We start from the raw sequence: 57671 nt of genomic DNA, 5'->3' as shown, positions 1-57671 counted from the left end.
CCTTGCCGATCTCACCAACTACTTCGCCGTCTACTTTGACAGAGGACTCACTCACTCTCTGTATCAGTGCTATCACTTAGTCGTTCCTTTTTGGTGAATTCTTTTTGATTGGCTGTCGATTGTAACATGGTGCACTTTGGTCGCCAGTGTTCTTTCTCTCCAAGTGCTGCGGTAAACTCCGCGCCAATTAACACGATGAACCAACACAGGTAAATCCACAAAAACAGAATTGGGATTGCCGCAATAGCCCCATAGATAAGCTGATAAGACGGAAACTGGGTAATGTAATATGCGAAGCCCTTCTTACTGATTTCAAACAGCAGCGTGGCTATCACAGCGCCTATTAATGCATGACTCAGATAGACCTTTTTATTAGGTACCAACATGTAAAGCCCAGTAAATGCCAGCATCGCTAGAAACGCAGGGAGCCAATTAATGAAGAAGCTAAACGCTCCGCTTAGGATTTGGTGTTCAAGTATCTTTAATGACGTGACATAAGAGGTACCAACAATACTGGCACCCACCAAAATAGGCCCAAGAGTCAGAATCATCCAATACATCGAGAATGAAAATACCCGGCGACGTTTCTTTTTGACTCGCCAGATATAGTTAAGGTTGTTATCTATATTGGAGATAAGCGTCACTGCAGCGACAAACAAAAACGCACTACCTATCGCCGTCATCCTTCCGGTGTTAGAAACGAATTCAGTTAATGCACCATAGACCGCATCCCCGGCTGCTGGTACAAAATGTTGAATGATGAAGTTCTGTAGTGTCTCACCAACATTAGCAAAGATAGGAAAAGACGATAGTACCGACAGCAATACCGTCAGCATAGGAACGATAGAAAGCAGGGTAATATAAGCAAGATAACCCGCATTCACGTTGACCCTATCGTGAGCCATGCGCTGCACGAGATAGCGAACAAAGCTTACTAAGATAGAGATTGGCTGAATAAATTGTTGGGGGATTTTGTCGCGCATGTTCAATCTAGCACTCCTTGCTAACTTGTGTTGCGATAACGTCAGTTGTGAGCTGATTCTTACACTGATTTAAAACAAACTCGACTCGCTTAGCTACTGACATTAAAGGAACTTCAATAACTCTATATCCCAAGCTTTGATAAGTGTCGCAAAGTGATTCGTGAATGCTTAGAGCTTCTTCGAAGGGATACGGGCGTACATCATCTTGGATATAGGTCTCTAGAGTAGGCTTACAAAACAGGACGACTTTTTGATAACCATTAGCTGCCTCGCTGCCAATAGTTTCTGACACCGGTAAGTCTCCAAATGATAGATAGGCGCAGACATCAGGGATGGCACGGTCAACAAAGCTTAGTTGTTGATACAGCTGTGCTTTGTTTCGCTGATCCAGCATTTGCTCAAAACACATATCCGCAAATAAACCAAGCTGCTGCCAAGGCAATACGCCACCTTCAAGCTTAGACTGCTCTTCTATGAGTAATCGCGGGATCTCTGGATATACGTCGTAGCCCTCGTTTCCTAAAGCCTCTAGAAGCGTTGTTTTTCCTGATCCAGGACCACCTGAGATAATAAAGGGTAATGTCGCACTCATAATACATAGCTAATTCAGTAACATGATTAAAGTTTAACTTAAACCGTCAAGGTATTGTGAGTCAGAGTTGAAATAGTAGAGGAGTAATTGAATAAATAAGAAAGTATGCGGATACAAAGCACCCCAGCAAATGCTGAGGCGCGGAATTAAAGCTTGGCGATGTCCTACTCTCACATGGGCGGTGCGGCGATCCGCAAGCACACTCTACCTTTCTTATTGAGACATCAAATCTACAAACGACAGATATGAAAACGCCCCAGCTTATGCTGAGGCGTGGAAATAAAAGTCTGGCGATGTCCTACTCTCACATGGGCGGTGCGGCGATCCGCAAGCACACTCTACCTTTCTTATTGAGACATCAAATCTACAAACGACAGTTATGAAAACGCCCCAGCTTATGCTGAGGCGTGGAAATAAAAGTCTGGCGATGTCCTACTCTCACATGGGCGGTGCGGCGATCCGCAAGCACACTCTACCTTTCTTATTGAGACATCAAATCTACAAACGACAGATATGAAAACGCCCCAGCTTATGCTGAGGCGTGGAAATAAAAGTCTGGCGATGTCCTACTCTCACATGGGCGGTGCGGCGATCCGCAAGCACACTCTACCTTTCTTATTGAGACATCAAATCTACAAACGACAGATATGAAAACGCCCCAGCTTATGCTGAGGCGTGGAAATAAAAGTCTGGCGATGTCCTACTCTCACATGGGCGGTGCGGCGATCCGCAAGCACACTCTACCTTTCTTATTGAGACATCAAATCTACAAACGACAGATATGAAAACGCCCCAGCTTATGCTGAGGCGTGGAAATAAAAGTCTGGCGATGTCCTACTCTCACATGGGCGGTGCGGCGATCCGCAAGCACACTCTACCTTTCTTATTGAGACATCAAATCTACAAACGACAGATATGAAAACGCCCCAGCTTATGCTGAGGCGTGGAAATAAAAGTCTGGCGATGTCCTACTCTCACATGGGGAAGCCCCACACTACCATCGGCGCTATTGCGTTTCACTTCTGAGTTCGGCATGGAATCAGGTGGGTCCACAATGCTATGGTCGCCAAACAAAATCTTGCTTGGTGCACCTTGCTCTGCAAGATGACTCTAAATACTGGTGCTGATACCCAGACTCGAACTGGGGACCTCATCCTTACCAAGGATGCGCTCTACCACCTGAGCTATATCAGCATAGTGGTTGTCCTTCAGGACTAAAAAAGCCCGTCTTTTCAAACGGGCTCTTTAAAATTCAAAGCCTGGCGATGTCCTACTCTCACATGGGGAAGCCCCACACTACCATCGGCGCTATTGCGTTTCACTTCTGAGTTCGGCATGGAATCAGGTGGGTCCACAACGCTATGGTCGCCAAGCAAATTCTGTTTTGCCTTCAGATTTTCTGAAAATCTGAAAACAATAAATCTGGAAAGCTGTTAATGCGTTCTCATACACATTCAATTTGTTCTTGCTTTGAGTCCATCAAAACCCTTTGGGTGTTGTATGGTTAAGCCTCACGGGCAATTAGTACAGGTTAGCTCAACGCCTCACAACGCTTACACACCCTGCCTATCAACGTTCTAGTCTCGAACAACCCTTTAGGACACTTAAAGTGCCAGGGAAGACTCATCTCAGGGCTCGCTTCCCGCTTAGATGCTTTCAGCGGTTATCGATTCCGAACTTAGCTACCGGGCAATGCGTCTGGCGACACAACCCGAACACCAGAGGTTCGTCCACTCCGGTCCTCTCGTACTAGGAGCAGCCCCCTTCAATCTTCCAACGCCCACGGCAGATAGGGACCGAACTGTCTCACGACGTTCTAAACCCAGCTCGCGTACCACTTTAAATGGCGAACAGCCATACCCTTGGGACCGACTTCAGCCCCAGGATGTGATGAGCCGACATCGAGGTGCCAAACACCGCCGTCGATATGAACTCTTGGGCGGTATCAGCCTGTTATCCCCGGAGTACCTTTTATCCGTTGAGCGATGGCCCTTCCATTCAGAACCACCGGATCACTATGACCTGCTTTCGCACCTGCTCGAATTGTCATTCTCGCAGTCAAGCGGGCTTATGCCATTGCACTAACCTCACGATGTCCAACCGTGATTAGCCCACCTTCGTGCTCCTCCGTTACTCTTTGGGAGGAGACCGCCCCAGTCAAACTACCCACCAGGCACTGTCCGCAGCCCCGATAAGGGGCCAACGTTAGAACATCAACACTACAAGGGTGGTATTTCAAGGACGGCTCCACTAATACTGGCGTACTAGTTTCAAAGCCTCCCACCTATCCTACACATGTAGGGTCAATGTTCAGTGCCAAGCTGTAGTAAAGGTTCACGGGGTCTTTCCGTCTAGCCGCGGGTACACTGCATCTTCACAGCGATTTCAATTTCACTGAGTCTCGGGTGGAGACAGCGTGGCCATCATTACGCCATTCGTGCAGGTCGGAACTTACCCGACAAGGAATTTCGCTACCTTAGGACCGTTATAGTTACGGCCGCCGTTTACCGGGGCTTCGATCAAGAGCTTCGACCGAAGTCTAACCCCATCAATTAACCTTCCGGCACCGGGCAGGCGTCACACCGTATACGTCATCTTACGATTTTGCACAGTGCTGTGTTTTTAATAAACAGTTGCAGCCACCTGGTATCTGCGACTCCCCATAGCTCCATCCGCAAGGGACTTCACCGCGAGGAGCGTACCTTCTCCCGAAGTTACGGTACCATTTTGCCTAGTTCCTTCACCCGAGTTCTCTCAAGCGCCTTGGTATTCTCTACCCGACCACCTGTGTCGGTTTGGGGTACGATTCCTTACAATCTGAAGCTTAGAGGCTTTTCCTGGAAGCATGGCATCAATGACTTCACTACCGTAGTAGCTCGACATCGTGTCTCAGCCTTAAAGAGAGCCGGATTTACCTAACTCTCAAGCCTACGCACTTGAACCTGGACAACCGTCGCCAGGCCCACCTAGCCTTCTCCGTCCCCCCATCGCAATTGTAAGAAGTACGGGAATATTAACCCGTTTCCCATCGACTACGCCTTTCGGCCTCGCCTTAGGGGTCGACTCACCCTGCCCCGATTAACGTTGGACAGGAACCCTTGGTCTTCCGGCGAGGAGGTTTTTCACCCCCTTTATCGTTACTCATGTCAGCATTCGCACTTCTGATACCTCCAGCAGACCTTACAGTCCACCTTCAACGGCTTACAGAACGCTCCCCTACCCAATATACAAAGTATATTGCCGCAGCTTCGGTTTATAGCTTAGCCCCGTTACATCTTCCGCGCAGGCCGACTCGACTAGTGAGCTATTACGCTTTCTTTAAATGATGGCTGCTTCTAAGCCAACATCCTAGCTGTCTAAGCCTTCCCACATCGTTTCCCACTTAGCTATAATTTGGGACCTTAGCTGGCGGTCTGGGTTGTTTCCCTCTCACGACGGACGTTAGCACCCGCCGTGTGTCTCCCGGATAGTACTTACTGGTATTCGGAGTTTGCAAAGGGTTGGTAAGTCGGGATGACCCCTAGCCTTAACAGTGCTCTACCCCCAGTAGTATTCGTCCGAGGCTCTACCTAAATAGATTTCGGGGAGAACCAGCTATCTCCAGGTTTGATTGGCCTTTCACCCCTAGCCACAAGTCATCCGCTAATTTTTCAACATTAGTCGGTTCGGTCCTCCAGTTGATGTTACTCAACCTTCAACCTGCCCATGGCTAGATCACCTGGTTTCGGGTCTATATCCAGAGACTGAACGCCCAGTTAAGACTCGGTTTCCCTACGGCTCCCCTAAACGGTTAACCTTGCCACTGAATATAAGTCGCTGACCCATTATACAAAAGGTACGCAGTCACACCACGAAGGTGCTCCTACTGCTTGTACGTACACGGTTTCAGGTTCTATTTCACTCCCCTCACAGGGGTTCTTTTCGCCTTTCCCTCACGGTACTGGTTCACTATCGGTCAGTCAGTAGTATTTAGCCTTGGAGGATGGTCCCCCCATATTCAGACAGGATATCACGTGTCCCGCCCTACTCGATTTCACTGATGATGAGATGTCGGTTACGGGGCTATCACCCTGTATCGCGGCACTTTCCAGAGCCTTCACCTGTCTCATTAAAAGCTTAAGGGCTAATCCAATTTCGCTCGCCGCTACTTTCGGAATCTCGGTTGATTTCTCTTCCTCGGGGTACTTAGATGTTTCAGTTCCCCCGGTTCGCCTCGCTGAGCTATGTATTCACTCAGCGATACCTACTTATGTAGGTGGGTTTCCCCATTCAGGAATCTCAGACTCACAGGTTATTACTACCTAATCTGAGCTTATCGCAAGTTATTACGCCTTTCATCGCCTCTGACTGCCAAGGCATCCACCGTGTACGCTTAGTCACTTAACCATACAACCCCAAAGGGTCTTTCTATTTGTCTTCACTTTTGAAAAGTGAAAGCAAACGGTCAAACAACCAAAGTTGTCTGCATTTTTATACATGTGCAGACTCGATTTTGCCGGACTCCAAATATGAATCACTTTCGTGATTCCCAAGAACACTTGAATGTGTGTTGGTACCTAAATGATTACATCATCTAGGATTTGAGAACTTTTAATTGAATAACATTAATCAAATGTTATTCGTCAGCTTTCCAAATTTTTAAAGAGCTAATCACTTCGTAATGAAGTAACCATTTTTAAGAATTCTCGATAGAGAAAACGCTTAAAGATGGTGGAGCTATGCGGGATCGAACCGCAGACCTCCTGCGTGCAAGGCAGGCGCTCTCCCAGCTGAGCTATAGCCCCATCAGTGTGATGCTTACCGCCAATCATCTGGGAGGAAGATTGGTGGGTCTGAGTGGACTTGAACCACCGACCTCTCGCTTATCAGGCGAACGCTCTAACCACCTGAGCTACAGACCCAAGCATCGTCTTTAATTCATAAACCGTATCAATCTGTGTGAACACTCATCGCAATAATCTTTCGTATAAGGAGGTGATCCAGCCCCAGGTTCCCCTAGGGCTACCTTGTTACGACTTCACCCCAGTCATGAACCACAAAGTGGTGAGCGTCCTCCCGAAGGTTAAACTACCCACTTCTTTTGCAGCCCACTCCCATGGTGTGACGGGCGGTGTGTACAAGGCCCGGGAACGTATTCACCGTGGCATTCTGATCCACGATTACTAGCGATTCCGACTTCATGGAGTCGAGTTGCAGACTCCAATCCGGACTACGACGCACTTTTTGGGATTCGCTCACTTTCGCAAGTTGGCCGCCCTCTGTATGCGCCATTGTAGCACGTGTGTAGCCCTACTCGTAAGGGCCATGATGACTTGACGTCGTCCCCACCTTCCTCCGGTTTATCACCGGCAGTCTCCCCTGGAGTTCCCACCCGAAGTGCTGGCAAACAAGGATAAGGGTTGCGCTCGTTGCGGGACTTAACCCAACATTTCACAACACGAGCTGACGACAGCCATGCAGCACCTGTCTCAGAGTTCCCGAAGGCACCAAAGCATCTCTGCTAAGTTCTCTGGATGTCAAGAGTAGGTAAGGTTCTTCGCGTTGCATCGAATTAAACCACATGCTCCACCGCTTGTGCGGGCCCCCGTCAATTCATTTGAGTTTTAATCTTGCGACCGTACTCCCCAGGCGGTCTACTTAACGCGTTAGCTCCGAAAGCCACGGCTCAAGGCCACAACCTCCAAGTAGACATCGTTTACGGCGTGGACTACCAGGGTATCTAATCCTGTTTGCTCCCCACGCTTTCGCATCTGAGTGTCAGTATCTGTCCAGGGGGCCGCCTTCGCCACCGGTATTCCTTCAGATCTCTACGCATTTCACCGCTACACCTGAAATTCTACCCCCCTCTACAGTACTCTAGTCAGCCAGTTTCAAATGCAGTTCCGAGGTTGAGCCCCGGGCTTTCACATCTGACTTAACTAACCACCTGCATGCGCTTTACGCCCAGTAATTCCGATTAACGCTCGCACCCTCCGTATTACCGCGGCTGCTGGCACGGAGTTAGCCGGTGCTTCTTCTGTCGCTAACGTCAAACGATGCAGCTATTAACTACAACGCCTTCCTCACGACTGAAAGTGCTTTACAACCCGAAGGCCTTCTTCACACACGCGGCATGGCTGCATCAGGCTTGCGCCCATTGTGCAATATTCCCCACTGCTGCCTCCCGTAGGAGTCTGGACCGTGTCTCAGTTCCAGTGTGGCTGATCATCCTCTCAGACCAGCTAGGGATCGTCGCCTTGGTGAGCCATTACCTCACCAACTAGCTAATCCCACCTGGGCATATCCTGACGCGAGAGGCCCGAAGGTCCCCCTCTTTGAGCCGAAGCTATTATGCGGTATTAGCCATCGTTTCCAATGGTTATCCCCCACATCAGGGCAATTTCCCAGGCATTACTCACCCGTCCGCCGCTCGACGCCGTTAACGTTCCCCGAAGGTTCAGTTAACTCGTTTCCGCTCGACTTGCATGTGTTAGGCCTGCCGCCAGCGTTCAATCTGAGCCATGATCAAACTCTTCAATTTAAGATTTTGTCGGCTCAATGAATACTGACTTTAAACTACCTTAGTAATCTAAAGCTATTATCGTTCCAACAGAACGATAATGAATTGACTGTGCCAAGTCTTTCGACTTGATTGGTCACTCAGTTCATTGAAAACCTAATTTGAAACCCCTCTTTATTAAGAGAAGAATCTAATTTGATTATCATCAACGAGTGCCCACACAGATTGATAGGTTTATATTGTTAAAGAGCAATTCTCTAAAAAGAGAGAGCTTTCAGCACCTTAAGTGCCTCAGCGAGGTGCGTATAATACGCTTCCCACTTTGAAAGTCAACATAAAACTCTAAGAAAACTTAAAGATTTATGGTGACTTGCTTAGATACTAAGCAAGTGCGAAATTAAAGCCTGGCGATGTCCTACTCTCACATGGGGAAGCCCCACACTACCATCGGCGCTATTGCGTTTCACTTCTGAGTTCGGCATGGAGTCAGGTGGGTCCACAACGCTATGGTCGCCAAGCAAATTCTGTTTTGCCTTCAGATTTTCTGAAAATCTGAAAACAATAAATCTGGAAAGCTGTTAATGCGTTCTCATACACATTCAATTTGTTCTTGCTTTGAGTCCATCAAAACCCTTTGGGTGTTGTATGGTTAAGCCTCACGGGCAATTAGTACAGGTTAGCTCAACGCCTCACAACGCTTACACACCCTGCCTATCAACGTTCTAGTCTCGAACAACCCTTTAGGACACTTAAAGTGCCAGGGAAGACTCATCTCAGGGCTCGCTTCCCGCTTAGATGCTTTCAGCGGTTATCGATTCCGAACTTAGCTACCGGGCAATGCGTCTGGCGACACAACCCGAACACCAGAGGTTCGTCCACTCCGGTCCTCTCGTACTAGGAGCAGCCCCCTTCAATCTTCCAACGCCCACGGCAGATAGGGACCGAACTGTCTCACGACGTTCTAAACCCAGCTCGCGTACCACTTTAAATGGCGAACAGCCATACCCTTGGGACCGACTTCAGCCCCAGGATGTGATGAGCCGACATCGAGGTGCCAAACACCGCCGTCGATATGAACTCTTGGGCGGTATCAGCCTGTTATCCCCGGAGTACCTTTTATCCGTTGAGCGATGGCCCTTCCATTCAGAACCACCGGATCACTATGACCTGCTTTCGCACCTGCTCGAATTGTCATTCTCGCAGTCAAGCGGGCTTATGCCATTGCACTAACCTCACGATGTCCAACCGTGATTAGCCCACCTTCGTGCTCCTCCGTTACTCTTTGGGAGGAGACCGCCCCAGTCAAACTACCCACCAGGCACTGTCCGCAGCCCCGATAAGGGGCCAACGTTAGAACATCAACACTACAAGGGTGGTATTTCAAGGACGGCTCCAACGATACTGGCGTACCGTCTTCAAAGCCTCCCACCTATCCTACACATGTAGGGTCAATGTTCAGTGCCAAGCTGTAGTAAAGGTTCACGGGGTCTTTCCGTCTAGCCGCGGGTACACTGCATCTTCACAGCGATTTCAATTTCACTGAGTCTCGGGTGGAGACAGCGTGGCCATCATTACGCCATTCGTGCAGGTCGGAACTTACCCGACAAGGAATTTCGCTACCTTAGGACCGTTATAGTTACGGCCGCCGTTTACCGGGGCTTCGATCAAGAGCTTCGACCGAAGTCTAACCCCATCAATTAACCTTCCGGCACCGGGCAGGCGTCACACCGTATACGTCATCTTACGATTTTGCACAGTGCTGTGTTTTTAATAAACAGTTGCAGCCACCTGGTATCTGCGACTCCCCATAGCTCCATCCGCAAGGGACTTCACCGCGAGGAGCGTACCTTCTCCCGAAGTTACGGTACCATTTTGCCTAGTTCCTTCACCCGAGTTCTCTCAAGCGCCTTGGTATTCTCTACCCGACCACCTGTGTCGGTTTGGGGTACGATTCCTTACAATCTGAAGCTTAGAGGCTTTTCCTGGAAGCATGGCATCAATGACTTCACTACCGTAGTAGCTCGACATCGTGTCTCAGCCTTAAAGAGAGCCGGATTTACCTAACTCTCAAGCCTACGCACTTGAACCTGGACAACCGTCGCCAGGCCCACCTAGCCTTCTCCGTCCCCCCATCGCAATTGTAAGAAGTACGGGAATATTAACCCGTTTCCCATCGACTACGCCTTTCGGCCTCGCCTTAGGGGTCGACTCACCCTGCCCCGATTAACGTTGGACAGGAACCCTTGGTCTTCCGGCGAGGAGGTTTTTCACCCCCTTTATCGTTACTCATGTCAGCATTCGCACTTCTGATACCTCCAGCAGACCTTACAGTCCACCTTCAACGGCTTACAGAACGCTCCCCTACCCAATATACAAAGTATATTGCCGCAGCTTCGGTTTATAGCTTAGCCCCGTTACATCTTCCGCGCAGGCCGACTCGACTAGTGAGCTATTACGCTTTCTTTAAATGATGGCTGCTTCTAAGCCAACATCCTAGCTGTCTAAGCCTTCCCACATCGTTTCCCACTTAGCTATAATTTGGGACCTTAGCTGGCGGTCTGGGTTGTTTCCCTCTCCACGACGGACGTTAGCACCCGCCGTGTGTCTCCCGGATAGTACTTACTGGTATTCGGAGTTTGCAAAGGGTTGGTAAGTCGGGATGACCCCCCTAGCCTTAACAGTGCTCTACCCCCAGTAGTATTCGTCCGAGGCTCTACCTAAATAGATTTCGGGGAGAACCAGCTATCTCCAGGTTTGATTGGCCTTTCACCCCTAGCCACAAGTCATCCGCTAATTTTTCAACATTAGTCGGTTCGGTCCTCCAGTTGATGTTACTCAACCTTCAACCTGCCCATGGCTAGATCACCTGGTTTCGGGTCTATATCCAGAGACTGAACGCCCAGTTAAGACTCGGTTTCCCTACGGCTCCCCTAAACGGTTAACCTTGCCACTGAATATAAGTCGCTGACCCATTATACAAAGGTACGCAGTCACACCACGAAGGTGCTCCTACTGCTTGTACGTACACGGTTTCAGGTTCTATTTCACTCCCCTCACAGGGGTTCTTTTCGCCTTTCCCTCACGGTACTGGTTCACTATCGGTCAGTCAGTAGTATTTAGCCTTGGAGGATGGTCCCCCCATATTCAGACAGGATATCACGTGTCCCGCCCTACTCGATTTCACTGATGATGAGATGTCGGTTACGGGGCTATCACCCTGTATCGCGGCACTTTCCAGAGCCTTCACCTGTCTCATTAAAAGCTTAAGGGCTAATCCAATTTCGCTCGCCGCTACTTTCGGAATCTCGGTTGATTTCTCTTCCTCGGGGTACTTAGATGTTTCAGTTCCCCCGGTTCGCCTCGCTGAGCTATGTATTCACTCAGCGATACCTACTTATGTAGGTGGGTTTCCCCATTCAGGAATCTCAGACTCAAAGGTTATTACTACCTAATCTGAGCTTATCGCAAGTTATTACGCCTTTCATCGCCTCTGACTGCCAAGGCATCCACCGTGTACGCTTAGTCACTTAACCATACAACCCCAAAGGGTCTTTCTATTTGTCTTCACTTTTGAAAAGTGAAAGCAAACGGTCAAACAACCAAAGTTGTCTGCATTTTTATACATGTGCAGACTCGATTTTGCCGGACTCAAATATGAATAGCTTTCGCTATTCCCAAGAACACTTGAATGTGTGTTTGGTACCTAATTCTCTTATGTTTCAAAGAAAGTTAGGATTTGAGAACTTTTAAATGAATAACATTAATCAAATGTTATTCGTCAGCTTTCCAAATTTTTAAAGAGCTAATCACTTCGTAATGAAGTAACCATTTTTAAGAATTCTCGATAGAGAAAACGCTTAAAGATGGTATCCCGTAGGGGAGTCGAACCCCTGTTACCGCCGTGAAAGGGCGGTGTCCTAGGCCTCTAGACGAACGGGACACGGTGTCTTAAATCTATAAACCAATCAATCTGTGTGAACACTCATCGCAATAATCTATTCGTATAAGGAGGTGATCCAGCCCCAGGTTCCCCTAGGGCTACCTTGTTACGACTTCACCCCAGTCATGAACCACAAAGTGGTGAGCGTCCTCCCGAAGGTTAAACTACCCACTTCTTTTGCAGCCCACTCCCATGGTGTGACGGGCGGTGTGTACAAGGCCCGGGAACGTATTCACCGTGGCATTCTGATCCACGATTACTAGCGATTCCGACTTCATGGAGTCGAGTTGCAGACTCCAATCCGGACTACGACGCACTTTTTGGGATTCGCTCACTTTCGCAAGTTGGCTGCCCTCTGTATGCGCCATTGTAGCACGTGTGTAGCCCTACTCGTAAGGGCCATGATGACTTGACGTCGTCCCCACCTTCCTCCGGTTTATCACCGGCAGTCTCCCTGGAGTTCCCACCCGAAGTGCTGGCAAACAAGGATAAGGGTTGCGCTCGTTGCGGGACTTAACCCAACATTTCACAACACGAGCTGACGACAGCCATGCAGCACCTGTCTCAGAGTTCCCGAAGGCACCAAAGCATCTCTGCTAAGTTCTCTGGATGTCAAGAGTAGGTAAGGTTCTTCGCGTTGCATCGAATTAAACCACATGCTCCACCGCTTGTGCGGGCCCCCGTCAATTCATTTGAGTTTTAATCTTGCGACCGTACTCCCCAGGCGGTCTACTTAACGCGTTAGCTCCGAAAGCCACGGCTCAAGGCCACAACCTCCAAGTAGACATCGTTTACGGCGTGGACTACCAGGGTATCTAATCCTGTTTGCTCCCCACGCTTTCGCATCTGAGTGTCAGTATCTGTCCAGGGGGCCGCCTTCGCCACCGGTATTCCTTCAGATCTCTACGCATTTCACCGCTACACCTGAAATTCTACCCCCCTCTACAGTACTCTAGTCAGCCAGTTTCAAATGCAGTTCCGAGGTTGAGCCCCGGGCTTTCACATCTGACTTAACTAACCACCTGCATGCGCTTTACGCCCAGTAATTCCGATTAACGCTCGCACCCTCCGTATTACCGCGGCTGCTGGCACGGAGTTAGCCGGTGCTTCTTCTGTCGCTAACGTCAAACGATGCAGCTATTAACTACACCGCCTTCCTCACGACTGAAAGTGCTTTACAACCCGAAGGCCTTCTTCACACACGCGGCATGGCTGCATCAGGCTTGCGCCCATTGTGCAATATTCCCCACTGCTGCCTCCCGTAGGAGTCTGGACCGTGTCTCAGTTCCAGTGTGGCTGATCATCCTCTCAGACCAGCTAGGGATCGTCGCCTTGGTGAGCCATTACCTCACCAACTAGCTAATCCCACCTGGGCATATCCTGACGCGAGAGGCCCGAAGGTCCCCCTCTTTGAGCCGAAGCTATTATGCGGTATTAGCCATCGTTTCCAATGGTTATCCCCCACATCAGGGCAATTTCCCAGGCATTACTCACCCGTCCGCCGCTCGACGCCGTTAACGTTCCCCGAAGGTTCAGTTAACTCGTTTCCGCTCGACTTGCATGTGTTAGGCCTGCCGCCAGCGTTCAATCTGAGCCATGATCAAACTCTTCAATTTAAGATTTTGTCGGCTCAATGAATACTGACTTTAAACTACCTTAGTAATCTAAAGCTATTATCGTTCCAACAGAACGATAATGAATTGACTGTGCCAAGTCTTTCGACTTGATTGGTCACTCAGTTCATTGAAAACCTAATTTGATACCAAGGTATCTAATTTGATTATCATCAACGAGTGCCCACACAGATTGATAGGTCTATATTTTTAAAGAACATTTTCTAACTCTCGAGCCGCTTCGCGTCTCGTCGTTAGGGGTGCGTATCTTACGCTTCCCGTGTTAAGAGTCAAGCGTTTTTTCAAACTTTCTTTTCTCTCTCAACCGACGCCGCTTTGTGACTTTCGTCTCACTCCGTGTCGGTGAGGCGGCATTATAGAGATCACTCCATCGATGACAAGTGTTTTTTCCAAATTAATTTCCGTTCGTTCAAAAAGCCATCAAAGACCGCGTTTCTCGATAAAAATTCAACATTTGAAATACATCACACCAATTAATTGGAAAAATAACCCTCAACTACGTAATATTCTTGTATCTATTTGTTAACGATAGATGCCATTATTCGTCAATAAGATAAGTAGTACTTTAATATGGACTCCAATAAATCTCTTTTTCTGGTTATAGCTATCGCTATTTTGGGCGGTATTGTGTTTTCACAGTTCGCCGACATTCCACCAGCTGTTGCTTTTGTTCTTGGTGTAGTAGCCACATTTTTCGTTGTTAAGTTTTCCTCTGCTGCGCCTTCTACCTCAACAGACTCTTCTCAATCTACTAAAACGCTTTATGTGGGTAATCTTCCATACAAAGCGAATGAATCCCATGTGAAGGAGTTATTTGCTGAGCACGGTGAAGTTTTTGCTGTAAGGCTAATGAAGGATAAACGCACAGGTAAGCGCCGTGGGTTTGGTTTCGTTGTTATGGCAAGCTCCGATGCTGAGGGTGCGATCGAAGCGCTCAATGAAAAGGATTATATGCAGCGTACTTTAAAGGTGCGCATTGCTAACGATCCGAAACATCCAGAGTCATCAGTTGAACAGGACTAAAGCCAAGTTGCTTTAACGTAATATTTAGTGCTTCTTCTTGATAAGGGGAAGCACTACTATACACCTCTCTTCTTCCGTAACCTTTCTCTCGCTCTCTTATTTCAAGCAAGCTTTCTACTCTGCGTGCTATCGCTGAACCTGAATCCACCAACTCAACGTTACCACCGAGAACGATAGATATCTCTTGTTTGATTAATGGGAAGTGGGTACACCCTAAAACGGCAACGTCGATATTGCCAATCAAAGGACTTAGTATCTCTCTAAGTTGCTCAAGATCGATCGTTTGATTTCTTAGTTTCTTTTCCGCCATATCGACAAGCTGGCTATTACCAAGCAGCTTAACATCTTTGTCGTCTGCAAAATCTCGAATTAAGTCGTGAGTATACTGGCGCGTGATTGTCGCTGGAGTGGCAATGAGCCCAACCGCTTTTTTCGATAGTAATGAAGCGGGTTTGATCGCCGGGACAACTCCGACAACTGGAATACTCAGTAACTCTCTCAAGTGCGGGAGCACTATCGTACTCGCGGTATTACAGGCGATAACCACGATATCGATGGATTCACGAACCATCATCTTTCTAACCAAGCGACACGTTCTGTCCACCAGCACATCTGGTGCCAACTCGCCATAAGGGTAGGCTTCGTTGTCAAAGAGATAAAAGTAGTTTTCGCTGGGTAATAGTGAGGCGATCTCTTGAAACACCGAGAGACCACCAACACCAGAATCGAACATTAGGATGTTTTTTCTATTCATCGTTATCGTATTAAGCTTATGTTGCCCGTTCGAACACATGATACTTCACTACTGAATAGACGGTAAACCTGTCATGAGCTCTAAGATGCGACTTCGTACCTAAGGTGGCTAAAGCGCTGTGCTGTTTCTACTGAGTAAGATTGAATCTCTATAGGGTGGCTAAAGTACTTCGAGTTACAAACTAGAGTGTGAAACTCACCATCCTCGCCACATGGGTCAACATCCGTTGGCAATCCATCAATCAGTTCACGTGAATATCGTTTTCCGCAAAGTGATTCTGAGAGTACATTTCTATCTACAGTGACCAGAACGGTTTCGATTCCCCTATCTAGAATTTCGTTTGCCAAATCATGGCTGTCTTCACCCACTAGTGGGAACACCGCTTCTAGTCCCGCAGGTTCGACATAGCTGCGCCGATACTCCACGATCCCGTTGCAGAACATATCGCCAAACGCAATGCCCTCTACGTTCAAGCCAGACGCCTTTACGCCCTCTATAACGAGTGACTGATACACGTCATTAGCGGGGAACACTTCCGGCAGTTCAATAGTCACCAAAGGCATGCCTAATCTATCGGCTTGCATTTGGACTACGTCTAGAGGAGTTACCTGGAAAGGGACTTCGCCTTTGACATGGGTAGTGTATAAACCAACAACGTTATAGTCGGATGATTCCATTAGGCGTTCGAAGGTGAGTGTGGAGTCTTTGCCAGAGGACCAGCTGATGATGACGTTTTTCATGGATTCTCCCAAAAAGAAAAACCGCCTCGCGATTGGAGGCGGCGTTTTGGTTAAAATTCGTATATCGCGTTTACATAGTAGTTACGCTCTGGCGTTTTATAGCCGCTTGCTGTTTCGTACTCTTCATTTAGAAGGTTGCCAACTTTAGCGCCTAGGCTAAGCCCATTATCAAAATAATAAGTACCAGCAATATCTACTAAAGAGTATGGATCTAACACTCTGGTGTTTGAAGCATCATCGTAACGCTTCCCTTGATACAGGTAACTCAAGTCAAATCGCCACGCAGCGATGTTGTACGATGCGTTCCACTTGCCGCTGTGACGTGCTCGTCTCACAAGGTCTTTCCCGGTTGTATCGTCTTTTGCATCCAGATAGTCGTAGGAAACTTGATGATCAATAGGGCCAGTATGGAAGCTTGTCGCTACTTCAATACCTTTAATCTTTGCCTTATTGATGTTGACGTTCGTTGAGCCATTACTGGCGATCATTTTGTCTACGTCACTTTGATACGCCGCTAAACGGAAACCTGCAATATCGTAGTCGCCTTCAATTGCAATCTCTGACGTTTGCGACTCCTCAGGAACAAGGTTTGGATTACCCTCGTAACATCCCCAAGGTCCACACTCTTTTGGCCAGTATAGGTCATTAAATGTTGGCGCTTTGAAGGCTGTGCCATGCAACGCTACAAGCTTAATACTCTCTGTTACGTTGACGCCACCGCCAAGCTGATAAGTGGTGTAGTTACCATAAGCACTATTGTCATCGAATCGCACGTTACCTTCCAATGACACAATGCCTTGGGTATAAATAGCGCCAGCAAAGACTGCCCCATTATCTCTAGAGTCTTTAGTCATCGCTTTGGTGGTGTTATCCACTTTATCTTGATACCAATCAATACCACCTAGCACTTTCAGCTGCTCACTGACTTGTAGATTGTTATTCCAGTTAACCGCGACTCTATTGGTTGAGATTGTACCCTCAGCAGCACCTTGGCCATAAGATTTAGCTTTATCTTGGTTCGTGGTCAACGCAAGCGAAGAATCAAAATTGTTGCGGGTATACTCTCCAGCAAAACTGAGACTGTATAAGTCGCTATCCGTTTTATCTACACCCGTCCAAGGGTTGTCGTATTCGACATTGTGCTTTTGATAGTAACCGTTCGCTTTTAGAAGCCACAGTTGATTCAGTCGCTTACCCGTATCTAGAACCAGATATTGACTTGTGTAACCATCATCGTCTGCATCAATTGGGTTACTACTCGTTGGTTGCACGTTATAACCGTTACTAGACTGGTGAGTGGCGGTCAGGTTCAGCCATCCTGTACGTGCATCACCTAAAGATAATGTCCCACCTACGTTGTAGCTTCCGAAGCTTCCAAACCCGGCTCTTACCTTGTTTGATGAACCATTAGGGTTTGTCGTGATTACGTTAACGACGCCACTTACGGCATCTGAACCATACACTGCTGCTCGAGCGCCTCTAATCACTTCAATACGCTGAACACCATCAAGAGGGATTGCCGAAAGATTTGCAGCGCCGGTTGTGGCACTGCCGATACGTACACCATTAATGAGTACTAGGGTGTTTTTAGTTGAACGGCCTCGAACGTAAAGCTCTGTGTTTTGCCCAACACCACCTTGGTTAGCAATCTGAATACCCGGTAGTCGTCGTAATACCTCAGAGAGTGATTTTGCCTGAATGGCATCGATTTCTTGTCGAGTCACGACCTCCACGGGCGCGAGCACGTCTTTTAATTGTTGCTCAACGCGGTTCGCGGTTACCACCACGGTTTCATCCGCTTGTGGGGAGTTTGTACTTGGGCTCGATACTTCTGCCAGTGAAAAAGAAGCATAAGAAGAGAGCGATGCAGCCACTGCTATCGCCAAAAATGATTTGTTCATTCGTTATGTTGTCCTAAATCGCGTAAGTCCTTACGACTCGAGCATTCCTTTTATTACATCGAGTCGATTGCTGGCAGGTATTCGGACTTTAGAGCAGAGGGATAATGCCTATCCACGCCTACTACCTCGACTTCCCGTTTGTTCCACAGTGTCTTCTTGAGGGTTCGTTCTCTATTACCGCTGCGCGTCAGTTCTGGAGTTACACCAGATTCCCTTTTCAGTGAGAGTCGTTGTTGATTCTCACACCAGCTAGGAACGCATGTTATTAACTGATTGATTATTTGTCCATAACGGATTGAACTAAGCTATAAATGCACGGTTAGAATGCGAGACAATTCGGGGAAACACTGGACAACGACGGGAGATTGAATAAAATCTGCCCTCCTTTTAGATAACTCATTACGACGATAGGCAATTACCATGGCAAATCTCGACTTCACACCAGAAGGCTATCAAGTTCAACTTGAAGAAAAATCTCAACGTTTGATCGATATGATGGCGCCGTATTCTGCTCCTGAGCTCGAAGTATTTACTTCACCAGAAAAGCACTATCGCATGCGTGCCGAATTCCGCGTATGGCACGAGGGTGACGACATGTACTACATCATGTTTAACCAAGAGACTCGTGAGAAGTACCGCGTTGATCAGTTCCCAGCCGCTAGCCGTCTTATCAACGACCTAATGCCGCTGCTGATGGATGCCATGAAAGGTAATGAGGTTCTGAGAAAGAAACTATTCCAGGTTGATTTCCTATCGACAATGAGCGGCGAAATCCTTGTGTCTCTTCTTTACCATCGCCAACTTGATGATGCATGGAAAGAGCAAGCGCAAGCATTGAAGCAACGTCTGAATGATGAGGGCTTTAAGCTGAATCTAATTGGGCGTGCTCGTAAGATGAAGATAGTGATGGACCAAGACTATGTTGTAGAGACGCTGCATGTAAATGGTCAGCCATACCACTACCAGCAAGTAGAGAACAGCTTCACTCAGCCAAACGGTCCGGTCGCACAAAAGATGCTGGAATGGGCCGTCGACTGTACTCAAGACAGCAAGGGTGACCTACTAGAACTTTATTGCGGTAACGGTAACTTCTCATTGGCGCTGGCGCAAAACTTCGAACGCGTGCTAGCTACTGAGTTAGCAAAACCATCGGTAGAGTCAGCACAATACAACATTGCAGCGAACAAGATTGATAACGTACAGATCATTCGTATGTCAGCAGAAGAGTTCACAGAAGCAATGGAAGGTAAGCGTGAGTTTCGACGCCTGCAACAACAAAACGTTGATCTGAAGAGTTACAACTGCAACACGATTTTCGTTGATCCACCGCGTGCAGGCATGGATATCGATACCTGTAAGATGGTTCAAGGCTATGAGCGTATTCTATATATCTCTTGTAACCCAGAAACCCTAAAAGACAACCTAGATGTGTTAGGTGAAACTCACCACATCACACGCTTTGCACTTTTTGACCAGTTCCCGTTCACTCATCATATTGAAGCGGGTGTATTGCTAGAGCGTAAAGCCTAAGTATCAAACCTCCACTACAAAAAACGAGCCATTCGCGGCTCGTTTTTTATTTCCCAAGAAGCACTCTTATGCTTCTTTGAGGATGTAACCCATCTTTTTGCCAATCCAAAACAGCAATACTAACACCACCATGATGGCGAAGAAGTTGGAACCCGCATCTGGATACTGCGCCTTGGTAAAGGCAGAGTGGCCAAATGCGCCCACAAAGAAAGCCGCTAGACCCACTAGTGGGAAATCTTCTGGGATTGGGTTTTTAAGGTACTCTTGATAAAGAGCTTGCACTGACAGCACAAGAGCAATCAGTGGGAAAATTGAGAACGTCACTTCGCTGACTGTCAGCCAAGACAACATTGCATTACCACACATACCTGCAATAAGTGCGAGTACTAGGGTTTTCTTGCCGCTATCGCGGTTTTCGGAGGACACTTCATTGGACATTAGTTCGACCCTTCTTTTTGACGGTTTCTTTCACGTTCTTTGCGATACCAGTGTGCACCTTTGGCCACTATCCTTAGTTGGACAATTAACCTCTCCGCCAGTTCATATCTTTCTTTTTTGCTGAGGTCTAATGCCTCTGCTCCTGAACTGAACACGAGAACGACAGAAGCCTCTGCTTGTGCAAATGCCTCGTCGCGGTCCATACCTGTGCTAACCAGATACTCGGTTAACTCAGCCGAAAAATGTTGGATCTCTCGGGCCACCGCGGCACGAAAATCGAAAGAGGTTCCAGAGCGTTCGCGTAGCAATAAGCGGAACACGTTGGGACTGCTTTCTATAAACTCCATAAACGTCTCGACCGAAGTACGGATCACACTGCCTTCTTTGACAATACGTTGGCGCGCTTGTCTCATTAACTGCCTGAGCAGCAGCCCCCCTTCATCTACCATGGTCAATCCAAGCTCATCCATATCTTTAAAGTGACGATAGAAAGAGGTTGGAGCGATACCGGCTTCGCGCGCGACTTCACGTAAGCTCAAGTTCGAAAAACTGCGATCAGCACTCAATTGGCTAAAAGCAGCATCGATCAATGAACGACGCGTTTTTTCTTTTTGTTGTGCACGAATACCCATTGATTTCATGTATAACCTAGATGCTCTTGTTAGTTACCATCGATGACGGCAATTGAGGGAGTGCTTGTAATATAGCGCGAATAGTCACTTTGTATAAGTGTGTGAATAGCGATTTTTATCAAAAACGCTTACGCATCTCAATTCATTAACCTATGGCTCTACTCGAGTAAGTGTCACTACTTTACATACATCAAACGTTTATCCGATGCTAAGTCTCAATAAAACTGCGTGATCTTTCACACTCTATTCGTGCAGTAATATTTACCTAAGTTAATAATCCGTTAAAATTTCGCCATTGTTAGTGTAAGAACCCTAAGCATCGTTGGTATGGCTAGAAGCCTTGATGGTTTATCTAGGAGCCAAACGGTGTGGAAAACAACGAGGATACTATATGAGTCGCTCCAAACATTTTGATGCCATCGTGATAGGCAGTGGTCCGGGTGGTGAAGGTGCTGCTATGGGGCTGACTAAAGCTGGCCTAAACGTCGCGATCATCGAAAAAGAGAGCAGCGTTGGTGGTGGGTGTACACACTGGGGAACCATCCCTTCTAAAGCTTTGCGTCATGCAGTCAGCCGCATCATTGAGTTCAACAGCAACCCTCTATTTTGCGGCAATAACACCAGTCTGCATTCAACGTTTTCCAATATTCTAGGGCACGCTAAAACTGTCATCGATAAACAGACTAGATTGCGCCAAGGTTTCTACGACCGCAATGAATGTACCCTACTTTACGGCACTGCGCGCTTCGTTAGCGAGAATAGTCTAGAGGTGACCAAGTCAGATGGCACTGTCGATACGTATTCTGCAGACAAGTTTGTTATCGCAACAGGTTCAAGACCTTACCGCCCAGCAGATGTCGACTTTAACCATCCACGCATCTATGACAGCGACTCAATTTTGTCACTTGAGCACGATCCAAGACACATCATCATCTATGGGGCTGGTGTGATTGGTTGTGAATACGCGTCGATTTTCCGTGGTTTGGATGTGAAAACCGATCTTATCAATACGCGTGAACGTCTCTTAGCGTTTCTAGACAATGAGATGTCGGACTCTCTGTCCTATCACTTCTGGAATAGTGGCATGATGATTCGCAACGATGAAACTTACGCCAAGATTGAAGGCACTGAAGATGGCGTGATTATCCATCTAAACTCCGGCAAGAAGATGCGTGCCGACTGCCTACTGTATGCCAACGGTCGTACCGGTAACACCGATGCGCTTAACCTAGACGCGGTGGGCCTAGTCGCTGACTCTCGTGGACAGCTTAAAGTCGATACGAATTATCAAACCGAAGTGTCTCATATCTACGCAGTGGGGGATGTGATTGGCTACCCTAGCCTAGCAAGCGCGGCGTATGACCAAGGTCGATTTGTTGCACAGGCGATTACGCGTGGCGAGGCTGAAGGTAAGTTGATTGAAGATATCCCAACAGGTATCTACACCATTCCAGAGATCAGCTCAGTCGGTAAAACCGAGCAAGAGTTAACGGAAGCCAAAATCCCTTATGAGGTAGGTCGCTCTTCGTTCAAACATCTCGCGCGCGCACAGATCGCAGGCAAAGATGTAGGAAGCTTGAAGATCCTATTCCATAGAGAAACGAAAGAAATCCTAGGTATTCACTGCTTTGGTGAGCGCGCCGCAGAAATCATTCACATCGGCCAAGCGATCATGGAGCAGAAAGGTGAAGCAAACACCATCGAGTATTTTGTGAATACTACCTTTAACTATCCAACCATGGCAGAAGCATATCGTGTTGCTGCGCTTAACGGCTTAAACCGATTGTTCTAAGTTCATTGGCGACTTGTGCCCAAAACGATAAAGGCGACAGTAAGTCGCCTTTATTATTTGAGAACCCTAACTCACCAAAAACCGGTTGTCCTTCCATTGACGCAAAAATATCACACCTAGCCCCACCCCGCGCATTCCCATAAAGGTCAGCATCGCAAGCCAAAGTGCATGATTGCCTAAACTGCTCCCCGCAAAGAAAACGCCAAAGAAGCAACACGTCGCGACAAACATACTGTTTCTCATATCCTTGCCCTTTGTGGCGCCAATAAAAATGCCATCAAATAGAAAGCACCACATCGACACTAGCGGCATAGCAATTAACCACGGCAAATAGTGCCCAGCTTCTATTTGAACACTCTCTATTGAGGTAATCATGGTAATAAGCCCGTGCCCTAACGCGCCAAAAACCAAGGTCAACACAAGGCAGATCACGACACTCCAGAAGAAAGTTGCCACGAGCGAGTCAACAAGCTCACTTCGACTCTTTGCGCCAATCGCTTTTCCAACCATCGCTTCCATGGCGTAAGCAAAACCATCCATCCCATAGGAAATGATCATCAAAAAGCTCATGAGTACCGCATTGGCTGCCACGATATCGTCTCCAAATGCAGCACCCTGGAAGGTCATGAAACTAAATGTGGCTTGCAAGCACAGCGAGCGTAGGAAAATGTCTCGATTGAGCTTTACGAAACGGCCAATGCCTCGGCTGACTTCCGAAACCAAACTCAGTAGCTTAGGAAGATTTCGCTGACGCCAGGTTCGCATGACGCACCAAAGACCAAACGCACACCCCGAGTAATCGGCAATCACTGACGCGAGTGCCGCACCTTCCACTTTCCATCCCAACCCAATGACAAACAATACATCGAGGCCAATGTTGACCACATTAGTAATGATCACCATCCACATTGGTGCCTTCGCGTCTTGGGTACCAAGTAGCCAACCAAGCAGTACAAAATTCATCAGTGCTGCCGGTGCGCTCCATGCACGAATGGCGAAGTACTGGTAGCCGTAGTGCTTTACTTCTTCACTCGCCGAGCTCAGCGAGAAAATCAGATCAGCAATAAAGGTATGCAGGAGCAAAAATACCAGCGCGAATCCAAGCGCCATCACGCTACCTTGTAAAAAGACCAACCCTAGAGAGCGCTTGTCCTCAGCACCAAAACACTGAGCGGTGAGACCTGTTGTGGACATTCGCAAAAATCCGAGCAACCAAAATGTCACACTGATCATCGTGCTGCCAAGCGCCACACCACCGAGGTACCACGAGTGTTCAAGGTGGCCAATTACAGCGGCATCAACTAGTCCAAGCAGAGGGACGGTGATATTAGATAGCACCATAGGTATCGCGAGTAGGAGAACTCGACGATGCAAGGGTAGATTGGAAAGTATGGCGATAGATTGTTGAAACACAGACACTCCAGCTTGGCACAGTTTCAACTGGTAAAGCCACAGCAGAAACAAAGGGTTGAGCCGCTATAGTATCGTTATTTAATGACAGGTTCTGCCTTTACCATTCGATATTGACAATGATTGGTGTGAGGCGATGTCGATACAAAGGCAATTTCGCCAGTATCCGCTGCCAGCGAGACCAGCGCTGACAGTGCTGGTCAATCGGTGACAATAGAGATGCCTTGTAGGTCCACGGCAACCAGTTGGTGAGCTTTTGAACGGGCTTTCGAAGTCCATGTTGGTAGGACTCGCATCCCATCTTCTTTCCTAGGTGACTGCCCGTAAGGTCACCGGCCAGTACGAGACAGGCCTGCGCATGCTGAAAGTGACAACCAATGGCTTGAATGAAGTGCGCAATACGATTTTCTCGTCGCTCCAATAGCGCTTGTTCACAGACGACTAGGATGGGTCTATCGAACGGAATAGAAAGTGAATTTAGCCAACCCATATCATCGATGGAACCTATGGTCAGAGTGTAACGCTCGCTTTTGTGGAACAGTCGCTGGCGCCATACCAGGTGCTCATTGGTATCCACCTCTACCCAATGACACCTGCCATTATCTAGACGGTAAAAGCGAGTATCGAGGCGGGCACCTACATTAATCACCCAACCCTCAGGGTTGGTCTCCAAAAAGCGCTTCACTTGTAAGTCACAAAGCTGAGTCAAGGTAGCATGTAAGAGCTGACTTTGATCGACGTTGCCCGTTAGGCAATCTGGCGCTAGTTGGCAGCGACGACAGGCATGAGCAGCAATAGGGTCATAAATAATACCGTCATCGAGAAGGCTTTCTCTGCTTCGATACCACAGTGGTCGTAGTAACTTGGTTGGCACATCCAAGTGCTCCGTTTGACGACTCATACGATTATTCATGATCACCCCCATCCTCAGTGCCTAAATGATAATTGCTCGCAACAACTTTAGCAAGATAAATGCTATTGATTATCATTTAATAGCAACTTCGAGACGTAAAAAAAGCGACAGGCTGACCTGTCGCTTTCCATCACCATAGGGGTGAAACTGTTGGCATTCGTTGAACGCCTCACAAATATCCATTTGTTATTTGTGCTTCCACTGCTAATTCTTGTTTGTCATCATCCTGATGCGTTTTCACGTTCCCTAGCAAAACCATTTGCTCGAGTTCTTCCTAAACCCTGTCCGTTTGTTTTCTCGTCCTGAGAATAGTTGACCATCCTTATCTGCCCACACTCCTAGTGCGAACGACATCCTTTTAATTTTATTGGCAACCCTTACCAAACTTCCTTGAAGACCATCTTGGTCTGAAATCCTTGTGTCGTCATCCTGTCGACAAGGAACAATTTACCCTAGCCTCGATTGAAAACAACCAAGGTTTAGACTTTTTCTAGTCACTTACAAATGGAAATAGTTAAAAATATTTATTTTCATATAGTTAGAGCTAGGTTAAGGGTAATTTGTGATCGCAAGTATGGCAAATGTCTCACAATGCGCTTAGGCAACTCGCCAATGTCTCACCTTACTTACTTGAAGAGCGATGAGAGCCACATCACCAAAAACGACAATGCCCCTTCAGAAGAAGAGGCATTGCTTGCTCGGTTTGGCGTTAGAGAAACTATTTTGGGCTGCTAAGTTATGCAACGTGGATTGTTATTAGTGAAGGCCGCCGACGTATTTTGACAGTGTGTCGATGTCTTCATCGTTAAGTTTCTTAGCGATATCACGCATCATAGCGTTCATATCGTTCGCTCGGTCGCCACTGCGGAATTTTTCTAGCTGCGACTTCACGTATTCTGCGTGCTGCCCTGAAATTTTAGGGAAGCCAGACAGCTCTGTACCGTTACCACGCGGGCCGTGACATGCAATACACGCTGTAATACCACGTTCTGCGTCACCAGCCATGTACAGTACCTTGCCCTGATCTACAACGTTCTCAGGCGTGCTGTTTGGAGCGATTGGCATAGAAGCATAGTAGGCAGCCAAATCCGCCATATCTTGCTCAGATAGAGGCATAGCCATGCCACTCATCACAGGATCATAGCGACCTTGCTTGCCATTGCTTGTCATACCAAGCTTTAGATCTTTCAGTTGTTTTTCAATGTAGTTTGCGTGCTGTCCTGCGATGCTTGGGTACATCGTTAGCTGACTGTTACCGTCTGCTCCATGACACGCTACACACGTTTGGGATTTTGCTTTACCAGCTTCAATATCGCCTTGGGCCCATACTGAGCAGCTGACTACAAGACTCAAGATTAGCGCTAATTTTTTCATGACATTCCATTATAATTATCAAGCTTCCAGTACCACTATACGCCTCGCAAAACCCTACAGATTGGTGTCAAAGGGACAAAATAAGGTAACGCGGGCAATTAATACCGATCATGGTACAATGTGTGGCCATATGCCGAGCACGGTTATTTTACACAATTTCACAAAAAAGTAATCAATCGACTACACAAAGTCGAGATGGAGTTAACAGTGAGCGTAAAAATTCATTATCAAAACACGCATTTCATAACAAGTGCACCCGATATTCGTCACTTGCCAGAGGATGAAGGGATCGAAATTGCGTTTGCAGGACGCTCCAATGCTGGTAAATCCAGTTCACTGAACCGACTAACTAACCAAAGAGCCCTGGCAAAAACCAGTAAAACGCCAGGTCGTACGCAGCTTATTAACCTTTTCAAAGTTGATGAAGGCTGTCATATCGTCGATCTTCCTGGATACGGCTTTGCTCAAGTACCTCTTGAGATGAAAAAGAAGTGGCAGAAGTCACTAGGTGAATACCTACAGAAGCGCCAGTGCTTAAAAGGCGTGGTGGTTCTGATGGATATTCGTCACCCAATGAAAGATCTCGATCAACAATTGATCCAGTGGGCCGTTGAATCGGGTATCCCTGTACAAGTGCTACTAACTAAAGCTGACAAGCTAAAAAGTGGCGCACGTAAAGCACAAGTATTGAAGATTCGTGAAGCATCTTTGGCGTTTGGTGGCGACGTGCAAGTTGATGCGTTTTCATCTTTGAAAGGCATTGGTGTTGACCAACTACGCAACAAACTGGACACATGGTTTGCACCTGCTTTTGCGCATTTAGAACAACTTGAAGAAGGTGATAGCGAGGAGTAACTCACTGCTAATTCAGCGTCTTAAAGAGCTGAACAGAGGCCTTCCTTAGAAACAAAACGCCCCGCCATCCTGGCAGGGCAATGGGAGAGAGAAGATTTAGTATTATTGTTTGTCCAAAGCATCTACGAAGCCTGCAAACAATGCAATCGCCTACCACGCAAAGTGTGAGCTAGACTTCTCTCTACCAACGACATCTTCCCACATGTAATTCAAACTATTTCTTATTTTTCATAGCATTAGGATTCATTACACCTAACCGCGGCTACGCTTGATTCAACCTGAGAATTATACAAAGTGTGAAGGTCGTTTAATTACAGAATGGTGTTGTGATATTTCGTAATGACGGGACGTCTTTGAGAGGAATTAAGGACGTTTGGAAATTTTCTTTGCCACAAGAAAAAAACGCCCCAGTCAAATACTGACTGGGGCGGCTGAATCAGCCTAATCCAATAACGTGAAACAAAAGGTCTGAAAGATAGAACATCTTACCTCTGTACCCTACGCGTTCTAATGTACAACAACTGATCAGAAAATGAAACTATTTTTGTAGTTTTTTTTCATGACATTTTTGTTAACAGACATAAGTCTTTTAGATGCATAAACTTTTTTATCGGCAAAAAAAAGCCAGCGAGTGTGCGCTGGCTCATGTTAATTTGGTCATTTAGCTCAAATTATGACTAATGCGCCTCGTCCCAGTTCTCTCCGTGACCAGCTTCAGCAACAAGCGGTACGTCTAGTTCTGCTGCAGATTCCATCAATTTTTGTATTTTACTTTCAATTTCGCTTAAAGATGACGATTCGACTTCAAATACCAGTTCATCGTGAACCTGCATCAGAAGCTTAACCTTGCCGTCACCTTCTGCCTGAATCCACTCGTCCACCAACAGCATCGCTTTTTTAATGATGTCTGCGGCCGTTCCCTGCATCGGCGCATTGATAGCCGCTCGCTCTGCCGCTTTGCGACGCATGCCATTTCGAGACTTAATCTCAGGTAGGTGTAGACGACGGCCATAGATCGTTTCGACGTAGCCCTTCTCGGTCGCAAGTGCACGGGTATCTTCCATGTACTGCATCACACCCGGATAACGCTCAAAATACGTATCCATATACTGCTGAGCTTCACCACGAGGAATGCCTAACTGCTTAGACAGACCAAATGCGCTCATGCCGTAGATCAAACCAAAGTTCACCGCTTTCGCTCGGCGACGCTGCTCACTCGTTACTTGCTCAATGTCGACACCAATGATCTCAGCTGCCGTTGCAGCGTGAATGTCTTTGCCTTGCTGGAAGGCTTCCAGTAGCGCTTTATCACCTGACAGGTGGGCCATGATTCGAAGTTCAATCTGAGAGTAATCGACGGCCAAGATCTTCCAACCATGCGGAGCGACGAATGCCTGACGAATACGACGGCCTTCTTCGTTACGGATTGGAATGTTCTGCAGGTTTGGATCGGTAGATGATAGACGCCCCGTCGCCGTTACCGCTTGGTGATACGACGTATGAACGCGACCCGTTTCTGGGTTGATCATCTTCGGTAGTTTATCTGTGTAAGTCGACTTCAGCTTCGCTAGACCACGGTACTCGAGGATAAGCTTAGGTAGCGGGTAATCCAGTGCGAGTTCTTGCAGTACTTCTTCGTTAGTCGATGGGGCACCCGATGGTGTTTTCTTCAATACAGGCAGACCCATTTTTTCGAAGAAGATGGCCTGTAGCTGCTTCGGAGAGCTTAGGTTGAATTCTTCGCCCGCAATCTCAAAGGCTTTTTGTTCAAGTTCATCAAGACGCGCTGCGATTTCTTGCGACTGAGCGCCTAGCAACATGTCATCGATGAGCACACCTGTTCTCTCAATGCGAGACAGTACAGGTACAAGTGGAACTTCAATCTCTTGATAAACGCGATTGAGTGCTTCGTTCTTTTCCAACTCCGCATTAATGCGTTGATGCAGACGCAGAGTCACATCAGCATCTTCCGCTGCATAAGGAGACGCTTGGTCCATCTCAATTTGGTTGAAAGTGAGTTGTGATTTACCTTTACCAGCAATCTGCTCAAACGAGATACAGCTGTGTTGCAAAAAGCGCAACGCTAAGCTGTCCATATCGTGTTTTCCACCAACACTGTTGTAAACGTAAGATGCCAACATGGTGTCGTACTTGATGCCTTTAAGCTCGATACCATAACGTGCAATCACACTGGCATCATATTTAAGGTTTTGTCCGACTTTAACAACGTTTTCATCTTCAAGTAGTGGCTTAAGCTGCTCCAATACCCAAGCTCGATCAAGCTGCTCTGGCGCCCCCATATAGTCGTGAGCGACTGGCAAGTATGCCGCTACACCCTCTTCGGTAGCAAAAGACAAACCGACAAGGTTAGCGACCATGTAATCTAAGCTATCCGTCTCGGTATCAAATGCAATGACCTCTGCCGACTTTAGCTTTTCAAGCCAAGCGTTAAAGCTTTCTTCTGTTAGGATAGTCTCGTATTGGCTACGATCAATCTTGACCGCTGACGTGTCCATCGTAGGGGCATCATCATTACCTGAGGTACGCTTTGCTGCGCTCTCAACCGCTTGCACTTCACCAGTGCCGCCTTCAAGTAGCTCATTTAGCCAAGATTTGAACGTCAATTGACCATAAAGCTTAGTCAGCTCATCGACGTTTGGTTTCTCTTTCACTAGTGAGTCATGAGTGCAATCAAGCTCAACATCCAGTTTGATGGTCGCTAAGTCATACGACAGCAATGCGTTTTCTTTGTTCTCGGTAAGCTTCTTCGCCATGGTTTTTGAACCACGGAAGCCAAGAGGAGCGATGTCATCGAGTCTATCGTAAAGGTCTTTAATGCCACCGATGCCCTGCAATAGTGCTGTTGCTGTTTTATCACCAACACCCGGTACACCAGGGATATTGTCGACTTTATCACCCATTAATGCCAGATAGTCGATGATAAGCTCAGGTGGAATCCCAAACTTCTCCACCACGCCTTCTCGGTCCATAACAACATTGGTCATGGTGTTAATCAGGGTGACATTATCGTCAACTAGCTGAGCCATATCTTTATCACCCGTACTAATTAGCACTGGCATGCCTGCTTTTGAGGCTTCATGTGCGAGCGTACCGATCACATCATCGGCTTCTACTCCAGGCACACAAATCAATGGCAGACCCATTGCACGAATCACGTTATGCAGAGGTTCAATCTGACAACGAAGGTCGTCGGGCATTGGTGGACGGTTTGCCTTGTACTCTGGGTACATATCGTCACGGAATGTTTTGCCCTTGGCATCAAACACAACCGCGATACGGTCGGAGGCAAACTGACGCATCATGCTTCGCAGCATGTTAACAACACCATATACCGCATTAGTTGGGATTTCGCCGTTACTCATCGTTTCTGGATAAGCATGAAAAGCTCGGTAAAGATAAGAAGAACCATCGATAAGAATCAGTGGGTTGTCTGGTATTTGCGCCATGTTTAGTCGTCCAAAATTTTGGGTAGTGATCCATAAGAATGCCACGACTAGCACAACGATGCTACGACCTTTCACTGTCTATATAGACAGTTGCACCTTGTCAGGCAATCGATTTCCAGCCCAGCCTGTGGATAAATCTGTTTATAGGTTTGTTTTATTAAAAGATAAAGTTATACAGAAGCAACAAAAAATACTCGTAACACACTGTAAATAAACAAATAAATATTAGATCTACGCGCTTTTACTTGATCCTTGCCGGATCATGCAATGTGGAAAACCTAATTTTGCGATTGAACTGGGCTTTAGGATTATATTCTAGTCAGAGTGACCAATTAATCCTCAAACTGTAGATAGAAAAAAAGCGACACCTAAGGTGTCGCCTAGCAATAATAGGAGGAGGTTATCTCGATTATCGAGTACAGCTAACCAACCAAAAAGCTATAAATACACTGGAAGCAATGTGAGCAATGTCGTGTCAAAAAGAATTGAGTTTCGCAAGAGGTCGACACCCGATGGGTTCCGTTTGCTTAACCTTTTCCCTTAGGACGAGTTAATAGTAATCATTCTCATTTATTGCGTCAACCACTAATTGAGAATTTTTCTCATTTATTTTAGAAGACAAATTTCGCGCACAAAAAAGCCGACGATACGTCGGCTCTCTCAGCGTTTATTTGACTAGGCTTCATCGTCATCTTGCGACAACCACTCCGCCACGTCTTTCGCAAAATACGTCAAAATACCATCGGCGCCTGCTCGTTTGAAACAAAGCAGAGACTCAAGCACAGTTTCACGCTCTTTTAGCCAACCATTCTGAATAGCGGCTTTGTGCATCGCGTACTCACCTGATACTTGGTAAGCAAACGTCGGCACCTGCAACTCACTCTTAACACGGCGAACGATATCAAGGTAAGGCATACCCGGCTTCACCATAACCATGTCGGCACCTTCATTGATGTCCATCGCCACTTCGTGTAGAGCTTCATCGCTGTTCGCAGGGTCCATCTGGTAGTTCTTCTTGTTACCACCTTTTAGGTTCGATGCCGAACCGACTGCATCACGGAAAGGACCATAATAGTTTGACGCATACTTAGCTGAATACGCCATGATCTGAGTATGAACATGCCCGGCTGCTTCCAGAGCCTCACGGATACGGCCAATACGACCATCCATCATATCTGATGGCGCCACAACGTCTGCACCAGCCTCAGCATGAGATAAGGCTTGTTTGATCAAGACTTCGGTTGTCTCGTCATTTTGTACGTAACCATCTTCATCAATAATGCCATCTTGTCCGTGTGTCGTGAATGGGTCCAACGCCACATCGGTAATCACTCCCATTTGCGGAACATTTTCCTTCAAAGAGCGCACAGCTCGTTGAACGAGACCTTCTGGGTTATAGGCCTCTGCTGCACAGATGCTTTTCGCATCCTGATTCACCACTGGGAACAGCGCAATCGCAGGCACGCCCAGTTTTGCTAGGTACTCGGCTTCCTCTAGCATCAAATCAATAGAAAGACGTTCAATACCAGGCATAGATTCCACCGTTTCACGACGGTTTTTACCCATAAGAATGAACATTGGATAGATCAAATCATCCACAGATACCTTGTTCTCTGCCATCAAACGTCGGCTGAAATCATGTTTGCGCATACGGCGCATACGGCGCGCTGGGAATTGACCTTGAATCGATACAGACACCTTTCTCTCCTTGTCTGGAAAAATGCGAAAATCAAGCATATCACTCTGGCTTGTTCATGCTAGTAGTAAAATTGGAAAATGCTAAACCACAAACGATATACTTAGCGTATTACTCACCGAATGTAGCTTGTCATGATAGATACACACGCCCATATTTACGCCACCGAATTCGACCAAGATCGCGACGATGTGGTCAAACGAGCAATAGCGGTTGGCATCGAGCACATATTGCTGCCAAACATCGATCTTGAATCAATAGAGCCTATGTTGGCAACAGAAGCAGCTTACCCTGAGATCTGCCGTTCAATGATGGGATTGCACCCGTGCTATGTCGATACCAACGTCGATGCGACACTCAACACCATTCACTCTTGGTTCGATAAGCATAACTTTATCGCAGTGGGTGAAATTGGTATCGACCTGTACTGGGATAAAACCTATCGCAAAGAGCAAGAACGCGCGTTTGTCACCCAGCTTAATTGGGCGAAAGAGATGGCGTTACCTGTCGTGATCCATACCCGTGACTCCATTGAAGAAACGTTGGCCTTACTCAAGACTGAACAAAATGGCGACCTACGCGGTGTTTTCCACTGTTTTGGAGGCAATACCGAAGAGGCTAAAGCTATCAATGAGTTAGGTTTTCACCTTGGGCTTGGAGGCGTGTCGACCTTTAAAAACTCAGGCATGGACAAGGTGATTCCAGAGCTCGATATGACCAAGGTTATCCTTGAAACTGATTGCCCTTATCTCGCTCCAGTGCCTCATCGCGGAAAACGCAACGAGCCCGCTTACACCGAGTTAGTGCTAAACCGTATTGCTGACGTACGAGGCATCAGTACTAAAGAAGTGGCAGAGATAACAACAAACAATGCAAAATCACTGTTTTCATTGTGATTTTGCAGGTTTCGTTACCCATTATGTGAGTTTGATCTGATTTACTAGTCGCTTACCGACCACCAGTTAACATAGAATATGCACCAGATTTATATGCCACTAGTAGTAAATGATATGTGGCACGGTTCACGCATTTTCTATCACGGAGGTCCGGTATGTGCCAGCACGGAAATATGCTGCAACGCCAACATCGCACATTTTGGCAAAAGCTCATGGGTATTAAAGAAATCTATGTCTGCTCAGAATGCGGATACGTCCTCAAGATTCGATAACCTCCTATCTCTCAAGCACACATACAAAAATAGCGGCCAAAGCCGCTATTTTTTATCTCATCAAATTGATGACACTACTCTTCTTCCTCGTCGACTTCTTCTTTTCGTGTGTAGAAACGCGCAAAGAACAAGCCCACCTCAAACAGCAAGCACATCGGAATCGCTAGCAAGGTCTGAGAAATAAGATCAGGAGGGGTCAATAGCATACCCACAACAAACGCCCCCACGACAATGTAAGGACGCTTTTGCTTCAGGCTGTCGACATCTGTCGCACCTGTCCAGCACAGCAGGATAATGGCTACAGGTACCTCAAAGGCAATACCAAACGCTAAAAACAGCGCTAAAACAAAGTCTAGGTAACTGGATATATCCGTTGCAAACTCAACTCCGCCTAACGATATTGCCGTGAAAAAGCCAAACACCAGTGGGAATACCACAAAGTACGCAAAGGCAACACCGCAATAAAAAAGCAAAGAGCTCGAGAACATCAGCGGCATGACCAACCTTTTCTCGTGCTTGTATAAGCCTGGCGCAACAAATGCCCACACCTGATACAAAATAAACGGTACCGCAACGAAGACTGATGCGATCAACGTCAGTTTAAGAGGGGTAAAGAAAGGCGATGCTACGTCGGTTGCGATCATTGTCGCTCCCTCTGGTAGCCTCTCTACTAGCGGCTTGGAAACAAAATCATAAATATCGCCAGAGAAGTACACCAGAGCCAAAAATACCACTAACACCGCAACAATCGCGCGCAGGAGTCGGTTTCTTAGCTCTAGCAGATGACTAATCAAAGGCTGTGTCTGTTCGACGGACGGCATGAAAACCTCGAATAAAATAAGTGACCACCAGCGCGATCACTTTCGATATACAAATAGACAAGGGCTGATAATCAGCCCTTATTCAGATCTTTCTCTGGAGACTCACTCTCAGCAGGTTTCATCGTCTCTGAGCTCTCTGTCACTTGCGGACTCGGCTCAGAGTCAGTGGCTTTCGACTTATCGGTCGCGTAAGGACGCGTCACGTCTTGTGCAGCCTGCTTCAATTCTTCTACCGAACTTTTAAGCTCAGGCGAAAGGTCTTCCATGCCCATTTTCTCAGCTTTTCGCAGATTCTCTTGAAGCTCTTGGACTTTAAGTTCATGCGAAAGCTCATCTTTGACATTATTTGCCATCGCCTTCGCAGAGCTGATAAAACGAGAAACACTTCGGATAGCAGTCGGCAAGCGCTCTGGTCCCAGAACCACTAAGCCAACCACAGAGATGAGTACCAGTTCCCAAAAACCGATATCAAACACGAATTATGCCTGCTCTTTGTCTTTCTTTGTTTCAGTAGAAGCGTCTGTCTTTTGTTGCTCAATGTTCTTAGGTTCAAAATCTGCATCTTTTTTGTCAGATTTTGCCGTCGGCTCATCTTCGCTCATTGCTTTCTTAAAGCCCTTGACTGCCCCACCTAGGTCGCCGCCAATGCCACGCAGTTTTTTCGTTCCAAACAGCAGAATAACGATTACTGCAATGATAAGAAGTTGCCAAATACTAATACCGCCCATTCTTTCTACCTCGGGTCTTGATTAACAAATTTATGATTTAATGCGAGTTTATCGCTTAACGTCTGTAAGTACGCCAACTTAACAGCCAAAATGTGATACCGCCAACGCCTGATGCAACAGACAACTGGTGATAAGAGCTATCCAGCAGTATGGCGGAGCATACGATTAAAGTTGCACCAACGCCAAACAAAAATTTACCTGTACCATGTTGCCGTTTTGTTTCACGGTATCCTTGATACAAACTATCCATGCGCTGATTCATAGCCTTACCTTGTTTGAGGCTATCGTACAGCAACTCTGGAAGCTCAGGCAATTTTTCTGCCCAAAACGGCGCGCGTTCTTTGATACCATTAATGACGGCTTGCGGTCCCACTTGATTCGCCATCCAGTTCTCGAGAAACGGTTTCGCTGTCTCCCATAAGTCTAGTTGCGGATAGAGTTGTCTGCCTAAACCCTCTACATACAGCAAAGTTTTCTGCAACAACACCAACTGCGGCTGCACTTCCATATTGAATCGACGTGCCGTATTGAACAGGTTCAATAACACATGACCAAAGGAAATTTCGCACAAAGGCTTAGCGAAGATCGGCTCACACACCATACGAATGGCAAACTCAAACTCATCGACATTGGTATCCATTGGTACCCAGCCTGAGTCAACGTGCAGCTCGGCAACTTTGCGATAGTCTCGGTTGAAGAACGCCAAAAAGTTTTCTGCTAAATAGCGTTTATCTTCGCTGTTGAGCGTGCCGACGATACCGCAATCAAGACCAATCCATAGCGGGTTTTCAGGATGCTCGTAGCTAACAAATACATTGCCAGGGTGCATATCCGCATGGAAGAAGCTATCGCGAAATACCTGGGTGAAGAAAACGCTCACACCACGCTCAGCTAACAGCTTCATGTTGGTGCCATTCGCTTCCAGAGTCGGAATATCCGATACCTGAATGCCATAGATGCGTTCCGACACCATCAGGGTCTCACTGCTAAAGTCAGGAAGCACTTCTGGAACGTACAGCTCTTCACTGCCTTCGAAGTTGCGGCGCAATTGAATCGCATTTGCCGCTTCGCGTCTCAGATCTAGCTCATCTAATAGCGTTTTTTCGTACTCACGAACCACCTCGACAGGTTTGAGCCGGCGAGCATCAGGTAAGGCTTTAGAAACAATGCGAGCCATGCGATACATCAGCTTCAGATCGGCATCGATAACGGGACGGATATCAGGGCGTATCACCTTGAGCACCACCTCCTGCCCTGTCTCTTTGAGTTTGGCGGTATGAACCTGCGCGATGGATGCCGATGCTAATGGCTCGGTGTCAAAATCATCAAACCAGTTTTCAATTGGACCACCGAGCGCCTTCTCCATTTGCGTTTTAGCCAACTCACCGTCAAACGGTGACACTTGGTCTTGCAGCAGCGCTAGTTGGTCAGCGATATGGGGAGGAAACAGGTCGCGGCGCGTTGACATCATTTGACCAAACTTGATCCATACCGGACCAAGTTCTTGCAATGCAAGACGAAGCCTCTCACCAAGCGGTTTGTCTGGATGTTGATTCTTCATCCAAAACAGTGAGCGTCTTGCTAATAGGGGCGCTTTGGTTAACTGATGAGTTGGCATCAACTCATCAAGACCATACTCGAGCTGAACCTTGACGATATGATAGAGGCGCTTTATTTCACTCGGGGTCATACACGCTCCGAGTCTGGTTGGTCATCGACCGACGCCAGCAAAGCGTCCAAACGGGCATTCAGTCGCTCAGTTTGGCTACGCACATCATCCACATCGTCACAAAACGCTGCGATGGCAAGCGGTGGCGGAGCAATTCTCCACTCTTCTGTCAGCACTTGGCCAAAGTGGTCTTGATGCTTGGCAGCTTGCGAAGTAAAAAAGCCAAACAGGTTTTTAGCACCTTGTACTGCCGTATGAGCGACAACATCGCCCGTCACGCGGGACATCCACTCTTCAATGTCTGGCTTACAATCGGTAAGCAGCGCCGAAAACTTTTGCGCCAACTGAATATCACCCTCAAGCTCAAGCTTATCTTGCTTGATAAGTTTGGTGATATTAGCTTGCTCTTTGAGCTCAGGCAGAACCGACAAATTGAGCGACAAGAAACAGTCGGGTTCACCCTCATAGTTAGCCAGCACATCAAGCTGATTGCTAAACACAAAGGTGAGCGATTTATTGAATTCACGCAGATGAATTTGAATCACCTGACCTTTTAGGCGGGCAACGCGGTTAACCAGCGCTTCATCGTCTTTAATCAGAGTATTGAGGGTGGTTTCCACCACGGCCGTCACTAATGGATCAAAAGGCATGGCTCAGTCCTTAGAATTTGTATCCACGGTGTAGGGCAACAATACCACCGGTAAGGTTGTAATATTTGGTTTGCTCAAAGCCAGCGTCTTGCATCATGCCTTCCAGCGTGTCTTGGTCTGGGTGCATACGGATAGATTCGGCTAGGTAGCGATAGCTCTCGGCATCATTAGCCACTAGCTCACCCATCTTAGGTAGCAGGTGGAAAGAGTACGCATCGTACACTTTAGAAAGAGGCTCAATGATTGGCTTCGAGAACTCCAGAACCAATAGGCGACCACCAGGCTTGAGTACGCGGAACATTGAGCGCAGTGCTTTGTCTTTGTCCGTCACATTACGAAGACAGAAACTGATTGTGATGCAGTCAAAGTAATCGTCTGGAAATGGCAGCTCTTCAGCGTTAGCTTGAACATAGTGAACGTTACCAACAATGCCAGTATCACGCAGCTTGTCGCGACCCACGTTGAGCATTGAGTTGTTGATGTCGGCAAGCACTACGTGCCCTTTATCGCCAACAATACGAGAAAACTTAGCGGTCAAATCACCAGTACCGCCACCTAGGTCTAGAATACGCTGACCTGGTCGTGCACCACTGCAATCAATAGTGAAACGCTTCCATAGGCGGTGAACACCACCTGACATCAAATCGTTCATGATGTCGTATTTTGCTGCCACCGAGTGAAACACTTCCGCTACGCGCGTTACTTTTTCTTGTTTCGCAACAGTTTCGAAGCCGAAGTGCGTGGTGTCGTCTTGTTGATTTACTTGATTCGATTGCACAGTACTTTCCGTCATTATTCTTCCTCTTGGGCAGCGCTACTTCTCCGTCGCCGCAGACGGTCAGTTTACTTTATCCATGTCTGGTTGTCTTTCCACCAAAGCATCATTTTGTGCAATTTCTGTGAGCGAGGGAGAAATCGAGCGCTTCACCTCAACCCCAAGCTGTTTAAAGCTTTCCGCCTGACGAATCGCATTACCGCGACCCGTCGCTAACTTGTTCATCGCCCCTTGGTAGCTTTGGTTGGCTTTATCCAATGCGCCGCCCAAACCTTCCATGTCATCCACGAAGAGGCGCAGCTTGTCGTAGAGCTTGCTGGCTTTGTCTGCGATCACCTGAGCATTTTGGTTTTGTCTATCGTTGCGCCATAGGTTGTCGATGGTACGCAGCGCCACCAGCAGTGTGGTTGGGCTAACCAAAATAATGTTGCTCTCCATTGCCTCTTTCACCAGACTCGGATCGGCTTGAATCGCCACTTGGAATGCGGGCTCAACTGGGATGAACATCAAGACGTAATCGAGGGAGCGAATGCCCTTGAGTTGATGGTAATCTTTTTGCGACAGCCCGCGAATGTGGTTACGAAGCGCCAATAAGTGATCACTCAGCGCGCGATCGCGCTCGGCATCGGTTTCAGCATTGAAATAGCGCTCGTAGGCAACCAACACCATCTTCGAATCGATCACCACCTGCTTCTCTTGTGGTAAATGAACGATCACATCGGGCTGATAACGCTTACCCGCTTCGTTTTGCAGACTCACCTGCGTTTGATACTCGTGTCCTTCACGAAGCCCCGATTCTGCCAATACGCGCGCCAAGACCACCTCACCCCAGTTGCCTTGTTGTTTGTTGTCGCCTTTCAGAGCTTGCGTCAGGTTCATCGCTTCTTTGGTCATCTGATCATTAAGACGCTGCAGGTTTTTCAGCTCATGCACCAGCGTATGTCGCTCTTTTGCTTCTTGACTAAAGCTATCGTTGACCTGCTTTTTAAAGCCCTCAAGCTGCTCTTTGAGTGGGGATAAAATCCCCTCTAGGCTTTGACGGTTTTGCGCATCAACCTTGGCGGTTTTCGCTTCAAACACTTGATTAGCGAGGCGCTCAAACTGCTCTTTAAGACGTAACTCAGATTGCTGCAACAGCTCCAGCTTCTCTTGATCAGAGCGCTGTTGTTGCTGATAGGTGGCGAGCTGCTCGCGTAACTGCGCCTCAGATTGCGCACGCTGCTGCTTAACCTGCTCAAGCTCGGTAGCGTACTGCTGACGCTCTTGCTTCACCGCCTCGAAATAGCGCAGCTTTTCCATTGCTGCCATCACCTTGCCGTGCGCTTGCTTGAGCTCAAATGCCGACTTGTCACGCTCATCATCCAGCTCATCGAGTTCTTGTTTGGCATCAGACAACTCTTGCTGCATGCGCGCGATTTGCTGCTCAAGTGCCGTCGTCTCGAGCTGTGCTTTGTGTTCCGCTAAGGCTTCTATTTGACGAGATTTAAAATGCAACACCGCAGCGGCAGAAAAGCCAACCACAGTGCTAAGTGAAGTGATTGAAAGTAGGAGGGTTTGATTATCAATAATCCATTGCATTGTTTACTTGCCATCAGCCTTAGTTATTAAGCTAATGGTAATTTATACTGGATAAATGTCCAGATATTTACAGGGAGCGGCGCTTGAAGCGGGCGTTGATGATGTCCTCTATTAGCTTTTGTTCGCGCTTTGCTTTTTCATAGCTCTGCTTTTTGTTCCAGCGCTCTAATACCTGCTCAAGCCCTTGAACGCGAGCCGCTTTTTGCTGTAGCTGCTTTTGTACCGACTGACACTGAGCCTCCATCACGGCTTGCTCTTGCTGATGGTGCACCAACATCTTTTGTAGCATCTGATCCGCCAAGTTAAGGTTCATCAGCCCCACACTGCAGGTTTTCGTTGCCCCTTGATAGTTGCGAGATTTCAGCTCTGAAAGTGCTTCCAACTGAGCACAGAGATGCTCACTCTGATGGCGCATGGATTCGAGCTGAGCGCCGATCTGATCGCGCCTTAGCTCCTCGACTTGGGTCATCTTACCGACTGCGCGGATCTTGCTTTCCATTGCACTGCTTCCTTATTCGCGACGTACGATTTGCGCATCACGTCATCGTTTATTGCGCTTGCTGAGCCTGAAACAGCTGAGCAAGCTCGGTTAAACTGCTGGTTAAGTTCACCGCCTCATTCGCGCCTTGCAACAAATACCCTTTAAGCTGCGGATGCATGGCAACCGCTCGGTCTAACTCAGGGTCTTGTCCCGGCTGGTAGCCACCTAGCGGTAGAAGTTCTTTAACCTGAAGGTAGCTCGAATAAAGCTGTCTAAATTGATTTGCGATCGTGGAGTGCGCCTCTGGCGTGCAGCCAGACATACAGCGACTGATAGAAGCATTGATATCAATGGCAGGATAGTGCCCTTGCTCTGCCAATTGACGAGACAGCACCACATGCCCATCCAAGATCGCCCGCGCCGAATCCACCACAGGGTCTTGTTGGTCATCCCCTTCTGCTAACACGGTGTAGATAGCGGTAAGACTGCCATCTGGATGTTCACTGTTACCGGCACGCTCCAAAAGCTGCGGCAACACACTAAACACGGAAGGCGGATAACCCCTTGAGGCAGGTGGCTCACCTAAAGCCAACGCAATCTCACGCTGCGCCATCGCATAGCGAGTGAGTGAATCCATCAGCAGCAGTACATCGTTACCCTTGTCGCGAAAATACTCGGCGACACGATGACACAGCAGTGTGGCACGCAGTCTCATCAGTGGTGACTCATCGGCAGGCGCCGCGATAATGATTGCCTTGCGGCGCATCTCTTCGGTCAGATTGCGCTCGATAAACTCTCGAACTTCTCGACCGCGCTCGCCAATCAAACCGACCACGATGACATCGGCTTCGGTGTTTTGGGTGATCATGCCCATGAGTACACTTTTACCTACACCACTGCCTGCCATTAATCCGATGCGCTGCCCTTTGCCCACGGTCAGTAAACCATTGATTGCGCGCACCCCCACATCAAGCGGTGTGTCCACTGGGCGTCTTTTTAAAGGGTTAATCGATTTAGGCTCTAGCGAGACACGCTCGCCGCCTTTTAATCTAGGTCCATCATCCAGTGCTTCGCCTAGCCCGTTAACCACGCGACCCAGCCAGTGATTGCCAAGATTCACTGAGCTGTCGCCATCCAGTGGCACTACCTTGGCACCTGCAAACAAACCACCAAGACGTCGAACTGGCATTAGGTAGGCAATGTTATGATCGAAGCCGACTACCTGAGCCTCAATCATGTCGCCTTCGTCGGTCTCTACCAAGCAACGCTGCTCAAGCTTAAATCGGCAACCGACCGCTTGTAGCATTAAGCCATTCACCTTGACCAAACGTCCCGTCACTCGCGCCACGGGCACGGTATCAAGTGATGCTATCGCATCAAACAGTCGATCTTTAAGCAACCTATCTTTGAGCACCCGATCTTTAAGCAGCGGCGACACATTAGACATTGCGTTCCTCGGATTCGTTAGCAATCACTTCATCGAGCAAGTGCTCTTTAACGGCGTCCATGCACGACTCCAATCGAGAGTCGCAGCTTGCGTCTGCTTCGGCGTCTTCAGTCACAAGCTGACAGCCACCCACAGGCAAATCGGCTTTCGCCATCAGCTTCCAGCCCGCGGCAAGCTCTGGGTTAATATGCGTGATGCGCTCAAGGTCCTGAGGGTTTAGGAACACAGTGACCTTTTCCGATTTACCCGGCATGGCTTCTAACGTTTCATCCACCAGCGTGAGAATTTGTTGCGGCATCAGAGTCAGCTCAGCTCGAATCACTTGTTGCGCCACTTTCTGCACTAACTCACAGATCATATGACGCTGTTGCTGCTCTTTTTCCTCTTGCCACCGCGACAATGCCACATAGATATCGTTGACAGGTTTAACTGCATCGACAAACGTCTGCTTACCCGTTTGTTCACCCGAAACAAAACCTTGTTGAAAGCCCTCTTTTTGGCCCTCAGCAATGCCCTGTTGTTTGCCCTGTTCAACCCCCTGATTAAAGCCTTCGCGGTGACCACGCTCCAATCCTTGTTGAAACCCTTCTTCTAAGCGCTCTTGGATATCCATTTGTGTTGGCGCATCATCCCAATTGAGGTCTGCGGCCAGTTCATCACTCGCAGAAGGCTGCGCTACCGGAGGAAAGCGGTGCTGGCGATAACCAGTCGCAGGTAAGGAAAATATCTTAGTGCGCGTCATGATTACTCCACCGTTTGCTCTTGGTATAGCGTGAGCTCAATCTCACCCGCTTCCGACATCTCTTTGATAATCTGCATAATTTCATTACGTGCACGTTCGACCGTACTCAATGGCACCGCGCCGCGAAGCTGCATATCATCTTCTAGCGCTTTCACCATACGCTGCGGCATCGACGCCTTAATGGCTTGCTGCAAGGTGATCTCTGCGCCTTTAAGAGCCACAGACCAAAGCTCAACAGGCACCTGCTGTACCAAGGCGTCCATGGTGTCTTCGCGCTGTCTACCAAGCACCATAAAGTCAAACATGTTCTCTTCAATCTCGCTGACCACGTTTTCATCGTGCAACTTCAGCATTTCCATCAACATAGCTCGGTCACCAGAGAAGCGGTTGATGATATCGGCAACCTGCTTCACCCCTGACATAGGTGCACTTTGACTCACCGATACTTGCTCAATGCAGCGCTCAATCAATTCGTTCAAATCGCCCACGACTTGATGATCAATGTCTTGCAACGTCGCGATTCGATATAAAAGCTCATCGTGATAATCCGACGGCAGATGATTGAGTACTTCTGACGAGGTTTCTGGTGGCAAATAGGCCAAGAAAATTGCCTGCATCTGAGGATGCTCACTGGCGACAAATCGGGCTAGCACTTCAGCTTCTACCCATTGCAGCCTCTGCATGTTGTTGCGAATCTCATCACCATACAGGTTGTTCAACAGCCCTTTCGCAAGGTCGTTGCCCAAAGCTTTGCGAAGTGTATTCGACAAGTACTCTTTTTGAGGCCCCGCGGATGCCACTGTGCTGTCTAAAATCCTCAAAGAAGTGTTGAATAACATTCTTCGCGCTATCACTTTTAATGCCGCTAAGCTTGGCCATTGCTTTAGTGACGCGCTGAGTCTCATCACGAGAGAAGTGGCGTAACACTTGCGCAGCGGCGTCCTCACCCATTCCGAGTAACACCAATGCCGTGCGTTCGACGTGACTAAGCGTTGCTGGCGTTGACTGTGCTGTTTTCATTGACGTTTACCCATTGTTTAAGGACTTCCGCGACGCGCTCTGGCTCTTCGGTCGCAATAAGCTGTAGATGTTTCAATTGCAGTTCTAGCGGCGAACCTGGTGGTGGCAACATGTCGCTGCTCGCATCCAGACCCGACGATGTCGACTCGATACCACGCTCAGTCAGTTTGCGGTTCAGGCGCTCTTCGCGCTCACGCTCTTCACGGGTTTGAATGTTTTCTTGGTACTCTTCTTCTAGAGGGTCTGCAAACTCTAGCTCTTGACCACGCTGGTCAGCGCCAGTTAAGTGCATGATAAGTGGACGTAGTACGAAGAAGATCATCGCCATACCTAGCATGCCACCTATGATGTAGCGTAGCGGCTGCTGAACCGTCGGGTCTTGCCACCAAGGCATCGCCGGTGGCGCTTCAATCTCGATTGGCGTGAAGTTAAAGCTCATTAAACTGAGGCTATCGCCGCGCGCCGCTGAGATACCCACAGCATCGGTGATCATCGTTGAGATCTGCGCGCGCTCTTCTGGTGTCCACGCCGTGCCATTAGGTGCTGCGGTCTCATTAAGTAGCACCGAGACACTTAGCTTATCGATTTGTCCCTGCTGATACTGAGTACGGCGAATACTGCTGCCAACAGCATACTGACGATTAAGCTCACTGCGTGCATTGGTGTTTTGGCTGTCGTTGGTTGGCACTTCACCGGTAACCGGTGGCTGGTTGCTTAGTGAACCTGGGATACCAAGCGCAATCTTATCGACCGTATTGTTTTGGATGCTGTGCTCATTTCTAACCACAGGATTGGAGTCAAGGATCTCTTGAGTCTCTTCCACCTGACTAAAGTCCATGTCGGCGGCAACTTGCACTCGAAAGTTACTTGGACCCACAATCGGCGTCAGCATGTCGGCTGCACGCTGAATGATCTGCTTCTCTACATTCTTTTGGTATTCCAGATATTTAGCATTCACTTTACCTGTTGCTGCAGAAGCCACATCAGCGCTCAGTAGACGTCCATATTGGTCTATCACGGAAACGAACTCTGACTTCATGCCAGTGACACTGCCGACAACCAAGTTGATGATAGCTTCAACCTGATCTGGCTTAAGGTCTTCGCCAGGTTTAAGCTCAATCATTACCGAAGCGGAAGGGTCTTCTCCCTGCTGGCGCACAAACAAGGTTTGTCTTGGAATCGCAAGGTGGACTCGAGCATTTGAAATCGCATTCAAAGAGATGATGGTGCGAACCAACTCACCCTCTAGACCATGTCGATAGCGCGCATTTTCCATAAATTGGCTGGTGCCGAGTGAGCTGTCTTCTTTTAATGAGTCCAGACCCGTTGGCAATTGTGCTTTGACGCCTTTCGCCGCCAGAAGCATACGAATTTTGGCAACTTGACCCTCTGCCACCAGTACTTGACCGTTCTGCTCTTGCAGTCGGTAGGCAATGCCTTCTGACTCCAACACAGACACAATTTCACCGATGTCAAAGCGCTCTTGCTGACTGTAGAGAGGGCGATAGCTTTGCGAAGAACTCCAAAGCGCGACCACTATGATGGCAGCCACAATCGCCGCAAGAACTGCAGACAATACCAAGTTGCGCTGTGAGCTAGACCACAGCTGTTTAAGCTTCGCCTGAACATCGTTCATGTTATTAGGTGTCGACTTAGGTGCGACATCAATGGGACCTGGGGTCGCCGCTGTTTGAGGTGCTAATTCTGACATGTTTTACACCGGCATCTTCATTACATCTTCAAACGACGCAACAACCTTGTTACGCACCTGCATCAGCGCCGAGAACGACAAGCTGGCTTTCTGACTGGCAATCATGGCACCGACCAAGTCATCACTTTGACCCGTTTCTACCGCAGTCATTTTTTGTGATGCTGTAGATTGATGCTGGTTAACCATATCGAGCACGTTTTTCATCGCCCCAGAAAACGCCATTGGAGGGTTCACCTTATTCACATCCATCGGGTTGTTCGCCACTAAGAAGTCGGGTTGTACCTGCTGCTGCATGTTCTGCATTTTGGTGAGCATCAATTGCTCTGCTGATACCGCATTATTGATTGGTTGCATCGCCATCTAAATTCTCCTTTATGCAGCCGAGCCGATGGCTGACTGTAGATCAATTCCTTGCTCACGCATTGCGGCCAACTTGTAGCGTAGTGCGCGTGTGGTTACCCCTAGGGCATCCGCCGTTTTTGTTCGGTTACCGCCAAATTGGCGCAGTTTCTCGAGAATAAATTGGAACTCCGCCTGCTTTTTCACCTCAACATGCCCCATTCCTTGCGCTTTGTGTGTCACAACGTTAGTGGTAGGAAGCTCAACAGGAAGCATCAGGTCTTGCGCGGTAATGTAGTCGCCATGGCGCATTACAAGCGCGCGCTGAATAACGTTCTCAAGTTCACGAATATTGCCGGGCCAGTGGTAATGACACAGCGCCTGCTCTGCATCGGCAGAAAGATGACAGTTGCTGTGCTCCTTGTATTTGTTGATAAAGAATTGGCTAATTGGCAGGATGTCATCTTTACGATCGCGCAGTGGCGGCCAGTGCAGTGGCAACACATCGAGGCGGTAGTAGAGATCTTCACGGAATGTGCCTTTGCGAACTTCTTCGCGCAGATCTTTGTTGGTCGCAGCGATCACACGAATATCTAGGGCGATGGCCTTGTGACTTCCTACTCGCTCAACTTCGCGCTCTTGCAGTACTCGCAATAGTTTAGCTTGGACCGCTGGCGACATCTCACCAATCTCATCAAGCAAAATCGTGCCGCCATTCGCCTCTTCAAACTTACCGGACTGAGATCCCGTCGCGCCCGTGAACGCGCCTTTTACATGACCAAACAGCACAGCTTCTAGCATGGATTCTGGAATCGCTGCACAGTTCACGGCAACAAACGGTTGTGAGCCACGTGGGGATTGGTCGTGTACGTAGCGCGCCAACACTTCTTTACCCGTACCCGACTCCCCAGTGATCAATACGCTTGCACTAGTACATGCGGCTCGATGCGCCAATTGCAGAACCTGTTTGCTACGCCAAGACTCTGCCACGATGTTCGCCATCGGCTTCTCAAGCGCTTCGACACGTTGAATAAGATTGATAAGCTGCGTCGCTTCAAAGGGACGCAATAGGTAATCGGTCGCACCCGCCTTCATGGCTTCAGCAGCAAGCACACCTTGGTCTTGCTCGACAATCGCGATAGCCACGCCCGGATTCGATTTGCGTTGGTGACAAGCAATCCATTCACGCACGCTCATGTCAGGGAGTGCCGAGCTAATTAAGCTGATTGCCGCTTTATCATGCAGTAACGCAGCTCGACCTGTTTTTACGTGGGTGACTTTGAAACCTTGCTCTGTGAGCAGGTCGATGATGGGGTTCGCATTATTCTCACACGGTTCGACGAAGAGAATGTCCTTATGCTTAAGCTGAGTTGGCATTTATTGCACCTCTGTCTTCGTATCCGTTGAAGACGCTGAATTTGAAGATGTGTGTCTCACCACTCTCACGGTGACACGACGGTTTTTCGCTTGACCAAATTCGGTTTCATTGCTACTCACTGGGTAGCGAGCGCCATGGGCACGCACCTCAACCAGAGATTTTGGTGCACCTAACTCAATCAAGGTACTGGCAACATCATCTGCTCGAACGCGCGACATTTGCAGGTTGCTTGTGGTTGAACCTACGTTGTCGGTATGGCCATCGATTAACACTCGAGATACCGCTTGATCTGCATTGATATAGCTCACCAAGGAAGCCAAGGTGCGTCTTTGATCGCCGGAGACCACACGCTGACCAAACTCAAAGTTCAGTACCACATCGCGTGCTTGTTGGTAGTTCATTTCAGGTAAGGCGACACGACAGGCATTAAACGAGACAAAAGCCGATTCAATTCGTGTAGAAGGCAAAACATAGGCGTCACTGTGCGTGTGCTCATCAGACATGGCACTGACTCTTACCCAGGCACCTTTGGTCACGGCTGCAAGCAATGATTCAATGCCGACATCAAAAATGGCGTAGCCTTTGGTCGTTTTAGCAGCTTCATCAACCACGCTGTGCTGCGCAGGAGAATGCCATGGTGCCGTTAATTGAAACAGCTGCGCATGTTGAATAGGTTGGTTGGGTAAATATAGAACGGCGGAAAGCGGATTATTTGGTTCCGCGTGGAAGTAAAACTTCCCCATGTTATTTGGCAATTTATGTTCAAGACGACATTCAAATTCACCTTTCTTTGCCTGCCAATTAACTAAATCCATAGGAATATTAACTTCATTACCAAATGAGACTTTAGTCCCAAAAATAAAGACAATAAAAACCAATATTGGAAACAGTTTATTAACAAACGTAATTGCTGACTGTATTTTACATTCTTCTGACTTACTTAAACTAGCCAATAATAAGTAAGTTCGATTTTTAACTGACGCAGAATTCATATTGCCATCCAATGAAAGCCCTTGTTACTGACATATGTAAACCTAGTTTCACATGGGCACCAGTCAAAAAACCGCCAAACATAGTGCTTATAAAACATAAATTTAGGTAAATCACTCATTCTGATGTTGCTAGCCAACTAGATATAGCGGCTATTTACCAGACGATATATTCGCCCGGATATAATAATTATTGGATTAAGCTACCTGCATTTATTTTATATTTAAAGATGGTTTATTAAGTGAAAACAAACATATGAACCAAGTTCACAAATTTACGTTCAAGAGCTAAAAACAACTAAAAAAACCAGAGTAGACTGACGAAAAATAACAATGTTAACCAATTAATTCTGCTTAACATCCAGCAGAACAGTCGCAGGCTATGAGATAGGTATGAGTGAACAAACTTTGAGTAAACGAGAATCTGTTCAAGCGCTAAACGTTGAATTATTAGGCAAGCCGATTCATATCATCAAAAATAAGCTTGAGTCGATTATTAATAGCTCCCAGCAATATTTATCGACGGAATTACAGGCGTGGCTCAAAACCCCTTCCGTTCATGTCGAACTGACCGATATCCAACTGGAAACACTGGGAAGCAACGTGTTGGATAGTCGCAACAGCGCTGCGCAAAAGCACAACGACAAGGGGGCTCTTTACGTAAGCATCGAACCCGTGATGTTGATGCGACTGTCTGATGAGTTTTACGGCGCAGGGGTTGAGCGCAGTCAAACTGAGCTCACCAATAGTGATATCCGCTTACTGCAGCGAATCACCAAACACATCGCAGGCTGGATAGCACCCGAGGATGCATGGCGGCCTCAAGAGATGGATGCATTATCAGGCGTGGGGATCATCGCAACCCTAACCGTTCAAATGCACGACAAAGTGGCACCACTTTCTATCGTCCTCGACAGTGAACTGATTCAAACCTTAGTTAGCGAACTAGAGCTGACCGCAAACCCAGAACTTGCTGGCGAGTTTTGCCAAGCGCTGCACACTACCCCCGTCAAACTCGATGTTCAGCTCAGCAAGAATGTTATGCCACTCACTCAGGTATTAGCACTCAAGCCAGATGACATCCTACCTATCGAATTACTTAACCATGCCCCAGTAAAAATCGGTAAGCAAACACTGTTTACGGGTCGTGTGGCCGAGCAAGACGGCCAATTGGTATTGATTTTAAACGAAGATAAGGAAAACCACCGATGAGCGACTCGCAAGATCAGACGGCTTTCGACAGCAACGACTTACAGTTCGATGATTTTGAGCTAGAGGACTTCGATGCGGACGTACCTGCGGCTGCCACAACAGCGACGGCAACACGCAATCTGGATTTTTTCAAAAACATACCGGTTACCGTGACGCTGGAGGTCGCCAGCAAAGAAATTGCCCTGGGTGACTTAATGACCGCAGGTGAAGGTAGCATCATTGAGTTAGATAAGCTCAACGGTGAGCCATTGGATGTCAAAGTGAACGGCTCTCTCATGGGACATGCTGAAGTTGTCGTGGTCAACGACAAATATGGACTTCGCTTAATCGACGTCGTGGAATCCGCTCTCACGTCTATGGGACAGTAATCCATTATGTTGGCTTCAAGCACACTGCAAAGATGGCTCCCAAAAACATTGAGTCGTGGTACGTTAGTCATCATTTCTCTGGTGCTTTTGCTTGGTAGCCAAATGGCGTGGGCAGACAACGGATTAACGTTTCTTACCGTCAATGATGGGCAGTCAGAGCAGGAGTACAGCGTCAAGCTGCAAATCTTGCTACTGATGACAGCGTTAAGCTTTTTACCCGCCTTCTTGCTGATGGCCACCAGCTTTACACGTATTATCGTCGTGTTGGCGATTCTACGTCAGGCACTGGGTCTGCAGCAAAGCCCACCGAACCGAGTGCTGATTGGTATCGCCTTGTGTTTAAGCATTCTTATTATGCGTCCCGTCTGGAGCGACGTCTATGAGAATGCATTCCTGCCTTACGACCAAGGTGAGATCACCTTGATGCAAGCCTTCTCAACCGCAGAAAAGCCGGTGAGAAACTTTATGTTGGCACAAACGCAGCAAAACTCCCTAGAGCAGATGCTGAGGATCGCCAATGAGCCGATTGACTCCAACGTCGACGACATCTCATTTGCCATCGTGCTTCCAGCGTTTGTCATCAGTGAACTTAAGACCGCGTTTCAGATCGGCTTTATGCTGTTTATCCCGTTTCTGATCATCGACCTGGTAGTAGCAAGCGTGTTGATGGCTATGGGTATGATGATGCTATCGCCACTGATCGTCTCGCTGCCATTTAAGTTGGTCGTCTTTGTGTTGGTCGATGGTTGGGCGATGACCGTTGGCACGCTTTCAGCCAGTTTTAGTACTGGATAAGGACACGCGATGACCCCTGAAATGACAGTGGCGCTGTTCTCCAATGCCGTCTGGCTGATCATCAATATCGTTATGGTACTCGTGGTGCCGGGCCTTCTAGTCGGCTTGGTCATTGCCGTATTTCAAGCCGCGACACAAATCCAAGAGCAGACACTGAGTTTCTTACCCAAACTTTTGGCGACCCTGCTGATGGTGATCTTTGCTGGCCACTGGATGCTGAGAAAAATCATGGAGTTATTCGACTACTTGTTCCACAACATTCCAGGGATGATTGGTTGATGCAGATAACGTTCGCCGAGATTTCACAATGGTTAGGCCAATTATGGTGGCCCTTTTTCAGGATTGGGGCCGCCTTTTTGGCCATGCCATTTTTCGGTGACGCTTTGATTCCCGTGTGGGTTCGTGCACTGCTCGCTCTATCTATCGTGGTCATTACCGCGCCATTAATGCCAGCTATGCCTGCTGTTGACCTGTTTTCAATGACCTCTCTGTTTCTGGCTTTCGAGCAAGCGATGTGGGGGCTTTTCTTCGGTCTTATCCTGCACTTTTTCTTTAATATCTTTACTATGCTGGGGCAAATCGTTTCGCTGCAAATGGGTCTTGGCATGGCCATCATGAATGACCCAGTGAATGGACTGTCGGTCGCCATACTCGGTCGTATTTTCTTGCTGTTGTGTACCCTACTGTTTTTAGCACTCGAGGGTCACCTGCTGGTTATCGATATTTTGGTACAGAGCTTTGTGGTGTGGCCCGTAGGTTCTGGGCTTTCGGTACTCTCGCTCGACAACATCATCTCGCTGTTTGGTTGGATGTTTGCCTCAGCACTGGCATTAGCACTGCCAGCCATCGTCTCTATGCTGCTGGCCAACATTAGCTTTGGTGTGATGAATCGCGCCGCACCCAGCTTGAACGTTTACGCACTGGGTTTTCCTATGACCATGCTACTCGGTCTGTTCAGTATCTTGATTACGGTTAGCGGCATACCCAGTCGCTACACCGCGTTGGTGCACGAGACACTCTCGCACCTCAACCAGTTTATGGTGGGCGGCGCATGAGTGAACAGTCGAGTCAGGATAAAACCGAGAAAGCCTCGCCCCAGAAAATTAAAAAGGCCAGGCAAGAAGGTCAGATACCACGAGCAAAAGAGTTCACGACGGCAGTACTGTTTTTGATCGTGGCGATGTTTTTCTATAGTCAACTTCACTGGATTTGGCAGCACATCTCTGGGGTGTTCCACTTCAATATGTCACTTACTCGGCAAGACCTTGAAAATCCACAACAGATGCTGGAACAACTCGGTCAAAGCCTCGCCATCATCATCGAGCTCTTACTGCCAATGTTTGCGGTCATCATCATAGCGTCGGTTGGCAGCAGCCTGATATTGGGAGGCTGGATGTTTCGCCCTGCCAACATACAGCCCAAGCTCAGCAAGCTTAACCCCCTGTCTGGCATTAAGCGCATGTTCTCGACACGCTCCTTGGTTGAGCTGATCAAGTCGTCACTCAAGGTCGCCGTCATCTTTGCGCTGCTTTATACCTATCTCGACAGCAACTTCTCACAGCTATTAGGCATGCAGCAGTTGACCTTGAATCAGGGTATTACCCTGGTCATGACCATACTGTTCGAAGGCCTGCTTCTAATGGGGTGGCGCTGCTTATCTTTGGTGTGATTGATATCCCCTACCAGCGCTGGGAGCACCTAAAGCAGCTCAAGATGACCAAGCAAGAGCTTAAAGAAGAGTACAAAAACAACGAAGGTCGCCCAGAGGTCAAACAGCGCATTCGCCAAATTCAGCAGCAGTTTGCTCGTCGCAAGATAGACCAAGCCGTTCCCAAAGCTGACGTGGTTATCACCAACCCAACCCATTATGCGGTGGCACTCAAGTACGACACCAGTTTGTCGGAGGCCCCCTTTGTGGTTGCCAAAGGCATAGATGAGACCGCGATGCACATTCAGCGCATTGCACGAGAAAACAATGTGGAAGTCCTCAACTCACCACCGCTGACTCGTGCCATTTACCATACCACCGCCATCGAGCAGGCCGTACCGAGCCAGCTCTATATCGCGGTTGCGCACATTTTAACTTACGTCATGCAGCTCAAAGCGTTTCGACGTGGCAGTGGGGATAAACCCATGCCGCTGCCAACATTTACCATCCCTAAGCATTTGCAGCATTGATTGGCTTAGGACACTTGCAACAACGAAGGAACACATATGTTGAATCGTCTTACTCAACTTAGACGCTCAGGAAAAGGATACATTGGCATACCGATCGTGCTGCTGATGATTTTGGCGATGGTGATTTTGCCACTGCCACCTTTACTGCTTGATGCCTTGTTTACCTTTAACATCGTGCTGGCAATCTTGGTGTTACTGGTCAGTACCACGGCAAAGCGTCCACTCGATTTCTCGGTGTTCCCAACCATCTTGCTCATCGCTACCCTAATGCGCCTGACGCTCAACGTTGCCTCGACGCGTATCGTACTGCTAGAAGGTCACAATGGCGGAGATGCCGCCGGTAAGGTCATTCAAGCCTTCGGTGAGGTTGTGATTGGTGGCAATTATGTCGTGGGTATGGTGATTTTCGTCATCTTGATGATCATTAACTTCGTGGTGATCACCAAAGGTGGCGAGCGAATTTCAGAGGTTTCAGCCCGCTTTACCCTCGATGCGCTACCCGGCAAGCAAATGGCTATCGATGCGGATCTCAACGCTGGTCTCATCGACCAAGAAGCGGCACGAACCCGACGTAAAGAAGTTGCCAACGAAGCAGACTTCCACGGTTCCATGGATGGTGCCTCCAAGTTTGTCCGAGGCGACGCCATTGCTGGCTTAATGATCCTCTTTATCAACATCATTGGTGGTATCAGCATCGGTGTGTTTGAGCACGGTCTACCCGCTTCCGAAGCCTTTAAAACCTATGCCCTACTGACCATAGGTGACGGTCTGGTTGCTCAGATCCCATCGCTATTATTGGCGACCGCCGCAGCGATCATCGTGACGCGCATTAACGACAGCGATAGCGACATGGCTGACACCATGCAGAAACAGCTGTTAGCGACACCAGCGACCCTGTTTACTGTTGCTGGCATCATGTTGATCATCGGCCTTGTACCTGGCATGCCGCATTTGGCGTTCTTTACCTTCTCTGCGGTGCTCGCCTTCGCTGGTTGGAAACAATCCAAAAAGCCCATCGAAGACCCACAGCTCGATGAAGTGGAAGCCATCTCCAACGCGATGCAAAACGACAGTGAGCAGCCACTGTCATGGGATGATATTCCTCATGTACAAAGCCTCTCATTGGCTTTGGGTTACCGCTTGGTTCACCTGGTCAACAAAGAGCAAGGCGCTCCGGTTTTGCAGCGTATTCGTGGGGTTCGCAAAAACCTCTCGGAGCAAGTCGGATTTCTTCTGCCCGAGGTACGCATTCGTGACAACCTGAGTCTGAAACCAAACCAATACACGGTGTCGCTCAATGGAGAAGTGATTGAAGAGGGCTTTATTGAACCCGATCGCTTGATGGCCATCGCGGTAGGTGAAACCTATGGTGAAGTCGACGGTATTCTAGGGAGCGATCCTGCCTACCATCTTCCTGCAGTATGGATTGAACACAACGATAAAGCTAAGGCGCTGAACATGGGCTATCAGGTAGTCGATGACGCTACAGTGATTGCGACTCACATCAGCAAAGTGATGAAAACCCACCTTGCTGAGCTGTTCACCCACGATGATGTGGATGCCATGAACCTGCGCTTGACCCAACAAGCGCCCAAACTCGCAGAAGCACTTGGTGCAGCTTTAAACCCTGCACAGCAGTTAAAGGTGTACAGACAACTGCTTTTGGATCAGGTACCACTGAAAGATATTCGCACCATTGCCAACACTATGCTGGAATCGGCAGAAAACACCAAAGAGCCGATTCTGCTTGCCTCAGATGTACGCTGCGCGCTGCGCCGAACTCTGGTGAATTTGGTGGCAGGGCAGCGCAAAGAACTTAATGTCTACGCACTCTCTGACGAACTAGAGCAGATGCTGATGCAATCGCTGCATCAAGCTCAAGCGAATGGCAATGTGATACTCGATAGCTTCCCAATTGAGCCAAACATTTTGAGTCAGTTCCAACAGAACCTTCCGCTGATACAACAGCAGCTTAAGCAGCAAGGACTTGCACCGATTCTCTTGGTGATGCCACAGCTGAGACCGTTGATCGCGCGCTATGCCCGCACCTTCTCGCAAGGGTTGGCGGTTCTGTCATACAACGAAATCCCCGAAAGCAAACAAATAAACGTGGTAGGAAACCTTGGATAATTTAAGTAGCTACAGGGCCCAGTTTCTCTATGTGCTGCGCATGATAGAGGACAATGCGGTCACCGAAGACGATGAAAAGCTCGCGCAACTGATGGCAGCGGACGAAGTGTGTCATGCCTGCCAACCGATTCGACACTGCAACAGCGACGAGATTCAGTACCAATACATCACGCTGCGCTATGGTGAGAAAAAGGACCACAGCGTGTTCGCGCTCGACATTTCTGATACCGTGCGCGCTGCTCTAGACTTATTTGCGCTCTATCTTGCCGTAAGGCAAACCCAATTTGAGCTGGAAACCTTCCACCCTGACTTGCTCAATAATCTAGTGTTCTCGATGAACGCTTGCACCTTATTGCGTCCAGAGGGAAAACATTTCATCGACCAGCTTGCTCAGCACTACAAGCGACCGATGTCGATGTTGATCCCAAGCCTGCACCTAACCCAAGGCGAGGCGACCAACCCAGCAAGTAAGGCGCTGCTTGAGCATTTGGAAGACCGATTCCACAGCGTGTGTTTTGATGTGCATCTTCCCGTGAGTAATCTCGACTACCTCACACCCTTTGCACCGCAGATCATCAAGATATCCAATTCACTGGATAGTCAGGATGAAAAGCGCACCCTACTTCCGGTGATCCGCTACATAAAACGATGCAAAGCGACGCTAATCGCCGGTCGAGTCACCAGTCAGAACACCTTATCGCAATATAAGATGCTCGGCGCTAAGTACTACTTTGGTTATGTCACCGATGTGCCCATCCCAGTGCACTTTAAAGGCTTTGAAGATCCAAAGGCAGAGATGCGTAAAAAGCAGCGTGAGCGTGCCAAAGAAGAGCAAGCGGCCGAGCAGCAAGCATTGGCGGAACAACAACTTGCTTTAGAACAAGCGGAACAAGACAAGCAGCAAGCGCTGCTCGATGCCAGTATCGATAACATGTATCAGTCGGCCAAAACGGAATATGTCGACGAAGAGATCGCCGCCATCGTCAAACAGGTCGATGAGAATCCGTAAGCATGAATGGGGCGTCAGCCCCATTTTCTTTGAAGCGGTATCACAGTTTTCTTCCTATTTTCAATAATTTCCAGTTTTTTTTCATTTCCAGTTAATTTTCAAAATCAACTTACCGCCTCTAGTTAGTGAGCGGGGCGATAGTCCCACATTGAGACAAATCTAGGAGAATTCACAATGGCTCTATCAATGCACACTAACTACGCTTCGCTAGTTACTCAAAATACTCTAAGCAGCACTAACAACATGCTAAGCACTGCAATGGAACGCTTGAGCACGGGTTACCGTATTAACTCAGCAGCAGATGACGCGGCAGGTCTTCAAATTTCTAACCGCCTAGAGTCACAAACTCGTGGTATGAATGTCGCTATGCGCAATGCACAAGACGGCATCTCAATGCTACAAACGGCAGAAGGCGCATTCGATGAAGCAACAAATATCCTTTATCGTATGAACGACCTAGCGACTCAAGCAGCTAACGGCACCAACACTGCTAAAGACATCGCTGCGCTAAATAAAGAGTTTGGTGAACTATCTACTGAGCTACAGAACATCACAACCAACACTAAATATGCTGGCGATCAGCTACTAACTACAAACGGTATTAAAGCCGGCGGTCTAACGCTTCAAATCGGCGCATCAACAGGTGAAACTCTAGACCTTGCGACTACTGTAGACACTGATGTAGGTACTGCATTCGATACTCTTAGCGCTGGTTTCGCTGGCATTACTGACCAAGCAACTGCACAAGCAGCGATGACCAATATCCAAACTGCAATTGATGAAGTTGGTGCTGCCCGTGCTGGCATGGGTGCGACTATCAACCGCCTAGACCACACTATTGTTAACCTAGGCAACATGGTAGAAAACACATCAGCAGCTAAAGGGCGAATGACAGATGCAGACTTCGCTGTTGAGTCATCAAACATGACTAAGAACCAAATGCTGATGCAAGCGGGTACCACTGTACTGTCGCAAACTAACCAGCTACCTGGCATGGCAATGTCTCTACTTCGCTAATTGATAGCAAGCATTTTCGATAGTTGGGGAAGTTTGCTACCAGCCTACTCCAGCTATCGAAGATATGATGAATTATCCTTCGTTAACGATTCATCCGTCCTTTGAACCTCCTTCGGGAGGTTTTTCTTTTTAAGCCCCAGTGATGGATTCGGAATGTAGATCTCAATTCTCTGCTCGATATAGAACCACCGTTAACTATCTCTCTAGAAATGTCGCCTTAACCCTCTGAGTAATAGACAGTTTTAAGGTGGAAAGGCGGAACTCAGACTGAGGAAACCTCACTTCCGCCATCAAACCAAAAACAACATAACCAATTGATATTTATAGCTTTAAATCATGGCATATATCTTGATTTGAACCACTAAAGATGATTTCGCGGCTCGCAGCCCAGACGCGGGAAGCAAGATTAAGGAGCACTCCAATGAGTTCGTTAGACCCGATTACTATGGCCACCCAGCTTGCCACTTACGATGTGCAGCCATTTCAAATGCGCTACCAGATGCAAGCGGACAAATATCAGTCTCAGATCACGGCTTTGGGTAAGGTGGAAGCAGCGCTAAGAGAATTCCGCACCGCTGTCACCAATATGAACAGCAGTAGCTCCAATATCATTAAGAACTCGGCCAGTGTGTCTCAAGACGGCTTCCTATCAGCGACTGCCAACGCCAGCGCACTCACAGGCAGCTATCAGATTTTCGTTGAACAGGTGGCCACCGCGCACCAGATGAAGACGGACATGCCCTCTGATCTGGACGCAACCACCGAAATCCCAGCGACAGGCACCTTGGATTTCACCATCAATGGTGAAGCAGTCACGATTGACCTAGCGACAGTTTCGGCCGACGCTGGTGGCACCGCGACTATGGCTGATCTGGTCTCAGCCATTAATAACGACCCTAATAACCCGGGCGCAAACGCGACGCTGGTTCGCTCTAACGGACAAACCCACTTTATGCTTTCCAGCACTGAAACTGGGGTTGAGAACACCATCAACGTATCAGCAACAGGCACGAATGCTGCCTGGTTCGAAGATGCGTTTACCAACAGCACAGATATCAGCACACCACAAGATGCGGTGATCTGGCTTGGCGGGCAAGGCGGCCTGAAACTCGAGAGTAGCAGCAATACCTTTACTGGTGTCATTGACGGTGTCGACATCACAGTGAGTAAAGCGCAAGCCGCAGGGGAGCAACCACTCACCCTCAATATTGGTCCGGACCAAGAAGCAACCAAAGAGCAGGTTAATGCGTTTATTGACGCCTACAACACCTTGATGTCGACCATGGATGAATA

Annotated in this window: 43 protein-coding genes, 4 tRNA genes, 7 rRNA genes, 2 pseudogenes and 1 riboswitch (2 of these 57 running past the window's edge); of the genes and pseudogenes, 16 read left to right on the top strand and 40 right to left on the bottom strand. The window is 48.0% G+C overall.

The genetic code is table 11. The annotated features are described in order from the left end of the window. From dtd to AC6I8Y_RS00770, 14 genes are all read right to left on the bottom strand, one after another. Window positions 1-76, bottom strand: the beginning of a protein-coding gene (gene dtd / locus AC6I8Y_RS00835) for a D-aminoacyl-tRNA deacylase (RefSeq protein WP_042478575.1). The gene continues 359 nt to the left of window position 1, outside the view; only the first 76 of its 435 coding nucleotides appear in the window; the start codon lies at window positions 74-76; its stop codon lies beyond the left edge, outside the window. Next, the gene (locus AC6I8Y_RS00830; protein WP_498020638.1) at window positions 48-983 is read right to left on the bottom strand and encodes a virulence factor BrkB family protein; all 936 of its coding nucleotides are present in this window, start codon (window positions 981-983) and stop codon (window positions 48-50) included. Before AC6I8Y_RS00830 ends, dtd begins: the two co-directional genes overlap by 29 nt. A 7-nt stretch (window positions 984-990) precedes the next feature. Then, window positions 991-1575 carry an AAA family ATPase gene (locus AC6I8Y_RS00825; RefSeq protein WP_498020637.1) on the bottom strand — a complete coding sequence of 195 codons (585 nt, stop codon included), beginning with the start codon at window positions 1573-1575 and terminating at the stop codon, window positions 991-993. Window positions 1576-2530: 955 nt separating this feature from the next. Continuing rightward, a 5S ribosomal RNA gene (gene rrf / locus AC6I8Y_RS00820) occupies window positions 2531-2646 on the bottom strand. Window positions 2647-2693: 47 nt separating this feature from the next. Further along, window positions 2694-2769, bottom strand: a tRNA-Thr gene (locus AC6I8Y_RS00815). Between the two features lie 63 nt (window positions 2770-2832). Beyond that, window positions 2833-2948: ribosomal RNA gene (rrf, locus tag AC6I8Y_RS00810) — 5S ribosomal RNA — on the bottom strand. A gap of 127 nt (window positions 2949-3075) precedes the next feature. After that, window positions 3076-5961, bottom strand: a 23S ribosomal RNA gene (locus tag AC6I8Y_RS00805). A gap of 322 nt (window positions 5962-6283) precedes the next feature. Continuing rightward, window positions 6284-6359 (bottom strand) — tRNA-Ala (locus AC6I8Y_RS00800). A 40-nt stretch (window positions 6360-6399) separates the two neighbouring features. Then, a tRNA-Ile gene (locus AC6I8Y_RS00795) sits at window positions 6400-6476 on the bottom strand. A 66-nt stretch (window positions 6477-6542) separates the two neighbouring features. Next, a 16S ribosomal RNA gene (locus AC6I8Y_RS00790) occupies window positions 6543-8095 on the bottom strand. A 381-nt stretch (window positions 8096-8476) separates the two neighbouring features. Further along, window positions 8477-8592: ribosomal RNA gene (gene rrf, locus AC6I8Y_RS00785) — 5S ribosomal RNA — on the bottom strand. A gap of 127 nt (window positions 8593-8719) precedes the next feature. After that, window positions 8720-11607, bottom strand: a 23S ribosomal RNA gene (locus AC6I8Y_RS00780). Window positions 11608-11938: 331 nt separating this feature from the next. Further along, window positions 11939-12014, bottom strand: a tRNA-Glu gene (locus tag AC6I8Y_RS00775). A gap of 64 nt (window positions 12015-12078) precedes the next feature. Beyond that, window positions 12079-13630: ribosomal RNA gene (locus AC6I8Y_RS00770) — 16S ribosomal RNA — on the bottom strand. The 16S, 23S and 5S rRNA genes sit together here with 4 tRNA genes alongside, the layout of an rRNA operon. Before the next feature lie 588 nt (window positions 13631-14218). Here AC6I8Y_RS00770 and AC6I8Y_RS00765 point away from each other — a divergent pair. Then, on the top strand, window positions 14219-14671 hold the full coding sequence (locus AC6I8Y_RS00765; protein WP_128648374.1) for an RNA recognition motif domain-containing protein: 453 nt from the start codon (window positions 14219-14221) through the stop codon (window positions 14669-14671). On the opposite strand, the gene murI is transcribed toward AC6I8Y_RS00765, so the two are convergent. The 3 genes from murI to AC6I8Y_RS00750 form a co-directional block, all read right to left on the bottom strand. Beyond that, window positions 14628-15425 carry a glutamate racemase gene (gene murI / locus AC6I8Y_RS00760; protein WP_394153809.1) on the bottom strand — a complete coding sequence of 266 codons (798 nt, stop codon included), beginning with the start codon at window positions 15423-15425 and terminating at the stop codon, window positions 14628-14630. The genes AC6I8Y_RS00765 and murI overlap by 44 nt on opposite strands. Window positions 15426-15505: 80 nt before the next feature. Beyond that, a complete protein-coding gene (locus AC6I8Y_RS00755; protein WP_498020636.1) occupies window positions 15506-16165 on the bottom strand; it encodes a Dph6-related ATP pyrophosphatase in 660 nt (219 codons plus the stop codon). A gap of 50 nt (window positions 16166-16215) precedes the next feature. Further along, complete coding sequence (locus tag AC6I8Y_RS00750) at window positions 16216-18066, bottom strand: TonB-dependent receptor domain-containing protein (RefSeq protein ID WP_498020635.1); 1851 nt, start codon at window positions 18064-18066, stop codon at window positions 16216-16218. 55 nt (window positions 18067-18121) lie between these two features. Continuing rightward, a riboswitch (cobalamin riboswitch) is annotated at window positions 18122-18331 on the bottom strand. A 155-nt stretch (window positions 18332-18486) separates the two neighbouring features. Here AC6I8Y_RS00750 and trmA point away from each other — a divergent pair. Beyond that, window positions 18487-19596, top strand: a complete 1110-nt coding sequence (gene trmA, locus AC6I8Y_RS00745; RefSeq protein ID WP_128648371.1) for a tRNA (uridine(54)-C5)-methyltransferase TrmA — start codon at window positions 18487-18489, stop codon at window positions 19594-19596. 66 nt (window positions 19597-19662) lie between these two features. Here trmA and AC6I8Y_RS00740 read toward each other — a convergent pair whose 3' ends face one another. Further along, window positions 19663-20034: a YijD family membrane protein gene (locus tag AC6I8Y_RS00740; RefSeq protein ID WP_042477902.1), complete on the bottom strand. Its 372-nt coding sequence runs from the start codon at window positions 20032-20034 to the stop codon at window positions 19663-19665. Further along, a complete protein-coding gene (gene fabR, locus AC6I8Y_RS00735; protein WP_252013052.1) occupies window positions 20034-20675 on the bottom strand; it encodes an HTH-type transcriptional repressor FabR in 642 nt (213 codons plus the stop codon). Before fabR ends, AC6I8Y_RS00740 begins: the two co-directional genes overlap by 1 nt. A gap of 382 nt (window positions 20676-21057) precedes the next feature. Here fabR and sthA point away from each other — a divergent pair, with 382 nt between their 5' ends. Then, entirely contained in the window at window positions 21058-22458 is a 1401-nt protein-coding gene (gene sthA, locus AC6I8Y_RS00730; RefSeq protein ID WP_252013051.1) for a Si-specific NAD(P)(+) transhydrogenase, read from the top strand. Window positions 22459-22524: 66 nt separating this feature from the next. Here sthA and dinF read toward each other — a convergent pair whose 3' ends face one another. Further along, window positions 22525-23871: an MATE family efflux transporter DinF gene (gene dinF / locus AC6I8Y_RS00725; RefSeq protein WP_498020634.1), complete on the bottom strand. Its 1347-nt coding sequence runs from the start codon at window positions 23869-23871 to the stop codon at window positions 22525-22527. Between the two features lie 97 nt (window positions 23872-23968). Next, window positions 23969-24781: a class I SAM-dependent methyltransferase gene (locus AC6I8Y_RS00720; RefSeq protein ID WP_498020633.1), complete on the bottom strand. Its 813-nt coding sequence runs from the start codon at window positions 24779-24781 to the stop codon at window positions 23969-23971. A 612-nt stretch (window positions 24782-25393) separates the two neighbouring features. Here AC6I8Y_RS00720 and AC6I8Y_RS00715 point away from each other — a divergent pair. After that, window positions 25394-25516 carry a hypothetical protein gene (locus AC6I8Y_RS00715; RefSeq protein ID WP_394153819.1) on the top strand — a complete coding sequence of 41 codons (123 nt, stop codon included), beginning with the start codon at window positions 25394-25396 and terminating at the stop codon, window positions 25514-25516. A gap of 21 nt (window positions 25517-25537) precedes the next feature. On the opposite strand, the gene AC6I8Y_RS00710 is transcribed toward AC6I8Y_RS00715, so the two are convergent. Further along, window positions 25538-26155: a c-type cytochrome gene (locus tag AC6I8Y_RS00710; protein WP_252013047.1), complete on the bottom strand. Its 618-nt coding sequence runs from the start codon at window positions 26153-26155 to the stop codon at window positions 25538-25540. Between the two features lie 195 nt (window positions 26156-26350). Between AC6I8Y_RS00710 and yihA the strand changes: the two genes are divergently transcribed. Then, window positions 26351-27010, top strand: coding sequence for a ribosome biogenesis GTP-binding protein YihA/YsxC (gene yihA / locus AC6I8Y_RS00705; protein WP_197058828.1), 660 nt, complete (start codon window positions 26351-26353; stop codon window positions 27008-27010). A 436-nt stretch (window positions 27011-27446) separates the two neighbouring features. Here the strand turns inward: yihA and spfP are convergent, their stop codons facing one another. From spfP to hemB, 3 genes are all read right to left on the bottom strand, one after another. After that, entirely contained in the window at window positions 27447-27494 is a 48-nt protein-coding gene (spfP, locus tag AC6I8Y_RS00700; protein ID WP_438356636.1) for a small protein SpfP, read from the bottom strand. Window positions 27495-27687: 193 nt separating this feature from the next. After that, on the bottom strand, window positions 27688-30477 hold the full coding sequence (gene polA / locus AC6I8Y_RS00695; RefSeq protein ID WP_498020632.1) for a DNA polymerase I: 2790 nt from the start codon (window positions 30475-30477) through the stop codon (window positions 27688-27690). Window positions 30478-31152: 675 nt separating this feature from the next. Next, entirely contained in the window at window positions 31153-32175 is a 1023-nt protein-coding gene (hemB, locus tag AC6I8Y_RS00690) for a porphobilinogen synthase (protein ID WP_234494753.1), read from the bottom strand. A gap of 132 nt (window positions 32176-32307) precedes the next feature. Here hemB and AC6I8Y_RS00685 point away from each other — a divergent pair, with 132 nt between their 5' ends. Continuing rightward, window positions 32308-33069: a TatD family hydrolase gene (locus AC6I8Y_RS00685; protein WP_498020631.1), complete on the top strand. Its 762-nt coding sequence runs from the start codon at window positions 32308-32310 to the stop codon at window positions 33067-33069. Window positions 33070-33415: 346 nt separating this feature from the next. Here the strand turns inward: AC6I8Y_RS00685 and tatC are convergent, their stop codons facing one another. From tatC to AC6I8Y_RS00610, 15 genes and pseudogenes are all read right to left on the bottom strand, one after another. Continuing rightward, window positions 33416-34162 (bottom strand): twin-arginine translocase subunit TatC, encoded by a 747-nt coding sequence (gene tatC / locus AC6I8Y_RS00680; RefSeq protein WP_252013044.1) that lies wholly within the window; start codon window positions 34160-34162, stop codon window positions 33416-33418. A 71-nt stretch (window positions 34163-34233) separates the two neighbouring features. Further along, complete coding sequence (gene tatB, locus AC6I8Y_RS00675) at window positions 34234-34638, bottom strand: Sec-independent protein translocase protein TatB (protein WP_252013043.1); 405 nt, start codon at window positions 34636-34638, stop codon at window positions 34234-34236. A gap of 3 nt (window positions 34639-34641) precedes the next feature. After that, window positions 34642-34890, bottom strand: a complete 249-nt coding sequence (gene tatA / locus AC6I8Y_RS00670; protein WP_042477892.1) for a Sec-independent protein translocase subunit TatA — start codon at window positions 34888-34890, stop codon at window positions 34642-34644. A 55-nt stretch (window positions 34891-34945) separates the two neighbouring features. Next, on the bottom strand, window positions 34946-36580 hold the full coding sequence (gene ubiB, locus AC6I8Y_RS00665; protein ID WP_498020630.1) for a ubiquinone biosynthesis regulatory protein kinase UbiB: 1635 nt from the start codon (window positions 36578-36580) through the stop codon (window positions 34946-34948). Beyond that, window positions 36577-37209, bottom strand: a complete 633-nt coding sequence (locus AC6I8Y_RS00660) for a ubiquinone biosynthesis accessory factor UbiJ (RefSeq protein ID WP_394153828.1) — start codon at window positions 37207-37209, stop codon at window positions 36577-36579. The genes ubiB and AC6I8Y_RS00660 overlap by 4 nt, the downstream gene beginning before the upstream one ends. Window positions 37210-37219: 10 nt before the next feature. Then, window positions 37220-38002 (bottom strand): bifunctional demethylmenaquinone methyltransferase/2-methoxy-6-polyprenyl-1,4-benzoquinol methylase UbiE, encoded by a 783-nt coding sequence (gene ubiE / locus AC6I8Y_RS00655; RefSeq protein ID WP_042477886.1) that lies wholly within the window; start codon window positions 38000-38002, stop codon window positions 37220-37222. 45 nt (window positions 38003-38047) lie between these two features. Continuing rightward, window positions 38048-39562, bottom strand: coding sequence for a DNA recombination protein RmuC (gene rmuC, locus AC6I8Y_RS00650; protein WP_252013040.1), 1515 nt, complete (start codon window positions 39560-39562; stop codon window positions 38048-38050). A 67-nt stretch (window positions 39563-39629) separates the two neighbouring features. After that, the gene (fliJ, locus tag AC6I8Y_RS00645) at window positions 39630-40061 is read right to left on the bottom strand and encodes a flagellar export protein FliJ (RefSeq protein WP_252013039.1); all 432 of its coding nucleotides are present in this window, start codon (window positions 40059-40061) and stop codon (window positions 39630-39632) included. A 49-nt stretch (window positions 40062-40110) separates the two neighbouring features. Beyond that, a complete protein-coding gene (gene fliI / locus AC6I8Y_RS00640; RefSeq protein WP_234494764.1) occupies window positions 40111-41490 on the bottom strand; it encodes a flagellar protein export ATPase FliI in 1380 nt (459 codons plus the stop codon). Beyond that, a complete protein-coding gene (gene fliH, locus AC6I8Y_RS00635) occupies window positions 41483-42232 on the bottom strand; it encodes a flagellar assembly protein FliH (protein WP_498020629.1) in 750 nt (249 codons plus the stop codon). The genes fliI and fliH overlap by 8 nt, the downstream gene beginning before the upstream one ends. Window positions 42233-42234: 2 nt before the next feature. Then, window positions 42235-43252: pseudogene (locus AC6I8Y_RS00630) on the bottom strand (flagellar motor switch protein FliG). Then, a complete protein-coding gene (gene fliF, locus AC6I8Y_RS00625) occupies window positions 43218-44963 on the bottom strand; it encodes a flagellar basal-body MS-ring/collar protein FliF (protein ID WP_394153837.1) in 1746 nt (581 codons plus the stop codon). Before fliF ends, AC6I8Y_RS00630 begins: the two are co-directional and overlap by 35 nt. Window positions 44964-44966: 3 nt before the next feature. Next, window positions 44967-45323: a flagellar hook-basal body complex protein FliE gene (fliE, locus tag AC6I8Y_RS00620; protein ID WP_128648365.1), complete on the bottom strand. Its 357-nt coding sequence runs from the start codon at window positions 45321-45323 to the stop codon at window positions 44967-44969. A gap of 12 nt (window positions 45324-45335) precedes the next feature. After that, window positions 45336-46679: a sigma-54-dependent transcriptional regulator gene (locus AC6I8Y_RS00615; RefSeq protein ID WP_498020628.1), complete on the bottom strand. Its 1344-nt coding sequence runs from the start codon at window positions 46677-46679 to the stop codon at window positions 45336-45338. Further along, a complete protein-coding gene (locus AC6I8Y_RS00610; protein ID WP_394153841.1) occupies window positions 46680-47495 on the bottom strand; it encodes a MotY family protein in 816 nt (271 codons plus the stop codon). It abuts the gene before it with no gap. Window positions 47496-48062: 567 nt separating this feature from the next. Here AC6I8Y_RS00610 and AC6I8Y_RS00605 point away from each other — a divergent pair. From AC6I8Y_RS00605 to fliD, 10 genes and pseudogenes are all read left to right on the top strand, one after another. After that, window positions 48063-48881: a FliM/FliN family flagellar motor switch protein gene (locus AC6I8Y_RS00605; RefSeq protein WP_498020627.1), complete on the top strand. Its 819-nt coding sequence runs from the start codon at window positions 48063-48065 to the stop codon at window positions 48879-48881. Beyond that, on the top strand, window positions 48878-49249 hold the full coding sequence (gene fliN / locus AC6I8Y_RS00600; RefSeq protein WP_042477867.1) for a flagellar motor switch protein FliN: 372 nt from the start codon (window positions 48878-48880) through the stop codon (window positions 49247-49249). The genes AC6I8Y_RS00605 and fliN overlap by 4 nt, the downstream gene beginning before the upstream one ends. A gap of 6 nt (window positions 49250-49255) precedes the next feature. After that, complete coding sequence (gene fliP, locus AC6I8Y_RS00595) at window positions 49256-50044, top strand: flagellar type III secretion system pore protein FliP (RefSeq protein ID WP_498020626.1); 789 nt, start codon at window positions 49256-49258, stop codon at window positions 50042-50044. Between the two features lie 9 nt (window positions 50045-50053). Beyond that, on the top strand, window positions 50054-50323 hold the full coding sequence (fliQ, locus tag AC6I8Y_RS00590) for a flagellar biosynthesis protein FliQ (protein WP_234494777.1): 270 nt from the start codon (window positions 50054-50056) through the stop codon (window positions 50321-50323). After that, window positions 50323-51099 carry a flagellar biosynthetic protein FliR gene (fliR, locus tag AC6I8Y_RS00585; RefSeq protein ID WP_234494778.1) on the top strand — a complete coding sequence of 259 codons (777 nt, stop codon included), beginning with the start codon at window positions 50323-50325 and terminating at the stop codon, window positions 51097-51099. The genes fliQ and fliR overlap by 1 nt, the downstream gene beginning before the upstream one ends. After that, window positions 51096-52222, top strand: a pseudogene (gene flhB, locus AC6I8Y_RS00580) (flagellar biosynthesis protein FlhB). The gene fliR and the pseudogene flhB overlap by 4 nt, the downstream one beginning before the upstream one ends. 36 nt (window positions 52223-52258) lie before the next feature. Beyond that, window positions 52259-54352, top strand: coding sequence for a flagellar biosynthesis protein FlhA (flhA, locus tag AC6I8Y_RS00575; RefSeq protein ID WP_394153849.1), 2094 nt, complete (start codon window positions 52259-52261; stop codon window positions 54350-54352). A 40-nt stretch (window positions 54353-54392) separates the two neighbouring features. Continuing rightward, on the top strand, window positions 54393-55361 hold the full coding sequence (locus tag AC6I8Y_RS00570; RefSeq protein WP_498020625.1) for a diguanylate phosphodiesterase: 969 nt from the start codon (window positions 54393-54395) through the stop codon (window positions 55359-55361). 174 nt (window positions 55362-55535) lie between these two features. Next, window positions 55536-56378 carry a lateral flagellin LafA gene (gene lafA / locus AC6I8Y_RS00565; RefSeq protein ID WP_498020624.1) on the top strand — a complete coding sequence of 281 codons (843 nt, stop codon included), beginning with the start codon at window positions 55536-55538 and terminating at the stop codon, window positions 56376-56378. A 421-nt stretch (window positions 56379-56799) separates the two neighbouring features. After that, window positions 56800-57671: the 5' portion of a flagellar filament capping protein FliD gene (gene fliD / locus AC6I8Y_RS00560; protein ID WP_498020623.1), read on the top strand. Its footprint extends 463 nt past the window's final position; the window shows 872 of its 1335 coding nt (coding positions 1-872); its start codon is at window positions 56800-56802; its stop codon lies beyond the right edge, outside the window.

Source organism: Vibrio sp. KUL78 (genome assembly GCF_059725505.1).
The sequence above is the reverse complement of the archived record's forward strand: the minus strand, read 5'-3'. Positions and strand labels throughout refer to the sequence as shown.

Excerpts from the sequence above, each read along its gene's own strand:
- AC6I8Y_RS00710 (WP_252013047.1), bottom strand. The coding sequence starts at position 26,155 with ATGAAAAAATTAGCGCTAATCTTGAGTCTTGTAGTCAGCTGCTCAGTA.
- AC6I8Y_RS00615 (WP_498020628.1), bottom strand. The coding sequence starts at position 46,679 with ATGCCAACTCAGCTTAAGCATAAGGACATTCTCTTCGTCGAACCGTGT.
- AC6I8Y_RS00755 (WP_498020636.1), bottom strand. The coding sequence starts at position 16,165 with ATGAAAAACGTCATCATCAGCTGGTCCTCTGGCAAAGACTCCACACTC.
- fliI (WP_234494764.1), bottom strand. The coding sequence starts at position 41,490 with ATGTCTAATGTGTCGCCGCTGCTTAAAGATCGGGTGCTCAAAGATAGG.
- tatC (WP_252013044.1), bottom strand. The coding sequence starts at position 34,162 with ATGCCGTCCGTCGAACAGACACAGCCTTTGATTAGTCATCTGCTAGAG.
- AC6I8Y_RS00825 (WP_498020637.1), bottom strand. The coding sequence starts at position 1,575 with ATGAGTGCGACATTACCCTTTATTATCTCAGGTGGTCCTGGATCAGGA.
- AC6I8Y_RS00660 (WP_394153828.1), bottom strand. The coding sequence starts at position 37,209 with ATGCCTTTTGATCCATTAGTGACGGCCGTGGTGGAAACCACCCTCAAT.
- fliE (WP_128648365.1), bottom strand. The coding sequence starts at position 45,323 with ATGGCGATGCAACCAATCAATAATGCGGTATCAGCAGAGCAATTGATG.
- lafA (WP_498020624.1), top strand. The coding sequence starts at position 55,536 with ATGGCTCTATCAATGCACACTAACTACGCTTCGCTAGTTACTCAAAAT.
- sthA (WP_252013051.1), top strand. The coding sequence starts at position 21,058 with ATGAGTCGCTCCAAACATTTTGATGCCATCGTGATAGGCAGTGGTCCG.
- AC6I8Y_RS00740 (WP_042477902.1), bottom strand. The coding sequence starts at position 20,034 with ATGTCCAATGAAGTGTCCTCCGAAAACCGCGATAGCGGCAAGAAAACC.
- AC6I8Y_RS00765 (WP_128648374.1), top strand. The coding sequence starts at position 14,219 with ATGGACTCCAATAAATCTCTTTTTCTGGTTATAGCTATCGCTATTTTG.
- rmuC (WP_252013040.1), bottom strand. The coding sequence starts at position 39,562 with ATGCAATGGATTATTGATAATCAAACCCTCCTACTTTCAATCACTTCA.
- fabR (WP_252013052.1), bottom strand. The coding sequence starts at position 20,675 with ATGAAATCAATGGGTATTCGTGCACAACAAAAAGAAAAAACGCGTCGT.
- AC6I8Y_RS00750 (WP_498020635.1), bottom strand. The coding sequence starts at position 18,066 with ATGAACAAATCATTTTTGGCGATAGCAGTGGCTGCATCGCTCTCTTCT.
- AC6I8Y_RS00715 (WP_394153819.1), top strand. The coding sequence starts at position 25,394 with ATGTCTCACCTTACTTACTTGAAGAGCGATGAGAGCCACATCACCAAA.
- flhA (WP_394153849.1), top strand. The coding sequence starts at position 52,259 with ATGTTGAATCGTCTTACTCAACTTAGACGCTCAGGAAAAGGATACATT.
- yihA (WP_197058828.1), top strand. The coding sequence starts at position 26,351 with ATGGAGTTAACAGTGAGCGTAAAAATTCATTATCAAAACACGCATTTC.
- fliP (WP_498020626.1), top strand. The coding sequence starts at position 49,256 with ATGTTGGCTTCAAGCACACTGCAAAGATGGCTCCCAAAAACATTGAGT.
- trmA (WP_128648371.1), top strand. The coding sequence starts at position 18,487 with ATGGCAAATCTCGACTTCACACCAGAAGGCTATCAAGTTCAACTTGAA.
- tatA (WP_042477892.1), bottom strand. The coding sequence starts at position 34,890 with ATGGGCGGTATTAGTATTTGGCAACTTCTTATCATTGCAGTAATCGTT.
- AC6I8Y_RS00610 (WP_394153841.1), bottom strand. The coding sequence starts at position 47,495 with ATGGATTTAGTTAATTGGCAGGCAAAGAAAGGTGAATTTGAATGTCGT.
- AC6I8Y_RS00830 (WP_498020638.1), bottom strand. The coding sequence starts at position 983 with ATGCGCGACAAAATCCCCCAACAATTTATTCAGCCAATCTCTATCTTA.
- fliF (WP_394153837.1), bottom strand. The coding sequence starts at position 44,963 with ATGTCAGAATTAGCACCTCAAACAGCGGCGACCCCAGGTCCCATTGAT.
- AC6I8Y_RS00570 (WP_498020625.1), top strand. The coding sequence starts at position 54,393 with ATGATAGAGGACAATGCGGTCACCGAAGACGATGAAAAGCTCGCGCAA.
- AC6I8Y_RS00720 (WP_498020633.1), bottom strand. The coding sequence starts at position 24,781 with ATGAATAATCGTATGAGTCGTCAAACGGAGCACTTGGATGTGCCAACC.
- AC6I8Y_RS00685 (WP_498020631.1), top strand. The coding sequence starts at position 32,308 with ATGATAGATACACACGCCCATATTTACGCCACCGAATTCGACCAAGAT.
- fliH (WP_498020629.1), bottom strand. The coding sequence starts at position 42,232 with ATGACGCGCACTAAGATATTTTCCTTACCTGCGACTGGTTATCGCCAG.
- fliN (WP_042477867.1), top strand. The coding sequence starts at position 48,878 with ATGAGCGACTCGCAAGATCAGACGGCTTTCGACAGCAACGACTTACAG.
- fliQ (WP_234494777.1), top strand. The coding sequence starts at position 50,054 with ATGACCCCTGAAATGACAGTGGCGCTGTTCTCCAATGCCGTCTGGCTG.
- ubiB (WP_498020630.1), bottom strand. The coding sequence starts at position 36,580 with ATGACCCCGAGTGAAATAAAGCGCCTCTATCATATCGTCAAGGTTCAG.
- murI (WP_394153809.1), bottom strand. The coding sequence starts at position 15,425 with ATGAATAGAAAAAACATCCTAATGTTCGATTCTGGTGTTGGTGGTCTC.
- AC6I8Y_RS00605 (WP_498020627.1), top strand. The coding sequence starts at position 48,063 with ATGAGTGAACAAACTTTGAGTAAACGAGAATCTGTTCAAGCGCTAAAC.
- ubiE (WP_042477886.1), bottom strand. The coding sequence starts at position 38,002 with ATGACGGAAAGTACTGTGCAATCGAATCAAGTAAATCAACAAGACGAC.
- fliJ (WP_252013039.1), bottom strand. The coding sequence starts at position 40,061 with ATGGAAAGCAAGATCCGCGCAGTCGGTAAGATGACCCAAGTCGAGGAG.
- polA (WP_498020632.1), bottom strand. The coding sequence starts at position 30,477 with ATGGCGCAAATACCAGACAACCCACTGATTCTTATCGATGGTTCTTCT.
- fliR (WP_234494778.1), top strand. The coding sequence starts at position 50,323 with ATGCAGATAACGTTCGCCGAGATTTCACAATGGTTAGGCCAATTATGG.